We start from the raw sequence: 57,671 nt of genomic DNA on the forward strand, positions 1-57,671 counted from the left end.
CCCCTGCCCCCGATACCGCCGTGTACAACTCATTGACAGAACGTACCAGCTGATCCTTGCGGGGCTCGCGTCTCTTCGGCTCTAGGTAGTAGGATGGGTGAAACAGAATCACCTGCGGATGAAGACGGTAAAGACCTTCCAGTAGCTGCAAGTGCATACGCATCACCTGCTGCCGCTGCTGTTCGTCCAGCGTAGAAATATCTATTTTGGCGGAAAAGGGCATATGGATAGACCATACCTTCACCGCGGCTTTTTTCAGTACAATGGCTAACGAATCGCATTTAAGCAACCATTCAGCCTGCGGGATTTTTAAACTGAGATCTGCATTGACAAAGCTTCCGAGACCTGCTATCTCTATATAATCCATACCAATTGCTTTGTCTTCTTTTAGCTTTTCCAATGTTATCTTCCGGATATCAAGGGAGTAGCCAACGGCATAATCAGGCCGATCTTGTTTTTGGCAGTAGGTATATCTGGGGATCAAAAGATAACAAAAGATCGAAATAAAAATAAGTTGTTTCATGTTATCTGTATAATTTCTCCCATTCAGGATTTTGTTTTAAATTTGGGTTTAACTTGATATCTTCGATTGGGATCGGTGCATAGTAATCACGTTTTTCATCAAACTTACCCCGTTGATAAAATGGATCAAGTGACCCCTTATTGGCATTCTGTGTATTCGAAACTGGATCATAAAGTGTCCGCTGATTGATATTGATCAATGTGGTCACGGTACCCGGTGCACCCGATGTGTTACCTGTATGGACATACACATCCGCCTTGCCATCCCCTGTGAAATCATAAGCTCCGATACCGGGGAAATAAACCCCGACAATAGGCTGATTCAGTTTGGATCCGGCTTTCCAGCGCATTAAGTCATCCCAGCGCTGTCCTTCGTTGAACAATTCGATCCGTCTTTCGCGTCGTATTTCCAAAAGAACTCCCCTGAATGCACCAGCATCGACATTGGGATACATGGCCAGCAGATAAGGGTCAGGATTAGCATTCGCTTCAGCGAGGGATAGCATCGGCATCCCCGCGCGGCTACGTAGCTTATTGACCGTCAGGTCGAGGTCGCTTTGACTGATCCTCCCAAGTTCGGCTTTTGCTTCGGCATTGATCAGCAGTGCCTCTGCATAACGAAATAAGATGACATCAAAATAAGAGGCCGATACGCCCCATTGCAATTTATCCGGCAACGCCTTGATCAGACGGTAGCCTGTCGTGGTGATCGTCAAGTTGACAGGCTCATTCGCTGTTTCGCCGTTAGCACGGAAGTCTGGCCCCGCTGTTGTCTGTGTCAGCCTTGGATCTCTATTTTGCATTTCCTGATAGAATTCCATGGTCTTATAACCCGATCTATCTGTAAAGCGGCTTCCATCCTTCATCAGATAGCTATTGATCATATCTTTGGCGATACCGTACGCCCCCGAAGTTGCTGAGGTAAAAGAATAGCCAAGGCCATGCACACGCATGCCCAGTTCAAAATCAATGGCAAGGATAGTCTCCACCTGATCCTGATTATTTCGGGCAAACAGATTCCGATAGGCTTGATCCGCACCGCCCTGACTGTACAAGGTATAGGCCCCGGTATTCATCAGTTCGGCCGATGCACTAACAGCCTCATTCAGGAATTTTTCATATCCCGCGATCTGATGGTATTTTCTAAACGTTCCTTCAAAGAGTGCCACCCTGGCTTTCAGAAGCAGCGCCGTGTATTTAGTGATCAAGTTAAGCTGTTTTTCAGCTGGTATATTTTCGATCGCATAGTCCAGATCGGCCATAATGGAATCCATCACCAGCTGCCGTGAGTCCCTGGCCTTGAAAAGGTCTTCATCTTTGGCACTCAGCACCTTTCCATACCAAGGCACGTCACCAAAAGTTTTCACCTTATCGTAATAAAAATTTGCTCTAAAAAAACGGGCTATGCCGCCGTATTTCTTTTGTGCCGCAGCGTCGGGAACTTTATGGTAGTTGGCCAGAAAGTAATTGATCTTGCGCAACTGGCTCCAGGACCAACCGCCCGAACCACTTCCCACGGGGACAGTTCGATTGCCCTTGATCCGATCGGCCACCGTGAGGGGGATCATATTGTCCGAACTACCATCATTAGTATACCAAGATTCATTCGGCAAAAAAGTGTAAAAATCATTGGTGGCAACCTCCAGATCCTTTGCTGTATTGAAAAAATACGGTGCTTCCACCTGGTCCTCCGAAGGACGGTCCAAATAATCTTTCTGACAAGCTGCCAGCGAAAGTAAGATCAACAGACCAAGTAATTTATAGGTATTTGTTCTAAGTGTCATTATCATTGCGATGTCAAGTATTAAAGCGTAAGCATTAAACCAAAAGAATACGTTTTACCCATGGGGTAGTCCCGCAGTAGCCCTCGCTCTGAGGAATCTGCAGGATCATTGGCACTTGCGGGCGAATTATAATTGATCATTGCACCAGCCTGTTCGGGATCTATATACTTCGTCAGATTCCCAAAGTTCCAGGTCAACAGATTCTCGCCGCTAAAGTAAAACCGTAATTTTTCGACTTTATAGCGCCGTGTCCATTGCTGTGGCAAGGTGTAACCCAACGTAAAATTTTTCATTCGTAGGAACCCAACATTGGTCAGGTAATAATCGTTCAATTCGTAAAGTGACCTTCCACTCTGTAAGGATGAATATCCCCGATAGATCTGTGGATACTTGTTCCCTTTATTGTCCGGCGTCCATGCATTATCGACCAAGTCTTTACGGACAAAAGAAAGATAGGGCCGCTGATAGGATCCCCAGTATAAATCTCCTGTCGGGTACCAGTCCTGTTTGGCAACACCAGCAAAGGCTGCCGAAAGATCAAAATTATTCCAGGAAGCACCCATATTGACACCAAATGGAAATTTCGGCATGGCATTGCCAATTGGTTTAATATCACCATGGTTGGCAAGCGTATTATCTCCTTTGTCGATGCGTCCATCACCATTGAGATCCACATATTTCACATCGCCGCCGCGCAACATATTCCATTCACTGTTTTGCGATACACTCAGAATATCGTTATATACTTTAGAGAGGGACAATTGCGGATCTTGGAAACTATTCTGATAGCTCAATGCCTCCGCATCAGACTGAAACTGTCCGTCGATATGGTATCCCCAGATCTGCCCCAGCACCTGTCCTTCGTAATAGGAGCTCAACAAGCCTTGTGGATTATTATATTTCGTGATGATGCCTTTAAAATTAGTGGTATTCACGGCAATGTTGAAGCGCAAAGCTGAGCCGGCAAGGTCAAACTTATCCTGATAGGTTATCCCAACCTCAAAACCCTTATTACGCAAAGCCGCGTAGTTTTCGCGCGGTTCATTAGCTCCAAATACCGCTGGAAGTGGTTGGCCCGGAAGATACATGCCTTCAACATCCTTCTGATACCAGTCAAAATTAACATTGAGCTTGTTCTGAATCAGCCCAAGATCAACACCAAAGTCAATGCTTTTGGTCCGTTCCCAGGTGACGACATTGGGTAAAGGTGCCGGCGTACTGGCCCCGATAAGACGGGTACCCCCATTTAGCCAAGCTAACTGCTGCACGGTCATCAATTCCTTAAAGGTATTGACCCCTACAGTCTGGTTGCCGAGTTTGCCATACGACGCTCTGAGCTTTAAGGTGGGTATACTGCCTTTGATCGATTCCCAAAAATGCTCACGGTCCAGCTGCCAACCCAATGAGACGGAGGGAAAAAATCCCCATCGGCTCCCGCTTGGAAACCGTGATGAGCCATCATACCGTGAATTTATTTCCAGCAGGTACTTATTATTGTAGGCATAATTAAAACGGCCAAATACGCCCTGAATAGCCCAATTTTCAGCTGTTCCGCTCAGGCTATACATGGAAGTCCCCAGCGCCAAGTTAGATAGATCTTCGATCAGCAGGTCGTCCATGGCCCCGGCAATACGGTCCCGGTCAAAGGATTCCTGATTGTAGCCTACCAATACTTTGAACTGATGTTTTTGCGCCACATTTTTTTCGTAGGTCGCAAACAGGTTCATCGCATTATACTTGTCTTTCCAGCGGTATTCTGTCAGACGGTTAAGCCCTGCAGTCGCATAATTGAGTTTATTGCCAGAATAATAACTGAAGGGGTTAAGGCGTGTGCTCCGTGAAAAGTTTTCGATACGGTTGCTATAATCAAAATTTACCTGAAGGCCTTTCAATGGCTTGAGCAGCACACGGAAGGTATTGGTAAATTCTTCACTATTGCGCAGCTCCCAGCTCTTTCCTGATTCGAGTCCTGCATTCGCACCTTGACCACCAGTACCTACACCTATATCTGTTGGAATACCGTCTACAAAATTGGGGTAAAAAGGCATCAAATAATACCACGTAGTCGTACTCCAAAGTCCCCCTAGACCATTCGCATATCCACCATATTCTTTATCCTTTTCGTTGATGAACTGTGTATTGTTCGAAATTTCCAACCAGCTGTTGGGTGTGAATACCAAATTGGATTTCATATTCTGACGGTCCATATTGGAATCGTCATTGATATTATTGATTGTTTCTCTTTTGAACATACGTCCCGAAAGATAGGCTTTGAGCTTTTCGCTACCTCCAGAAATGGCAATATTATGGAAATTGGAAGGCTGATATTTTTTAAATAGGTAATCCCACCAATTGGTTTTATAGAAAAACTTGTAAGTTCCATCCGCCTGTTTCTCATGAAAGGGCGCAATCTCACCCGCAGCCACCATTTTGATCGCTTCCCAGTCCATTGGATTGTACCGTGTATAAGAACTGCCATTATACCCATATAGCGCAGCATCTACCGTTTTCCCATAAACATAGGGATCGGAAATATAATCGGTACGTGAGGCCGGTGTCGTCCAAGCAAAATTGTTAACATAATCCACCTTCACTGTTCCTACCTTACCTTTTTTGGTGGTTACTAAGATGACACCAAAAGCACCACGAGCGCCATAAATAGCCGCAGAGGCGGCATCTTTCAGTACAGAAACACTTTCAATGTCATTAGGATTAACGCGGGTAATATTCCCCTCAATCCCATCAATCAATACCAGCGGGCCGCCCTCATTAATGGAATTAAATCCGCGCACATTGATATCAGGTGCCTTGGATGGATCGCCGTTATTGAGCTGGATGTTTAAACCGGGCATAAGTCCCTGAAGCGTACCTGCTATATTCGCACTTGGACGCAACGCGATATCATCGGCATTGACCTGCGACACAGCCCCCGTCAGATTTGCCTTTTTCTGCACGCCATACCCCACGACCACAACTTCTTCCATTGCGTTGACTGAGGGCTTCATGGTTACATTCAATGTTGATTGCTGTGCTAGCGCTATTTCAAGCGGCTCATAACCAACCATGGTAAAGACAAGTATGCCATTACGGCTGTCTACCTGAATTTGAAAACTACCATCCGCACGACTTAAGCTTTTCTCCTTTTTGCCTTTTTCACTAATCGTAACATTATCCAAAGGCCGGCCCTGATCATCTTTAATAAATCCTTTGATCGGGTAACGCTGCGGAGTTTCCGTAACCGATGTTTGGCGAGCAGACTGTTCCACTCTTTTGTTCAGAACTATATTATTATCTGCTTTCACATAAGATAACTGAAGCTGAGTCAACAGATCATTCAGTGCTTGCTCAAATGAGATATTATGGTAGCTCACACTAATACGGTCGTCTTTTGCAATAAGCGACTCGTTGTAAAAAATATTGTATCCACTTTGCTTCTGCAGTTCTTTCAAGACCGCACTCACCTTTACATTGGTCCGCTTCAGATGGACGGTCTGGCCAAAAGAAAATGCATGCAGCTGCAAATTGGCAGCAAATAAGAGAGGAATTGCTATAGACAATTTCATAGAAATTGGTATTTTCTGGGATCGCACCTGCCACAATTGCGGCAATGCGATCAATTTTTTTTTAGTAAATTGCATTCGGTTGAGATAAAATTTCACGGTTTTATTAGTCATCCATGTCGAGAAAAAGACAGAACTTTCAGGGGCGTTGGCGCGCTCCTGATTGTTATATATGCTTCCCTTCTCATTAGCGTTAGTTTAGCACATATATCCTCCTTCCTTTACGTTCGAAATGTACACCACCGGCGAAAGAAATTGTTTTCAATAGTTTATCGATATTCTCATAGCGGGAAATTGTCCCGGAGAAGTGCTGTCCCTGCAACTGATCTTGGTAACTGATCTCAACATCATACCAGCGTGCCACCTCTTCCATGACCGCCTCTATGGATGCATTATCAAAAGCAAAATTTCCATTTTTCCAAGCGAGACTATAGAAGGGATCTACTTGCTCTTTTTTCACACGCTTGCTATTTTGATCGAAAATGACCTGATCATTGGGTGTAAGCAACTGTTCTTTTAAGGTAGCATCGGCAAAAGAAAGCTTGACTTTTCCTTCTACCAATGTGGTAACGATGTGATCCCCAAAACTCCTAATGTTAAAATGTGTTCCAAGAACCTCAAGTGTCTGTGCTCCACTTTGCACGATAAAAGGTACCCGTTTGCCTTTGTTATCCATTTTAGCCACTTCAAAATAGGCTTCACCTTCAAGCTGCACCAACCGCAACTTTGCATCAAATTTTACAGGATATTTGATCTTACTTCCTGCATTGAGCTGCACAAGACTTCCGTCGGCCATCTTTAATGAATATTCTCCACCTCTAGGGGTTACAATCGTATTGTAGACGATATTATTTATTGATGTCAGGTTGTCTTTGAGACTATAACTGATTTGACCTTCATTATCCTTAGTAATCAAATATTCTCCGTGGTCAAGGACCGTATCCGCACGGAGCAAACTGAGGTCGATCTGTTTTCCATTTTCAAGGATGATTATGGCTTTATCAGAACCCGGTACGATCGACACCTTAGACAGCTGCTCTTTCGGCAGCCTATCCCCGGTATAAAAGTTGTAGTAGCCCCATAGCACGGCACCGCAGAACGCAAGAAAGACTGCCGCAACCTGCCACCAACTTCTTCTGAGATTAAAATGACCATCTGTAGTCTTTTGGAGAGTAGATGCCGCTGTTGTAATTCGGGGATCAGCCATTATATTTTCCAACATCCGATGTGGGTCAGGGTACGTTGCGGGCTGTGCGTCATACGAATTCTCCCGCCAGACTTTCTCCCAAGCCTGAAGAAATACGGGATCATCCATTAATCCTACAAGCAGATCCTGTTCTTCTTTGCTGGCTTGATCAGCAAGATATTTACGTATTAATTGGCTGTATTGTTCAATTTGGTTCATTCCTTTCGATCGATTTCACCTACATAATCGCGCGAACCCGAAAAAAGTACCAATGCAAAAGATTTTTTTTAGAAAAGGATTATAGATGCCATTTTTTTGCCGCTGGGATTGCTAAATACGCTATTAAAAAATCGATGCACAAGTTGAGTTTCTTATAAAAGAAAGATGGACAGGATTTTGTCCAGCTTGAACCGCACAAATTTCGAGGCGAGGCTGAGGTGATTGCGCACCGTATTTTTGGAGAGTCCTTCCTCATCGGCAATTTCCTGATAAGATTGATCCTCAAATTTGCTCCTTCGGTAAATTGCCTGTTGCTGTGGCGGCAATTGTTCAATAATGGATTCCAGGATGACCTGCAGCTCCTTGCCTTCCAGTTCATCCTGCAGCGAAAAGGAATTTTCAAGCCAGGTATGCTCAAGCGACTGTAGATAATTGGACCGGACCAGCGATTTACGGAAATTGGATATGGCCATTCTTTTTGAAATAGCAAATAGAAAAGGAAAAATGGCTTCCGGACCGGAAAGCTGCATTCTTTTTAAGTAAAATTCGATAAAAACTTCCTGTGTCACTTCCTCTGCATCACTATCATTTTTACAGAGCTGCCGGACTTTAAAATAGATAATCGGCTGATAATAATTAAAAACGACACCAAAAACTGACTGATCTCCAGCTTTTAATAAGACAAAATCGTCCATTGATATGGAAATATTTTTCAGCCCAGCTATCATGAATTTGGTAAATTTAATTGATGCAAATTAACGTAACAGATGTTAATTTCATATAAAATTAACATTAATATCTATAATTTCGAGTTTGCCTGCCTATAAAATCAATAAATCGTACAGCTCGATTGATATTACCAATGCACAATCTCATTGCGAAATACCGCATTTTGAACCTTACATAATTGAACAATCTCAATGGTATATTTATGGTAACTGCATCTGCAGAAACGCTCTCACCAATCTTTTAAACATTACTATTTTCTTTAGTATAACTATAAAATGAATGATAATTTTAATAGATTTGACCTAAAGGTCAATTATCATGAGGAATAGTACAAAGATCACAAATGCAAGCATAGAATCCGCGGGTTTACCAAAGGATGCTAAGCAAGCCATTGCTGAATATATATGGAATGGATTTGATGCTAAAGCCACAGCAGTATCCATCGAAATCAAGAGTAATGAACTTGGCCATATCGAACAGATTAGTATCAGCGATAATGGAGAAGGTATAACACCGGATACATTAGACTATTCATTTGGCAACTTTCTGGATTCACTCAAGAAAGCGCAACCCAAACGTACTTCCTATACACGGGGCAAAAAGGGAAAAGGGCGATTCTCATTTTCCCTTTTTGCCACCCGTGCCACTTGGCATACTGTGGTAGCGCAGCATCAGGGCCTGATGGCGTACACAATAACCATAGACAGAGATAATAAAGAAACATACGATAGCTCCGAATTGCTGCCATCCCAGTCGGAGCATACAGGAACCACTGTGTTACTCGAAGGATTATTTGGCCTAAATGCTATGACATTCGAATCGGAGGATTTTAAAGATTTTCTAGCACAGGAATTTGGCTGGTTCTTGTATCTAAATAAGGATCTGGGTTACAATATCACCATAAATGGTAATCCGATCGTCTATCAGCAGCTGATTCAGGAGACTGATGAAACCTCAGTTACGATATATAGTCCCCAAGAGAATTCGTTCGTATTTAAGATTAATTATATCCGATGGAAATATTCCATTGGGGACCGTTACTACTATTATTTCCTGAACAGTCATAAAGTGGAGGTAACGAAACTGCTGAGTAGTTTTAACAATAATGCTATTGAATTTCATCATTCGGTTTACGTAGAGTCTGATTTTTTTGACAGTTTCGAAATGTCAGATATGACGCTATCTACTGAAGGAAACTTATTCAGCGAGAAAGAACAACAAGTAGTGTATCGCAAGCTCTTAGCTGAATTACGTGATATGCTGGAAAGAAAACAGAAGAAATATGTCCGCGAAAAAGCCGTGGATCTCAAATTAGAAGAACTCGCACAGAAGAATCTTTTACCCCACTACGGGCATGCTGATGCTGATAGCGGTCGTAAGGCCACCTTGCTCCAGCTGGTGCAAGAGCTTTATATTGCCAATCCACGTGCTTTTGTCGGTATCAAAGATGATTTAATTAGGACATACTTAGGCTTCTTGGATCTCTTGCTACAAACAGATCGTAAAGCACAGATATTACCTATCATTGAGCAGGCTATCCCCCTATCGGATAAAGAACGGGAAAGGATAGGAATGATATTACGATAGCGGCATGAATACATTGTAGTAAACTTCTCATTTTCTTCCAATATGACTTGTCAAGAACTCCTCAAAATTTACAGTAAGATGTGCTATCTTTATCCTCAACTGCTCTCAATATTCGTTTTCGGCATCTTTACATCACAGTCTATTGCTCAGGAAAAGCTAAAAGTCAATTATAAACACCTAACCTATCTCCCTAAAAATTACAATACAGATACGTCCACACATCCATTGGTTATCTATCTTCACGGAGGATCTCAAAAGGGCGATGATCTTGAAAAATTAAAGATCTATGGTTTACCTTATTTAGTAGATCAAGGAAAGGAATTTGATTTTGTAATGGTTGCACCACAATGTCCGGAGGGTAGATATTGGTCTACGGAAAATTGGTTCGACTCGCTTTACAATGAAATAACCTCAAACTACCGCATCGACAAGAGTCGTGTTTATGTGACTGGAATAAGTATGGGTGGATATGGAACCTACGCTGCAGCATTGGATCATCCCGAAAAAATTGCGGCAATTGTCCCATTGTGTGGAGGGGTAAATGATAGCGATACTACTCGCATTTGCATGCTCAGAGACATCCCCATCCTCACCTATCACGGAACGGCGGATGACCAAATCTCCATATATGAAACAGAAAGGATAGTCAAATCTCTAGAGGAGTGCAATGGTGAAATTATTTTCCACCGTCTTACAGGAAAAGGTCACAGTATCCAGTACCTCTATGAAACTGAGCCCTGGATTTATGAATGGTTGTTGATGCACCGCAAGGCGATAAATAACAAATAATTTTACAATATAGCTTAGAATAATATTTTTTGAAAGGCTAACTAGGGATAATGTGCTATTATAACACGATCAGAAAATTTGGAGAATTAGGAGGTAAATTCCATTACAAAGGGCCCAATGAATAAATTAGGCCCTTCATGTTATAAAGCTATTTCTATCAACTTAAATATGAACTTTAAATTCAGCTAGATAAATACATTCTTTGCAAGTTCGAAGAGGTGTGCTTCCGATTCGTAAAAATGCATCATGTACCCCGCTGTGTTGGGAAAAAGGATAAGATCTCCAATTTCCGGATATTTCTGCAGCTTAATTTGTCGTTTGAGAATCAACTCTTGTTCGAGACAATAACTCCCGACAAGATATGCATAACAGGGCTCATCTGAATCATCGACTTGCTGTTTGGGTAGATGCAGAGGATCCAATAAAAAGTCGGCACTCGAACTACGCAACTGTGTACGGTTCATTTCCAACCCCACAAGCAGACGACCCTCGCTATCTTTCTTGCGAAAGGCCACCTTTGCCAACGTACAACCTACTTGATCCAACAATGAACGGCCAGGTTCCATGCGTAATTCCAGCCTCCGATCTGTAAAGAGTCGGTGTATTGGGAGCCCATAGATGCTGGAATGGGCTGTGAGAATATGCTCTAATAATTTTTCCTTATGGATCTCATTGAAATATGGATATACAGTAGGTTCGCCATAAAGCTTATCCTCGATCTTGACCATACCTAAGGCATCATTCTGGTAAGTAAGTTCAGGTCGATTGCCGAGTACGGCTTCACGTAATGCTGTATGAAAGGATAACCATTCTTGGTGCGATTTAAGATAATTCATCAGGATACCTCCGCCAATATCGAGCGATCGCGTGTGTATTCCTAAGTCATGCAATGCATCAATCACCTGTACTGACTGTTCAATGGCAGCAACACGTTCGTCAATTGAATAGCCATTTAGATGAAAATGCAGTCCGTTGTATTTGAGGTGAGGATAGATTTCTGCCAAACCTTCAATGCGTTCTGCAACACTATCGATAGCAAAGCCAAAACGTGTTGGTAATCGTTGGCCATTGACAAGAAATCCTCCTACACGTATGTTAATTAGCAAGGTTTTTCCAAACATTGCGGCAACATCCTGTGCTAATTCCAACTCATCTTCGTTATCCAACACAACGGTGACATTATGCTTTAATGCCAATTCAAAGAGCTGTCGATTTTTGACTGCAGCAGTCAGCACGAGTTGCTCACTGGCTATTCCTGCGTCAAGGCATTGCTGAAGTTCCCTAAAGCTTGCGGTATCCACACCTTGGCCGGCATCCGCCACGGCTTGAGCAAGTTGCAGGCATTTATTTGCTTTACGGGCGAAGAATATCTTGTGAATGACATTATACTTATTTAGTACAGTCTGGTAAGCATGTATATTTTCATTTAGAGGCTTAAAGTGATGTATATTGACTGGTGATCCGTATTGTTCAATTCGTTCAAAAAGTTCTTTCGGCTCTTTGGTAAGATGATTTACCCAAGGATGCAGAATGGGTGTTAAGGGAAAAAATGTTGTGTTCATGCTGTATTTCTATAATGTTCGGATTGTATCGTCTACCCAATAACAGGAGGTATCGTTTTTTGTTCGTGACAAGCTGTCGTTGTCGAAGAATACGCCTTCGGTATTCGCGCCATAGCAGTAAATGGGTACCCTGGCTAAGGTATTGCACTTGCCGCGCTTGTCCATGGACAAAGTACCAGGGAAATAAGCTTCATTTTGATGGGGACAAATTAGCCCTTGGCTCAAAAGTGTATCATATAAAGCAGCATTATGCTGATGTAAGGAGGGTCTGCCTATGCGTGCATCGATTAAGGTATTAAAAGATGTAGCTTTTCCATTTTCGTCACAAACGACGAAAACACTCCCCACTTCTTGCCATCGAATGGTCGGCTTTTTTAAAGGCAAGAAACGGATGATACCCGCTCTTGCCAAGGCTAATATTTTTTCCATATTGGCAATTGGCGGACCATAGCTTACGCGGTTGAAAGCACCGAAATAATACTGATCCAACTGCTGCTGCGAATTGCCGGTAAACCCTACGGAAGAATATAATTCAGCAATAGATGGACATATCTCAGACCAGACCGAAGCAGCCGCCATTAATGGGCTATTCTGTTCACCTCGTTGTGCCTCCTCAATATTCTCCTCAATATAACGCAATATTTCTTCTTCACTCGTTAAGTTGGGTTTTAAAAGCTTGTGCAATGTAAAACGGTGTTGTAAAGGAATCGCATTTATTAAATTTTGTAGACGTTCGAGGTCGTTCTCGTTGAATTGGACAGCATAATAACGGAGTTGGATTTCCTGCTCGATTATTGGGAGCATATCTTTCTCAAAATCAATTTTCGTAGGCTGTTGCATCCATAATTTAAACTTCGAAGCATTTAATAAATATAGCGGACGTTTTTCTTGATACTGTGGACCACGACAAAGTATAGGTAGGGAAGTTCTTGAAAATGAATAGATCAATGGTTCCTTTCCTGAAGGACAATAATCTCCGTTATCATCAAAGGTGCCGCCGCGTCCTTCAGTAAGAGCCAATGCAATGTCGATGAAAGTAAGTCCCATGCCGGTAATACCTACTTGGGCATCAGAAGTAATATCATCATATTTTGACACCGGATATGGACTTCTGATAAAATTTGCCACTGGGACTTCAGATTCAGTGATTAGCGGCGTATTATTGTAACAATGTCCTGTAGCGAGCAATATACTTGCAACATCCCAACTACCCGTGTTGGTTTCAATCCTTGCCTTAGAATGCTGTTCCGCTATTGCCACAACGGGTTCTGCGATAAGCTGAAGTTGGACATTTGCGGGGAGCTGCCGCATCGTCTCCTTAGTTACCCACTGCAAATAATAGCCCACCAAAGCTCTCGAAGCAAAGTCAGTCGGCTGGACATCTATATCTATACACTTCACCTTACTGAGCCACTCCATAAAACTTTGTTGATCTTCTTTCTGACTATACTTATCATGAAAAGCATTCAAATGGCCAATACAGTAATTAATTAACAGGTAATCAGGTTGGTGTATGCTATAGTTTGGGCCGCATCCAAATAGCTCATCGTTGTTGAACCATAGCACTTTATAGGATTTTGTAGCTCGGTCTATACGCACACGGTTAACGAAATGATTGAGGCCATACAAGCCCTTCGGCCCACCCCCAACAATGGCAATTGTATTATCCCCGTGTTGCTGCAATTTTTTTTGCTCTCGTTCTTGATAATAGGAATATAGGTCTTGTTGTGGATTAATGTGTTGCGTATTCCAAATCATACCAATACTTCTTTAAATGTCTGCTGTACCCATTCCTCATTGTATATGGTATCGAGATAGCGCTCGCCACTATCAGGGAAAAGTAGCACTACTGAAGAGTTTTTCGGGATCTGTTTTTTTAATTTATGGAGTGCGGCTACTAGCGCTCCAGAAGAACCACCGATGAGCATACCTTCGCGTTCGCGCAATAATTGACAACCTTTTACAGCTTCAAGATCTGAAACTAATGTATAATGATCGATCTGATGTTTTTGCAAAAATGCAGAGGGATGGCTTGCTCCCATTCCCGGAATATTTCTAGCGTTCGGCTTATTTTCAAATAGAATGCTACCCACTGCGTCAACGGCAATCAACTTGGTGGTAGCAGATGCTTTCTCAATCGCGTCGGCAATGCCACGGATCGTACCACATGTACTGGTGGCAACCAGCATATAATCGGGGGCGGCATTGAGTTGACTGGTTACTTCACGAAATATACCTTCATGCGCAATATGCACATTTGGATTACCGTACTGATTCGTCCAATAACTATTGGGAACTTTATCCAAAAGGTCCTGCACTTTTTTTAGACGGTTGCCGAGGTAACCCTGATTCTCATCTTTTTCATTTACCTCGACGATGTTTGCACCGAAAGCATTCAAAAGTTTCCTTGCGTGCTGGTTAATATGCGGGTCTACAACAATGTAAGAATCGAGGCAAAGCAACTTACAGAGCCGCGCTAGTGCAATACCCATATTTCCAGAAGAAGATTCAATAATAGTCGTTTCGTTATTAATATAACCTTTTCGAATGGCTTCAACTAAAATGTTTGTAGCCGACCTATCTTTTACACTACCACTCGGATTACCCATTTCCATCTTCGCATAGATTTGCATACCCAAGCTGGAGCTGAGTGAACATAGCGATGTTAATTGCGTATTTCCTATTCCCAATGCCAGGGTACTTATTCCCTTTACGTCACTTATTTGTAAGCCCATAGTTTTATATCTTCAGTTTTACCCTTAATGGTGACCATACGCTCCAAAAAAAATGCCGCATGCGGTATGAAATCAATATACAGGTAAGTATATTGTGCAAAGGGAGGTTTATACGGAGACCGACAGGTATTTGACCGTGTAGATGGGGTATTACCCTCGCGCTCCAAATTCACTAGGTCAGTCTTGATGATTGTTCAAATTTAAAAATTGATGAGAATCAGGCTGGAATTAGCAAGAGAATACAGAAAACTGAATAGAGAACCAGAATTTCAGAAGCAAACTTCAGCCGTTTCCGAAGGTCTTAATCCGTACAAAAAGGCAATGCTAAATATTTACATCGACAAATATTTACGGTAGCATACAAACCTCAGGCCGCAGACCAGCGATTAGGGAACTCCTTTAATGATGTGTATGGAAAGTTGAATTTATTCTTAATCAGATCATCCGCGATCCAATAGGATCTTTCCCTCCTCACTGATCCGATCCGGCGTCCAAATAGGCTCCCAAACGAGATTGATAACTATGGCTTTATTTGGAAATTGCTGTTGCAATGTGTTTTCAACACCTTGAACGATAGAGTCACCCATTGGGCAATATGCAGAAGATAATGTCATGGTTACGACAATGCAACTCGGATCAGTTAAATCAAGATGATAAATTAAACCCATATCTACGATATTGATTCCCAGTTCGGGATCCATCACAAGCATCAATGCCTGAACAGCTTTTAACTCCTCAAAGGCCTCGGGTTTTGTTAGATCAATTTTCATATTATCTTTCATTCATTATACAAACGGGTGCATACTTTATTTATAGTGTTCTTCGATGAAAAACTACTTTAACGATATTAAGAACATATACAACGGCTAGTGCTACCCAAGTCCAGGCAGCACAATACAGTAGCCACTTTAATTTAAAGGCCACAGCAATGGCCATAACAAAAAGTGCCAATAGGTAAAGGTAATATTGTATCGAAAGCAGCCGCTGACTATAAAGTTCCTTAGGCATAGGTATTTTTTTGGTTCCATTGAGATCTTTATAGTGCCAGTTCCAGATCATAAACGGCAGGGTCTTAAAAGTCATTCCCAAAATAAGGCCTGTTATCCATCCAAGAAATAACCATACGAAATATAAATTAACCCAACTACCAAACTGCTGCTGCACAACCATAGGCAATGTGAAGAAAGCGAAAAGTAAACTCAAAAAGGAAATGAAACTATGTTTCATTGTAATATCCAAAATGTTACGTGCACGGTGTATATAACAGTCTACAACAAAAACAGCCCAGCATATAACTCCCAATAACACAATTACTCCAAAAATAAGAGATCTTAATCCCACAGGATGGGTATAGCCGTCCAATAAAAAAAGGACCAAGCCAAGGTTTATCAAAATGATCGAAACATAGAGCCACTTTGTTTTGGCAGATCGCCCCAAAAGAAACATGGGCAGCATCTTTGCCCCTGCTCCCAGGATCAGTTGCAAAAACCAGCCAACAATACCAACGTGGGCATGTAGCTTTAGAATATCCAGGTGACTTTTAGTTAGAAAACCATGAAATAAATTAATGGCAAGCAAAAGGCCTAAGGTTGTGGTAAAACAAAGCCAAAAGGCCGATAGCGTAAAGTAAAGGCGTAGTTCAAATAGGTGCTCCACATCTTTAGTAGTCATCCACAGCGTATAGAAGTATAGGTAGGAGCTGAAGGTAATCAATAAACCTCCAAGACACATGAGTAAACCGATCTTGAAATGCCAGAAACTATAAATCAACAAGCAGGTTCCCAATGTCAATAGGATATAAGTGGAAAATGCCAATCGGGAAGAGCTAAGCGGACGTTCGAAAATAACTGGCACCAGCTGATAAGCCGCCCCATAAATGACCATCGTCCCCCACCCAAGTGCTAGACTGTGGACAATAGCCAGCACTTTAGGTTGAAAATGGTGTCCAAAGAGCCCGCTTCCGGTAATGACGATCAGGACCGTGAAAATTAGAAAAAAAATGCCTGAAGTGATAAAAAATGGCAATACGACATATTGTTCAGGTGCTTTATGAATAGAAATATTTGCCATTTTATTTTACGGGATAAATTAACAGATGGACCTCTCCAGGGTGTCGATCATAGATGAAAATACGATAAGATAAATGATCAAGTTCTTCCAGCAGATGGAGCGGAATCTTGCGGTGTTTTATATAAGCCACATCATCGGCTTTCAGTTGGGTAAGGGCCTCAAGAATTAATTCCATCGGCTGTGGCATAGGAAGTTCGCTGACATCCAATGTAACCAGATGAAGCGGAGAAAGGCTCGCTAATTTCTGCTCAAAAAGTTCCTTCGGCACAAATGAAATATAATCGTCCTCAGCAGGCTGAACGGACAGAGCTGTATCATTTTTATAAAAGTAACTTCTGAATTCGCCTTCCGCCCATTCGTGGGTATAGCTTGGTACCTTGCGATCTTCCATTCGCCTGATCAATGGAGTGGGGACAAATGAATTGCTGATGCAAAGAATCCCGCCTGCGGCGAGTGAGCGATACAACTGAAAAATATCTTTTAACGGATCTTGACCCACTTCCAAGAGGGGTCTCACATCTAATATAACCGTCACTGCTGCTTCATCCATCCAACTTGGCCTTTCTACTGCATCGAATAAATTTATGGTTTTCTCGGCTTCATCTGACATCCAAACAAAGCCGAGCGGTACCAGCGCAGCTCGAAAATCTGCAACCGAACATCCGCCAATTTTTGCTGCTTCGCCTATGGAGACCCGAGGGGCCAATATTCGACGCAAGACCGGAATCCGGATCTTGCGCAAGGGTTTGGCAATAGCGGCAATGGCTTCAATGCTCAAGACATTATAGCTGATGAGTTCTGAAATTTTGGTATGCTGGTTTATCCGCATGGCTTTTCTAGTTTTTAATTCACTTGAACACCGTAGCTCGCGAGCAACTTTGGAAATAAAATATTATTCTCCAGATGGATATGCTGCAGAAGATCGGATTCAAATGATTCAATCTGTGAAAATAATGACGTGTAAGAATTACAGGCATTGGCTGGCAATGTATAGTTTTCGGTAATTTTGCGCAGCTGCTGAAGTTCCTTTCCTGAATCCTCGTGTTCTGAAATCAAAAATTGAATGAGCTGATCCACCTGTTTGCTGGTCAATTCTTGTTCATTCTTGATTGCCGGAAAGAGTAGCTTCTCCTCTTTATCCAAATGATGATAGAGTTCATCAAGAAAAGCATCGAGTTCTTTGGACAAGCTGATCAGCTCGGGATGTTGCTGTGCATGCACATCGGCCACTTTATGTGCGAGTTCTTGGATAATCGGTCCTTTCTCTCGGACATACCGATGGTGGACATTCTTAATGTAATCACTTAAAAAATCGATATCCCAATCTTTAAAATTTAACGACGGGCCGGATATAGGAAGATCTTCGGATTGATTAAGCCGTCTGCGCAATTCGATTTCATCAAGACCGATACTGTGAGCAGCCTCCTTAAGCGTCTGCTTGCCACCGCAACAGAAATCTACTCCGAGCTGTTTTAAAACTTGGGCCTTGCGGATATCCGTGGCCGCAATATTGCCAACGGTTTCTAGTGTTTCGCTTTCCAGCGGTTTGCCAAGGCGAACCTGCCAGTATTCAGGGCCCGATTCCAGATAATTCCAAATGATATCCTTTCCACGTTCACCCAGCAACTGATAATAGAGCGGCTTGGGATCATGATCGTTTTTGATAATAAATGACTCACCTGAATCCAGGGCATCGAAATGATCAAATATGGTCGGGTGTTTGAGTCGAGGTTCAATATTGAAAACCTCCAATAAGGGTGATTTAATCATGATGATAGTATTAAATGGTAAATAAATTATTATAAATCCTTTTTCTTAAAATAGCGAATAGATAGCCATAAGGGAATGATGCACCAAAGCAACATGACCAGCAGCGTGACCGTAATTCCAATTGAATTGCCGAAAAAATCTCGAAATATCGCTCCTGTATAGCCCATCATCGCGGAGAGATCTACCTGTAATAAAATAAGGATGCGACTGATATCGATGGGATTGAGCATGGACAGAGCAACCATTCCATGTTCGATGGGATAATCTGCAAACTGAAATAAGATGAATAGTACCAATGCGTCAAAAAGCAGCGTAAAATAAAGCCAAAGCAAAATTGATAATCCTATCCCCTTCGATTTATCCCTGATCAATACAGATGTCCACATCGCTATGGAAACGAAAATTAAGGAAAGTACCAGCCCGCAACCAACCAAAGTAATACCCGAATAGCTAAATGCATAGATAAAAGTTGGTATGCCGACGCCGATAAAAAAAGCTAAACTAAGTGCACCTGCCAGACCCACATACAGGCTGCCCCAAATGCTTTTTCGCTGTAAAGGCTGACTGACAAGGCAATTAATAAACTCGGAACTCTGGTAGATATAGATGCCAGAAAAAACGATGCTCATCAACGGAACTACAAACAAAACAATATTCAGTAGACTGAGTAATCCCTTTTCATAATTGTCCTCCATGGTGTAGACCGCCATGGAAAGCACAAAGAGTAATATGGTGTAGCATAAAATGGTCTTATTACGCAAGAGATCCACAAAAACATATCGTATAATTTTATTCATCTTTTTTTAATTAGGCAGATCACGGTTCTGCATCAAATAAGCGATTGCTTTGGATAGTTTTTCAGTACCTGTATCTTCTTTTAATTGCTGCAGGCTCTTATGAAACTTCAGCTCTCCTTCCTGCAAAAAGACAATCTGTGAGACAAACTCATCGAGATCACTAAGTACATGGGAACTGATGATGATCAGTTTACCGCGTCCGATTTCTTTCTTGATTTTACCCTTGAGAATTTCGGTAGACAGAGGATCTAACCCCGCCGTGGGTTCATCCAGGATGAGTACTTTGGGGTCAAACATAAATGCGATACAGGCACTTACTTTTTGTCTTGTACCACCGGAAAGTGTCGCCATACGTTTTTCCAATAGCTTGTCCACGCCGAAAGCCTGATAAAGATCCGAATCCGTCTGGGGCTGTTTGCGGATATCTTTGATCATATCCAATACCTGCTTGATGGACATGTTCTCAGGATATTGACCTATCTGCGGCATATAGCCGATATGGTTCCGATAAACCCATTGCTGTCCAATGTCTTGTCCTTCAAACGTGATCCGTCCGGCACTCGGCATCACCATCCCCAGGATAGACTTGATCAAGGTGGTCTTACCACTGCCATTGGGGCCTATTAGGGCGACGCATTCGCCACCGTTCAACGTCAGATCGATGCCTTTTAATGCCTTGAATTTGCCAAAGCTTTTCGTTAACTGTTGGATACTAATCATACTTTTATTGATTTCATGCGAGGCTTATCATCTTTAAGCCCCTCGGGTGTTAGACTTGGTAATAGCTTTTCAGTCCGGTCAAACAGCATAGCCATAAAACTTCGAAAAAGTAACATCGCCGAAGGATAGCGCTCAACCATCATCGAGAATAGGCTTACGGGGCGAAAAGGAATATCCCCAAATCCGTCTCGGTCCAGATCATATCCCTCATATTTGTCCCAATAGTTATGCACAAAACTATTGAGTGTAAGCGTGCCATTGGTAGCAACATCAAAGGTATTCTGAAAAAAATTATTGTCTTTAAGCACATTGTCCATACAGCTCGACTGGATCTTGAGCCCCCATCCGTTGCTCTTAAAATTGTTATGTTCAATATGGATTCGGTTCGATCCTTCCATAAAAATACCGGTGGTATTGCGGCTAAACTGATTGTTGATGATCTGACTATCGGAAATATCTTTGAGCAACAATCCATAGGCGGCATCGCCCCAATTTTCTTCGAAATTATTGTTTTCCATATGGACATGTTTGGTATACATAACAGCTACACCAGCACCATTGCTGCGAAAGGTGTTTGAGATGTAGCTGTTCTCATGGGAAAACATAAAATGGAGACCATAGCGCAGATTTTTTTCAGAAAGATTGCCCTCTACCCGAGTATGCGTCACAAACTCAAGATAAATACCGTCCCTGTGTCCAGACACTTTATTATTTTCAATACTTAGACTATCCGATTTCCAAGCATGAATACCGTTACCGATCAGCTGCTCCGCTGTACCAAAAGCTTTGAGAGTATTGCCCCGTATTTCGACATTTTTCGCATTTTGGGCATAGATCCCAAAAAAATTATCCACGAGCTCATTATCAAGTATTTTAATCTGTTCTGTATTATAAATCTTAATCCCGGCAATATCATTCATAGATGAATGTCCGGAATGCTGAATCGAAAAACCCTGAACTGTAACACCTGGCGATTTAATCGAGAGCGGTTCATATTTTTTCTCCCCGTCAAGCACAGGCTTTCCCAATCCTTTTAGGTAGATGGCCTTATCAATAACGATATTTCCCTCCTTGTAGACGCCCGCCGACACTAAAATGGTATCACCAGATTGCGCCTGTGCCAAGCCAGCCTGAATTGTGCTGAAAGGCTGCCCCTTTCCTATCTTGATGGTATTCGCCGAAATGGGCGAACTTACGATCCAAAGACAGGTAATTGCATACCAAAGCGCTAAAGCTAGATTCTTCATCATTATTTATTTATTTCCACAGATCATTCCAAGTCATCACGGTGCCACCAATCTCGGCTTTGACCTTATCCAGCTCACCTCGTTTTTCAAATACAGCAATATTGCCGCGCATCGGACTTTTCAAGGACTCACTTTTGAGATAATAGGCGTCTGCTGCCGGTATGAGATTATGGCTAACATAATCAGACAGATAATAAACCGCAATCTCTTCTTTTTTGACCGAGTTCCCATTGACAAAGGCAATCATACATTGAACGTCATCAAAATTGAAGACCCGACCCTTCTTTGTCTGTAGCTGCGTGCCAAAACGCACGTCCGTTATTGTCATCTTACAGTGGGCACATTGCTCGCTGCCGTATTTAATAGGCTTGGGTTTATTGTTGCCCTGACAGGCCTGCAAACTAAATAGAACCAGCAATATACTGCTGCAGATCAACGCGAATAGTTTATAGTTTCTCATATGATTTTAGTTTTAGGGTTTTATTGTTTTGCCATTCTCTCACGGTACAATAGGCCAAGATAATTCCACAGAGTATAAAGATCCATCCCCCAATATCCGGGATTGAATAGGCACCAAAATTTAAAAGCTGTTTGTATCCGATCAGTGGGGGTTGGTAAGACATTCCCGGAACTTTTATCGGTGCATTTGGATCGAGCTGATGACCATAGTTATATTCCCAGATATAAAAGTCAACCAAGGCCGCAATTCCAAAAAGCAGAAAACAAAAGAATAAGCCATACAGCAGTTTTCTATTCCGCAACAACCCTATGAATAAAAACGCCAGTGCAAAAAATAAGATGATATAAGGTAAAACCGTAAATTCTATAAAATCTTCCGCATGCAGCGTTTTCATCCCAATGTAATGGTTGAGCCCGTTGATAATGTCGACCTGTCCCGCCAATTTGTTGCTATAGATCTGTAACTCTAAGCCTTCTGGGTATTGCGCTGCGTCAAGCTCAATACGCCAGATAGGCAGGAAGATGACCGCTACCAGGGCCAGACCACTTAGGATCAATAGAATCCGATGTACTGCTGACATGTGACTTGTAGTTTTCATCATCATAGGTTGCATTAATTGGTTTTCTCTTGCGGTTGGTTAGTTCCTAAACTATAAATCAGCGGAACGTTGTTTCCTTTTTTTGATATGCGGATATAACCCTGCATCTCTTGATGTAGCGCACTACAAAAATCAGTACAGTAGAAAGGAAACACACCTACTCTATCCGGAATCCATTTCAACGTCTGTGTCTCTCCTGGCATAATGAGCAATTCACCATTCTTTGCACCTTTGACAGCAAAACCATGTGGCATATCCCAGTCCTGTTCAATGTTGGTCACATGGAAATAGACTTCATCGCCAAGCTGTACGCCCTCAATATTATCCGGCATGAAGTGTGAACGGATGGATGTCAGGTATACATGTATCTGATTACCTTTACGCTCGACGCGTGCATCTTTATCTCCTTTGGCGACATATGGGCTGGTGTTTTCTTCAATTTTAAAGATTTTCACACTTTTATCTTTTACCTTCTCAGCCTTAATGGCTTGCGCATAATGCGGTTCCCCAATCGTCGGAAAGTCTAACAACAACTGCATTTTGTCTCCCGAGATATCAAACAATTGGGCGCTCTGCGCCAACTCAGGTCCAGTAGGAAGAAAGCGGTCTTTCGTGATTTTATTATACGCAATAACATATTTGCCTTCTGGATTTTTGGTATCTCCTCCCGGTATCATCAAATGACCTGTTGAGTAAAATGTTGGTGTTCGGTCTAGCACCTTTAAATCTTTAATATTCCATTTGACCAATTCGGAGGACACAAAGAATGAGGTAATTGCATTTCCTTTACCATCGAATTCCGTATGTAGTGGGCCTAAACCAGGCTTTTGTACTTCACCATACAGTGCAGATTCGTATTTTATAATTGGGATCCCACCGAATTTACCTTCAAATTGTTTTTCCTGGATTGCTTTCTGCATTTTAGCAAATGAAAATACAGGTATGACAGCAGCCAATTTACCCGATCCTACGATGTATTCTCCGGTAGGATCAACATCGACACCATGCGGAGATTTAGGACAAGGAATATAGTAGCATAGCCCCTCCAGTTCCTCCGCCTTCAATACGACAGTTTCTGTGTTGAATGTTGTCTTCGCAGTATGGGACTTCTCGTCGTAAGTGTTATGGGCATACTTCAAACCAGTTACCTTTCTCCCCCTTCCGGCTTTCAAATATTCTTCGGCTTTTTTCCAGTTGACGGCTAATATAAAGTCCTTATCATTTTTGGAGGCATTAACTTCCAGCAATGTATTTGCCTGTTCAGTATTGTAGGTGGAGAAGAAAAACCAGCCATGAGAAGTCCCTTTACCGGCTCGGCTCAGGTCATAGTTTACACCGGGTGTCTCAATCTGAAAAGCTAATTCCATGTTGCCATTATCCTTGCTTACGCTGACAAAACTCAATGTTCCGCGAAAATTCTTTTTGAAGGTATTGATAGGTACATCGCCAGACTCGCCGTCAAGCGGTACCGAAAATCGGGTTCCTGCGACAACATATTCGGTGTTTTCAGTTATATAAGGTGAGGAGTGGTTTCCACCGCTATTCGGGAGCTCGAGGACTTCTGCCGTACGAAAAGTTTTCAGATCGATCCGGGCAATACGGGGGGTATTGTTAGCATTGACAAATACCCAACGACCGTCGTAGTTTCCATCTGTTTTGGAAAGCTGCACATGGTGTAAATCATCCCAGGGTACATTGCCATGGGACGTTTCGAGCATCGGTTTAGTCTCTTCACTAAAGCCCCAGCCCTTTTCAGGGTCTAGTGAAAAAACGGGGATTACACGCAGTAATCTGCCGGATGGAAGCCCGTAAACGGAGAGCTGTCCACTAAATCCCCCAGATACAAAATTGTAAAATTCATCGTATTTCCCTGGGGCAACATACACCTTCTCCGCGGCATCGCCACTCACGGCGGATCCCGCTCCTTTGGGTTTACAGGCATGGAAAGTCGACAACATTGCGCTCGCCATTAAGCTCGTCAATATGTATTTTGTTAAAGTCATTCTATTCTTATTTTAAGGTTAATACCTATGCAGCTTTGTTGATTCTTATTCAGCTCTATTATTTTACGCCATCATTTTGTCGCATAAACTCCAATACCTTTCGGGCTTCCTCATCCGTTAGATTCTGGTTGGGCATTCGGACCATACATAATTCAAGTTGTGCCTGTAATTCAGGATCCTTATCGATCATCGGATCAGGGTTCGTGATAAAATTCATGATCCACTGTGGCTTTCTCCGTTGTGTCACGCCTTTCCACCCGGGGCCTACCAGCTTTTCGTCGGTAAGCTTATGACAGGAAGCACATTTTAAATCAACAATCATTTTTCCGGCTGCGGCCATTGGCGCATCCAAATGTTCGCCGATTTCAACCTGGTCAAATTTTCCCTCACCTCGGTGTGGATCATATCCACTGGCGTCATTTGCCGTAGCTCCAGTTTCGTTCGCACTGTTGGCAACTGTTTTTTTCTCGCCATTGTTTGATGAACAGGAGTAGATAAATAATCCCATCAAACAGCATACAATTAGCTTTCTCATCTTATTTTGGTTTTGTGTTCAAACTTGATTGTGTTTTACGTAATCCAAAGGTATAGGGGAAGGTTGTAGCTATTTTATGAGGCAAATCATAAAGTGCTTCAGTTTCAAAAAAACCACCGATAAAAAGACATAAAACACTATATATAAAGCCATTAAAGCGAAATTGATTTTAATCACTCATTCCTGTGACCAACATCAACATCTATTTTTCGATGTTGCTATATCTTTATTCCGTATAGTTAATTTTAACTAATGTCGAACGATGATTCCAAGCGTAATACTTCTCGAAAAGGGAGCGAGCAGCATACATGCCGATGTTGGTGAAATACTTTTCCGCGAGGACAGCATGGCGTTATTTTATTATCAGGTATTAAATGGACGAGTTCGTCTTTCTAATTTCTTGTCCGACGGCCGAGAAGTCCTCCATAACGTGATCTGCGCCAACGAGGGATTTGGTGAAGTGGCCATATTAGACAACGGACTGAATACAGTAACAGCAATTGCAGACAGTTCATGTACTTTGTTGAAGATCAGTTCAAAAAGATTCTTCGAAATCATGCATGAATACGGTCATCTACATCATGTAATTTCACAAAAGATCGCCCGTGAGCTGCACTTTAAACTATTCATGATCAAATTAATTTACAATCGCTCACCTGAAGAAATCCTGTCCAATCTGATTCACAAATTAAATGAAAGCAAAAGACTCGTTTGTCAGGAATGCAACCGACTTATGCTTACGCGCCAACAATTGGCTAATATGACTGGACTACGAGTAGAAACAATCATCCGGACAATGAAGCAAATGGAAAAGGATGATAAATTAAACATTGTCCGCGGAAAAGTCTTTGTTCCCGCCGATGGCATAGATTGAACGCTGAAACAACCATACCGCGTTCTGAAAAAATCAACATATGAATAAAATAATGAACTATTTAAGTATTAAGAAATGGATTGTCATTACCCTATTCAATTTGCTTATCGTCGGTATTTTGGGATTGATTATGCGTTTAAAATTTTTATTTCCCATTCCCTGGATCGACCAGAAAAACATCATGCACGCACATTCGCATTTTGCATTTTCAGGCTGGGTATCCCAAGCGCTGATGATCTTTCTCGTGATGGCCGTTCTGGAAATAAAAGTCAATCAAATTTTATGTAGAAAATATCAGCATATCCTATTGGCCAATTGCTCAGTTTCTGCAGGTATGCTTATTTCCTTTTTATATACTGGTTATAGTATATATTCAATTATATGGTCATTCTTATCAATCCTTGTCTCTTATTGGTTTTGCGCTCAATTATTCAGGGATCTTAAATCATCTATGCTTCCTCCAGCTCTTTCGATTTTAATAAAGGCGGCCCTATTTTTCAATATATTTAGTTCATTTGGAACCTATTTTCTCGCCTATCTCAAAGCGACCCACCAAATGGATCCATTAAAACAACTTGCATCGGTCTATTTCTATCTTCATTTTCAGTACAATGGCTGGTTTTTCTTCGCTTGTGTCGCCCTACTTGCTGGCTGGCTGTATAAACATGGTGGTAAAATACCCATGAGCCCGCGTTTCTCGCTCACCTATGCCATGACTGTTATACCTACCTATTTCCTATCCGTGCTATGGTGGAAGAATCTACCTCTTTGGTTGTATATCATTATCGTTATGACAGTCGGATTGCAATTTGTTCTTTGGGTAACCTTAGCAAAAAGAGTCGTCAGACTGATCCGAAACAATGCTTCACTTCGCTTAAACCAAGACACAGCAAAGATTTGGTTATGTGTCCTAGCGGCTATTTTCCTCAAGCTGTTATTACAGGGTCTGTCCGTCATACCTGCGCTGAGTCAACAAGCTTATGGCTTTCGGCCAATTGTCATTGCTTATCTGCACCTCGTTCTTTTGGTGATCATTACCCTCTTTTTAATTGGTTATGCTTTTCAGATTTGTCTGCTAAAAATCGAAAAAGGCGTTCACTACGGTATTTACGGTCTACTTATTGGAATATTTTTGAATGAATTTGTATTAATGTTACAGGGGATAGGTGGATTTCTGCATTATCCTATCGCTGGAACACATCACGTGCTAGCATTCGCAGCTGTTGTTATTGTTGTAAGCCTCTACAGGATAATGCGAACCCAATTGCGCAAATAATGCAAATGGCATAAGCTTCATGGGCCGGTAAATGCCCCAAATTAACGAGTTTAGTATTCATGAAGTTCTTCAATTTCAACATCAATTTAATAACCGTATAATTTTCTGATGATTAGAGGATGCCTGTACGCAATGCAAAGGTTAGTTTATCCCATTTTTTTTAAGGACTTAACAACTTCGCTACGGCTTTGACTGTAGCTATGGTAAGCCTGATTTTTGCTGACAATCGCATTAACTTCCTGAGAAAAATAAATATCGACTGAGTCGCTGCGAATAATAGATCGTCTCTCGCGAATACTGATCGTTCACCTCACGCAATTTTCTTGTTCTTACTTTTATTAGGAGAGAATTAAAATATGCTCAAAGGGCATACATTATTTAACAAAAAAACTTAAAAACAATGAAAAAGTTAGTGATGAGTGTGATAGCCATAGCTACGCTATCAACTGCAGCTTTCGCCAGCACAGATGCAAACGCACCCAAAGAAAACGTCAATGTAAAAAGAACTGCTTACAAGGTAGCCAAAACCAATGTAGATGCTAAAACCACTGCCAAAACAAAAGATGACAATTCGAGGTTGATTAGATGTGTCTACGTATTAAACGTATACAATAGTAGTGGCGAAGTGGTAGCTACGCATACTTCAGAAACGTATGTAGAAAACTCATGTTCAGGATTCTTCGGAAATTGCAAAACGATCTACAGGCATATGCTAGCCAATGGCGAACTATAGTCTGAGAATTATTTCGTTCGGATTATAAGATTTTATCTAACCTTAGAATCCGTTATGGGATGTCAAATGGGCTGTGCCCCGGCAATGTAAATAAAAAACCACATCAGAAAGGGGCAGTCCTTCAGGACAGCCCCCTTTTTAACTAAAAAACATCTAACAGTTTTGCATTCTAACCTTTATGCAAACTATTACAATATCTGTACCTCCAATAGCTTTAACCATCCAGTGCTGGTCATATCACCGTTCACCGCAAGCCGTATCCCAGGCTGATTATCATTTGTGGTATCTACGATAGCGACAGCCCAGGTATAGTTCCCCGTTGGAAGATCAACAATAGCTTTCAATTCGTAGGTCATCGGGTTATTTTTAAGCCAGGTCGAAGGTTCTCCTTGATCATCTACAAAAACTTTTTTCACCCTGTTTTCTTCATCCAGGAGTGCAAAAGCAACTTTATATTTATAATTCCACTGGGGAATATTATTAGGGAAATATCCCCAGCCCATATTCCGCCAGCGGTGGTTAATTGTCATTTCTGTCCCCGAATTGACTTTCTCCGGTAAGTAAACACGATCAGGATATAAACGATAGCCACCTTCAGAAATAAAGCGCTGGCATAAGGTAAAAGATTTGGTGAACCAGCTTTCAATTTCACCGATCCGGAAATCCATCATGTTTACCGCAGCTTCCAAGGAACTGTCAAATTCGCCCTGCCGAACATCTTCGGGATGGTCTTGCCTAAATTTACCGCTGGGATCAGTCCAATAACGGTGGGTACCTGTGGTTATCCAACCGCCCTCCATAATAACGGGACGTTTAAAATTCCACACCTTAGCAAAATTCTTCTCCCAGCTTTGGTAATAGTCTGTCATTCCAAAGGCATCTTGACGCAGACTGTAGCCTTTATTGATCATTTTATTCAATAACTTCTCCGAATTGGGGTTCGCAGCTCCACTACCCGACGGGTCACCAACCAGACGATGATAATTAATCAGTAAGGGTACTTTTGTAAAATTCTTGGAATACACATCAGAAATCCAGTCAACAACTTCTTCTTTAATGACTTCAATATTTTGACCAGATGGCTTATTAGGATCTTCATAAATTACACTATGCCCTTCCCCCCACAAACCGAGTCCATAGGCATCGACAAAAGAGGTTTTATTTAAATCGTTAAAATCCTTCGCTAGTTCTTCAATCACCTTGCTATAATATTTCCTAAAAATAGGATCTTGCAGTACTGGTGTTTTTCTATCGGGAAAAGAAGGATTAGCCAAATAATACTTAGCGCCTGCATCGAAAACAAACTGCGGCGTATTTGCACCTTGGTCGCGACCGTCGACAACGATACGAAACGCGATGGGTAATCCTTTATCTTGTGCTCCTTTGATCATTTTGTAGATTGCTGTGCTAGGATCTCTCCAGGCATACACGCCATCTGCAGGATTAAAGGTTCGCCAGCTGGTACGGATATAACAGGCAGATGCATAATCAATCGCTTTGACCGTTTTACCCAAATCGGGCACATAAAATTGGGTATCCCAATAAGAAGGGTTTCCCGAAGCCGAAGCGTACATCACCCAACCGTTTAATGGATTACGAAACATAGAGCTCCTGTTGTAACTGGGTTTTACCAAGGTTCCGGATATATCTTTTTCGATATCAGCATCATTTTTCTTGCATGAAAATGCTAGAAAGCAAAGCATGACAAGACATGCTTTGAGATAGGCTTTTTTATAGGTTATATTTTTCACTTTTAGAAATGTTGAGGTTAACTTGTATTTTTTACCCGATCTCTTATCGTTTTAGTGCCACAATAGTCATATTTCTTAAATCTAGGATCAACACATTTGTGGTGGCGGGAATGGTGAAATATGAATCGCGATTACCTTTTACCGTCCCCCCTCCCATTTCGGTTACTTTTCCCAAAGTGAGAGACAAAGTTTGCGCGACGCCGTCGGACGTAGGCGGAGCACTAAATGCGTAGGCCAGATTTTTGTTGTTACTGTTATCTCCGGTCACAATAAACTTAGTAGTACCAACTTTACCACCAGTATAGACCAAAATTTGAGGATCGGCCAAACTTACCTGACAATTCATTTTAACAGGCGTTCCCCAACCATTAATACTCCCATGCATCCATAAATCCGTCACGGTGGTCGTATAAGGTTGATCTCCTGTCCATATCACCGTTTTTGCGGAAAGTGCTTTCGCCGGCGAATAGATCGTAGCGGTAGCTTTCTGCATATTGACCACGACACGGTACTCACCAGCAGTTTCTATTTTCCAGGAGAATACTGTTTCTCTCATCTTTATCCCGACCGCATTACCATCGTTTATTGCTGCGCTCCCATCGGCAGTAACCACATAATTCGTCTCTCCATTAAATTCGACCGGAATTTCAAGTTCGCCCGGCTGCAAGTTCAATACATAAGCATATTGATCTAAATTTTCCAATGTTTTTGGCAGCTCCACCTTAGTTCCGCCAACGGCGCTACCGCTCAAGAACACTTTATCGGCATCAAAGACAACCGTCTTGATTGGATTTACTGTAATTCTTGCCGTCCTCACCTCAGGTGCTTCAAAAGTACCGCCGCCCTCCCATTGAGCAACTACCCTAAACTCCAGCGTAAAGCTCTTGTTTGTTGGTATACCCCACTTTTCATTGGCCCAATTTTGCAATTGTTCGGAAGTAAAGCTTCTGCTAAATACATTGTCGTCTTCATAGTTAAATATGGCCGTACCCGTACCGAAATTGTTTCCCACCACATCCAACATAGTGCTGTAGCTGACCAAATGATCATCTGACTGTACTCTGGCGGGTTTCCAATTGAATGCGACAATATCTTTGGTCATATTGACCTCGTCAAGCGTAATAATCTCAGCAGAAGGCTGAAGTTCCATTGTCTCATTGACTTTGGGTATATCCTGTATTTCCTGTTTGCAGGATAACTGGCAAAGCAACATGCATAAGAGAAATAAGGTTTTGTATAAATAATTGATAATTTTCATTGATTTATATTTTTGCTAACATTCGGATAGAATCATGCGCTTGACTCGCGCAAATACTTTTTTCATCAGATGGAAAGCTACCGAAAATACGATTAGGATTCGGACAGCCTCCCATAAACATTAATTATAACCCGGGTTCTGAGGGAATGGCGCTCCTGTATTAGCATCCCTAATCACCTGCGGAATTGGCCACAGGATATTGTTATCCGTTATTTTATCCTTTATCGCATTATTATATTTTTTAACACGCTCCACTAGGCTATTGGTACGCACCAAAGTAAAGCGTCTGCTTTCTTCCCCGACTAATTCACGAATACGCTCATCGAGTAGGAAATCCATATTCATCTCAGCGCCCGTAATTTCAGATGCTCCCGCCCTTTTCCGGACCTCATTAACAGCTTGCGCAGCTTTATCAGGCATATTTTGCCCCAAATAGGATTCGGCAAGCAACAGATAGGTTTCAGCCAAACGAAATTTCATACGGTCTTTATAACTACCCGATAGACTTAGATTTTCTGGCCGTCCATAAAAGAATTTTGTAATTGCCGGAAATAAGCTTTTTGTCGTAAACCAAGTTTGCTCAGTAATATTGGCCTTTTTGCCATAAAGTGAGGTCTCGTTTGCGTTGTTATAATACCAGTTGCGTTTTATATTATGGCCTGAATTGCGGATATCATTTGCTTCAAAAATACCGGCCACGTTGCCTGTCGCATTAGTACCCGTGGTGCCAACCCACCATTTCATCGGAACCAGTTGTGCGATACCACGACCGCCCAAGGTATCTGCCAAAACAAATCCTGTAATGGTCGAGTAATTTGGTATCCAAGCCCTACGGGTCCAGTCATCTGAGTTGGTTCCACCACCGATTGTATTGAATTGAAATTGCAATACCCAGATACTTTCTTTGTTACCACTTTTTCTATTTTGATTATTTTCCAAAAATAAATCGCTGAATACATCACCCGGTTTACCGCTATTCACCCCATATCTACTTTTCATAAGGTTATAATAACCACTATTGATAACAGCCAACGCTGCCTTTTCCGCTTCGGAATGATTGCCCTGCAACAGATAAATTTCGCTTAGCAAATGGCTTGCGGCCCATTTGGTCAGCTTACCTTCTTTAACACCGTCCGGATTCGTAGGCAGATTATCCACCGCAAATTTTAGGTCGTCTATCATATGTCCGATGACTTCAGCTTTGGGTGTACGGGTAAAATTAAGCTGAAAATCATATAGAATGGTTTCTACATAAGGTACATCACCATAAAGGTAAATCAAGGTACGATAAGCATAAGCCCGAAAGAAGCGAGCTTCGGCTTGGAAACGTGCTTTATCTTCCGGTGTATCCCAATTGGTGTTTTTCTCGGAATAAACCAGCATTAAGTTAGCAGATGAAATAAGGTTATATGCCCAATTCCAGTAAGTACCCACAAACCGCTCTGACGCGGTAAGCGTGAGGTTAGCAAAAGCCATCAAAGAACCATCACTATTAATTGCGTCGGCGATATCTGTTGATACTTGTAAGGCTTCGTATGGACAGGCGCCATTGTGAATAAAGGCCCCACCTTCACCATAGGTATTGTATTCAGAACGCGTGAGTGCGTATAAACCTGCACTTCCCACTTCGAAACCGTAGGTACTGGTATACGTATTGGATGGTGCCAGTTCAGTTTTTAGCTCTTCTTCCAGGAACTTTTTACAGCCTCCTAAAGTGAACAATACGATAAGCCCTAAACTTGTTGTGATAATATTTTTTATTTTCATGTCCTATTCGATTAGAAATTTATATTTAAGCCAAACATATAAGAACGTGCCGTTGGATAAGAGGCCATCCAGCTATTGTCATAATTGAGCACCTCTCTGATATTTGAAATCGTATTCAGATTGTTGATACTGGCGTTTATATCAATACCACTTACTCCTACCTTTTTAGCAATTTTTTGCGGTAATTTATAGCCGAAGGTGATATTTTTCACCTGCACATAGCTCACCTTTTTATAGTACCCGTGCCCCAATGGATTGAGATAGCCCGGTGAAACAATCGTCGCATTAGAATTCTCAGGTGTCCAATAATTTGCATCGTGTACATAGTTAGTAATTCCGAAAGTCCAGGCCCCCAAATTGGCCATGTGATCGTCACGCCAAACACCAAAGACACCAGTGATTAAAGCAGATGCATAAAAATTATTGTAAGAGAATCGGTTGGCCAGAGAAGCTGTGTAGCGTGGATTTTTAGACCCGATGACCACTCTGTCGCTGGTCTCTATCTTGCCGTTACCATCGCGATCATATAGCTTGGCGGCCCCAGGAGCTGCCCCGTCAACAGTAATGGTTTCTCCATTTTGCCATACACCGATCATTTTATAATCGTAGAATACTCGCAAGGGTTGACCAATAAACCAATTATTAGCAATATCATCTATACCATCCCCTCTTAACTCCACGATTTTGTCTCGATTTAGAGAAAATACAGCAGTCGTATTCCATTGGAAATTTTCGCCTTTAACATTCGCCGAATTTAAAGTGACCTCAATCCCTTTATTTTGAGTTGCACCAATATTGTCCCAAATTCGATTGTACCCATTCATAATAGGTACGGTACGGGTCATCAACAGATCTTTCGTTTTAGAAAGATAGGCATCAATAGTTCCGCCAAACCTGTTGTTAAACAGTTGAAAGTCCAGCCCAAGATTTGTCGAATAGGTCGTTTCCCATTTCAGATTAGGGTTCCCCACACCATCACCAGCCAAATATGCTGTAGTCACCGCAGCGCCATCATCGCCCCAGATATATTTTACATTGGAATATAGGCGGTCTAAAGTGCGATAGGGTGTAATCGCCTGGTTACCGTTGGCCCCATAAGAAAGGCGGATTTTCAGCATGTCCAGCCATTTGACATTATCTTTCAGAAAACGTTCTTCCCCAATTTGCCATGCCGCTGCTGCCACAGGAAAGAATGCATATTTATTGTTGATACCAAATACCGAGGCTCCGTCTGTACGTCCGGTCAAGGTTAATAAATACTTCCCTTTGTAGGCGTAATTTATCCGACCCATATACGACAGCATGGCCGACTCCGACAACGAAGCACTGTTGGAAACAAGACGGCTGGCCGAACCGATCATAAAGTATTCGGTGTCATCGGTTACAAAACCAGCTCCGCTTTGTCCCGTCGACCAGCTTTTTGTTTTTTGCATACTGAATAAGCCGGTTACATCAAAACGATGATCGCCGATCTGCCGCTCATATTTAAGCAAGTTCTCCCAGGTATAATCGTTATAATTAGAATTGTTGATGGAAGCGCTTCCTCCGGCTTGTGTACCCTGATCCCTGCCTTCAAAGGTGTTGCGCCCGTAATAAGTTCCTGTAAATCCATTCCGATAATTATAGCCAAAATTTGATCGTAAGGAAAGACCTTCTATAGGCAACAAAATATTGGCATATCCCGAAAGAAAGAAATTGTTATTATATCTATCCTGAATCGCATTGACGTTACGCATCGGATTGACGATCAATGAGTACTCCATAGGTTCAGGAACATACTTACCAGATTCGTCCTTATAACTACCATAAGGACTTTGCTTAATGGCATGCTCCAAATTTGGTGTAACGCCACCGTCACTTTTTCGGGTATATTGCAACCCTATACCAGTTGTTAGCCATTTATTAAAAGTCTGATCCACATTTGTGGTTATATTTAAACGTGACAACTTGGAATTATACACTACACCTTCTTGATCTAAAGCGGCAAGGGCAGCCATATATTTTGTGTTTTCAGTACCCCCGGAAATGCTCAATTGATGATCCATGGTCAAAGCTTTCCGAAAGACGTAATCTTGCCAATTATTGGTAATGCCTTTCGCATAATTGCCGCGCTCTGTTACGCTAATAATATCCCCGGCGATAGGATCTAATAGCGCTCCAGTATAGCCTTGCCTAATTCGGGCAATGTCTTGTTGGAAGCGGATATATTCATTTGGTCCCATGACATTGATACGCTGCATAGGCTCGGCCATGCCGATCAAACCTTTATAGTTTACTTGCGCTCTACCTAGCGCTCCCCTTTTGGTTTGTATCAAAATAACACCATTTGCTGCTCGAGAACCGTAAATAGCCGATGCGGAAGCATCTTTTAGGATAGAAAGGTTTTCAACGTTATTGGGATCAATATCTGCCAAGGATCCGCTGTAGGGAATACCATCCAAGATAATGAGTGGACTATTATTGGCCGATATTGAATTTTCGCCCCTTATCAACAAGCTTTGTGATGCGCCTGGCGCAGCTTCACCGGTTGTAATGGAGAAACCGGCCACCTGTCCCACCAAGCGATCCATCAGATTGGAGGTTGATACCATACCTAGCTGCTCTTTTCCGACGACAGCTAAGCCTCCTGTTAGATCTTTTTTCTTGGCTGTACCATAACCGACCACAACGACCTGATCCAGCACATTAGTTCCAGACATTTTCACATGAATGACTCCTGATGGATTGACTTTTATTTCCTGGCTATTGAAACCAATATAGGTAAATAGTAGCGTAGCCGTGGGAGCCGCCTGGATAGTAAAATTTCCATTTGAATCGGTCTGTACACCATTTCTCGCTCCCTTAATCATGACCGAAACACCTTTAAGTGCTTCTCCCGCATCGTTAGTCACCTGACCCTTGACTTGCATTTGATCTGCTGCTTGCGAATAAGCGTAATTGGATGCCACCGCCAATAGGGTAGCACTCATTATCCAGCTCCTGAGCCAGATATGTATCTTTTGTATCATTGATTTATAATGGTTAGTTTAAAATTACTTGTGTTCTTTACTGTCCCTTTCTCGTAGAGAACATATATTTGAAATAATTATGCTTCAATAGGCTTGGACTAATTTAACTTCCGCAACGCTTCGATTTCCGACCTATTGACGAAATACAATATTCCAAAAAGTAATGTCATTGGTTTTTGTAAAGTTGGGATTACCCTGCGCGAGCCTGATCACGTGGTCGGGAATAATTTTCATACACATATTTTCCTTTTTAAAATTGGTTAAGACAAAACTATACTGATCACCAATTCATAGGGTTCGTTTTTGTACGAAAATGGTTTGATTTTGTACAAAAGGCAAAAACAGGTGTTTTTGCCTTAAACAAATAAGATTGCGAGCAATTGCATTACTAATTTTTTATTGCCATTACATGATCTAGAACTACCGTATCACTTCGTTGCACATCAATAGCTTCACCCTGCCCTTTATACAGGATGTCTCTGAAACTGGCCTGGGAAATACCGCTGGCTTTTATAGGTTGATGACTGATGACATTCCGCACAAACAAACCTTTCACATGCTCGGCATACTCAACGACTAGGCCTTGCTTTGCCAAGGGACTGATGACCATATTGTCAATAAAAACATTGCTTATCCGGAGTTTACCTACAGGCATAATCCGAATAGAACGGTGTGAAATTGAATAAAAGTCCTGCCAATTCTGGAGATAAATAGTCGAAATATTGTCGATTTCACCCCTGTATATCGAACCACTGACCACATTGACATTTTCTTCTCCAGCGCCCACTCCAGTATCTGTCAAACCGATGTTAATAAAATCGTCTCCACTTCTTCCTCTACAATTTGCAATAAGAATATTTTTACAGCCAAAACGTATGCCCATCCCATCTTGGTTTAAGATCTGTTGGTCAGTTCCATCCACATTCACGGCTTGCCTTACGTTAAAAGTAATATCGCTTATCTTACCATTTGTACAGCGCTCTAGTACCAATCCATGCCCATGATAATCTTTCAATGTAATGCCACTAACCTCAAAAACATCGGTATAAGCCAATATAATGGCGTGATTACGCCAACCACCCTTTTGATTCATGCCGGGTTTGCCAGCATCAGTGCCATAAGATTGGTCAAATCTGCTGGGATTTAGCGATAGTGTTTTATTATGATCTCCGGTAGCTCTTGGATGATCAGCTCCTTCTAGAAGGACATTACCTTTTCCAATGATCTTGATGTTTTTTAATGGAGATATAGTATTGATTCCCAGTCCTGCATTCGCAGAACGAATAAAATTATCCCGACATTTATCAGAAAGCTTAATGGTACAGTTATTCAATTCAAGTTCAAAATCACCAGGAAGTAAAATGGCCTGATCAATGAGCCAAATACTTTTTTTAGCTATGGCGTCATACTTCGGTATGACTACTTTTCCGGTACTATTTTTTGCCGCATTTATAGCCCTCTGTATTCGCTCAGACTGCGTTCCAGTTTTATAATTATTAGGGCTGATATACATTTCATCTACCGCTTGGTTGAGAGCTGCTGTCAACTGCAACACATTACATAAGCAAATAAAATAGCTCAAGAGAAGAACTCTTCTAAAAATTATTATTTTCATCATCGTTAGAATTGGTTGTTTTTTATTTATTCCCGCTGGAAAATTTCTTCTTAAAATCTGAAGGACTTAGTTCAAACTGCTTTTTAAAACAGACACTAAAGTATTTGGCATTGTTAAACCCGGTCTGATAAGCAACTTCCGCAATGGTCAAATCTGATTTCTCCAACAGATAAGCGCTTCTTTTCAAGCGCATATTCAGAATAAACTCTTTGATCGACATGCCCACAATATCGTTTATCTTTTGATATAGAATGGTTCTGCCCACGTTCATGTCAGCCACAAAGTCCTCTACGGAATAACTGGCGTTAGCAATGTTTTCTTCAATGACCTGAATGGCCTTAACTAATAGCTCCTCGTCCATCGAGGTGACGGTAACATTGGACGGATCCACTTGAAAATGTTTGCTGTATTTTTCTTTTAATTCCTGCTGGTTTCTTAAAATGGTTTCTGTTTGTTGCAACAGATAGTCAATATGAAAAGGTTTATCAATAAATACATTTGCACCAAATTCCAATGCTTTTATTTTATGCTGATTGTCATCTCCGGTACCCGAAATCATAATAATGGGAATATGGCTAGTCTTGAAGTTTTGCCTCAGGCTACGACAAACATCCAGACCGCTCCGATTAGGCATGATTAGATCGGTAATAATGAGCTGCGGATAGATTTTTTCAGCTTTTATTAACCCCTCTTCTCCGTCACTTGCCGCATATACATTATATTTTTCAGCCAGACGTTGTTCCAAATAACCCCGGAGTTGTTGGTCATCTTCAATAAGCAGGATATTATCTGTTTTTTTTATGGAGATAGCCCCGGTTTCGGGCGTTGCAATATCCTGGGTGATAATATCGTCAATTTCAGAAACGGTGTAATCGTATACGTTAGGTTGCATGTCGCCTGCCCTGGCCTGTTTTCTTAAAGGTAGGGAAATGGTAAATGAAATTTTATCGGTCTTATTGACCATCCATATTTTACCCTCAAGCACCTCTACCAGTTCTTTCACTATGGCAAGTCCAAGTCCTGAACTTTCTTCAAAAGTTGGCCGATGAGAAGATAGGCGATTGAAAGAAGTGTAAAGCGTCGCTATCTGTTCTTCCGAAAAACAATCGCCGGTATTTATAACTTCAATGGAGATGTATTCGATTTCTGTCGGATCTAAGGAAGAAAACCGTTCTTTTTCTTCGGGCGTGGCGTTATAGATACGTACGCCCACATAACCATTATCGGGTGTATATTTTAGGGCATTTGAGAACAAATTAGTCAATATTTTTTCGATAACATCATAATCAAAGGCAACATATAAATTGTCCTTGTACGCGGAAATATGGGTTTCAACACCTTTTTTATTGGCGTAGAGCTCAAATAGGCTAAATATATCCCTTACAAAATTGATAAAATCACCAACCTGCGGATTGAGCGTAATTTTTTGGCTCTCAATTTCCCGAAAACGCAGCAATTGGCTAATCATGCGTTGTATTCTGGTGACATTCCGCTCTATTAAATCCATGTAAACCAAAGCAGTATCATTGGCCACAATAGTCTCTTTGAGTTGCTTAAGCGGCTGTAATACCAAGGTTAGTGGTGTTTTTAGATCGTGCGAAATATTGGTAAAAAAGTCGATACGTGCCTGATTCAGCTCTTGCATATTGTGTTCTCTTAAACGCTCAAGTGCCAACCGCTCCTTAAAAACTCTTTTATCACTATAATATCGCATAATAAAAAACAGCAATGCAAATGCAAAAGCTGCATAGAAACAATAGGCCCACCAGGACAAGAAAAATGGGGGATCGACGTGGATGTATAATCGTGATATTTGATCCCCCCATAGCCCATCATTGTTGGAAGACTTGATTTCGAAGGTATAATCTCCGCCCGGGAGGTTGAGAAACTGTACAGATTTCTGGTTGGGATGACTAATTTGCCAATCTTCGCCAAGCCCTAACATCCGATAAGCAAACTGATTCTTTTCGGCAAATAGATAGCTATTCGCCGAAAACTTAATTTCGACATTAGACTGATTACTAGAAAGCCTTATCTTATCTCCCTTTTGGTTGGACAGGCTTCCAATGTCTTTGGACAAAATCGACGATCCGTCATCAGGTTTCACCAAGGTATTGTTCACCAGAAATCCTGTAAAGAAAACTTTTGGTTTTTGCGGATTTTTATTGAGGTACGTAGGATCAAAAAGTAAAAAGCCATTGGTGCCGCCAAACAGCATTTCGCCTTTAGAAGTTTTGTAAGCAGCATGTATGTAAAATGAACCGATATTATCTTCCTGGTAGAATCTCGCCTTTTCAAATTTCCTGGATTTCAAATCGAAGAAAAAAAGACCATCACTGGTACTTAACCACACATTTTTCGTAAAAGCATCTTCTAAAATACCGAATACCATTTTTGCCGGAAAACCATTACTTGCACTATAATTGATATACGTTCCGTCTCTTTTGAGCACGTTTACACCTTTCCCTAAGGTCCCTAGCCATACATCGCCATTCGAAGCCACGGCATAACTGCACAGATTATTTGCTGAATAGGAAGCATCCTTGACCATATAGTGCTTTAAAACGGTTAGCGTATGAGTATTTACGACAAAAAATCCCTGATGGCTAATTAAACAGAGCTGGTTTTGATTATTCACATATAATGCTTCTATTTCTAGATTCAACTTATTGCCTTTGGAATCCTTGATTCTAACCATTTCTATCGGACCTTGCCGGTTCTTACGATATAAAAATGATTTGTCGGGATCTGTCATCCACCAGTTACCTTCCTGATCGTTTGCAAAATCATACACCGTCAGCAGTTGCTGGCTTTCCGGAGAGCGGAAATCGAAACTACTGAAACGCTGATTGTTTACATCATAACTGCCAATTCCACCATTATAGGCAGAAATTAACAGGCTCTTGCTTGCTTCGTCAAACTTAAGCCGCTTAATCATATTGGGACTTGGCCCCCTATCCTGCGACTTTTCGGGATGGATAAACTGATCTTTTTTCCTATCCCAGTAATTTAGGCTCCCCCCTTCTGTACCGATCCATATATTTCCCAGATGATCTTCCTGAAAACTACTGACAATGGGATGATTCAGACCGCCAGGGCTCGGTTTAAAGTAACGTACTCTCGAATCGTAAAGCGAGCAATAGGCGATTTTACCACCGTAGGTACCTATCCAAACACCCTGATCCGGATCTGGATAGATTGTCCAAATGGAGTTATTGGGCAATGAATAAATATCGTTCAGGTTCATCCGCAAGGTGCTGCTACCTTCATTGGCGGGATCATAAAGGAATAATCCACCCTGGGTAGCCACCCAGATCACCCCAGTTTGGTCTAAGTACATTTTTTTCGTTAAAACGAATGAATTTCCAGCAACGGCTACCGGAATTTTCTGCTTTAAATTACCTGTCAAATCTGTGACATGTATTCCTCCCCGCGGTGTTAAAAAGTAATATAGCCCACGGTATTCAACTACATCGTTTACCTGATTTGCTGTATTGCTAAAATCCGCAAACTGAACAAGGCGCTTTTTAGACATTTCTACGGTATGTAAGATTGCATCTTGCGTTAAAAATACCTGGTCTTTGACACTCAATATATTTTGAAAAGACTTGTTTTTGGGCAACAAAAAACTTTCTATGCGTTCATTTTGTGGATTATAGCGGAGTAAACTATTTTCCGAGAGCATGTAAACTTGACCATCATGATGTACACAAACTGAACGAATTACTCCGGGGACAACGATATGAAATGAAAACCGTTGGTAATTAAATTTTAACAAACCCTGCCCCGACGCTAAAAATAGATTTCCTTTTCTATCGCAAATTAAAGAACCATAGCCCCATTTCTGCTTTGGCTTCATCGCCGAAACGATATCGTTTAACTGATAAAAGCTATTGCCATCATACATGAAAAGTGCATCGGGTCCGGTATACCACATACGTCCTAAACTGTCTTTGGCAATGCTTTGTATACCGCCATAATACGAAGTTTCGGGCATGAGGTGAAACCGGTATCTCGAAAGATCAATACCGAGTACACATTGTCCCCAGAAAATAAAAAAACAAATTATTAGACTGTATTTATTCATTTACAGATGTTTCTAAAGCTGCTTACAGTTTAATCAGAGATTTACCGATACGAGTTGCAATCAAAATGCTCAGCGATATTATTTACGAACAGTATTCCGTTAAACTACGATTCTCATTTTATTATACAAAGAGTCACGTCCAAATTATGGCTTAAGTTCTTTTTCAGCAAGTGAAATCTAAATCAATCAAAAAACGCCAATCTACTTAAAAACAGGAGTAGGAGACAAATTTATCTTCGTTTGTTGCTTGTTTTTTAGTTCGAATATCACCAGTTCATTGTGGTCGGGTAATAAATAATCTGACGGGATTAACAATGACTGTTGTTTTTCTTCTTCCCAATAAGACCCTAAATATTTTTGATTTATCCAAACTTCTCCCATCCCCCACCCTGTCATATTAAGATACTTACTTTGTGACGGATTAATTTCGAAGTGACCTTGGTAAAAACCGGGGCCACTAGGGGGTGCACTTCGTTCAAAAATCAGATTTTTAAGTGGATAATTACGTGCATCCAAGGGGATCATTTTCCAGTTATGCAGTTCGTTTCCAGCTAAAGTAACCGCACCAAACACCCCCTTTGAATTGTCTGTAATTTCTGGCCCATAGGTGATTCGCCCGATATTCTCCACATAAAATTGAAGTATATGTGTGCCCGAACCCGTTTTAATCAGCAGTTTTTTATCTTGATCCGTCAGAGTTCCCTGTAACATGCCGTCCACATAGACCACCGCATAATCGCGTACATTTTCTAATGCTAGTTCTTCACTTTCGGCATCCGTAGTAATCTCGGTCTGATAAAGCACATAGCCAAATTCGACGTTCAAATCGTTAAAAGATAACGGACTTTCAGCCTCGACGGTTTTTTTATAGATCTGTGATACTCCGGCTTTCCATTCTACCATCACTTCCTGTGCCTTTAAGGATTGCCCTAACAAAAACGCTGTTAGCGTCCAGATAAATGCTCTTATCATCGTTTAACTCTTCTTTATTTTATTAAAAATGATTGAATAAAAGTCTCATCCACGGCAACTTGTGGCGAGAATTTCGCACTTTTAACATAGTTATCCATACTGTACAACAATTGTTGGGTGGCCGGGCGATTATCCATATCGGTCTTTGTATCTAATGCCATTACCAGAAGTTTTCCGCCGTTCAGTTGGGCTTCGAAACCTATACCTAATTTTTGGTTGTTATCATAGCTGTCAATGACCTGTATAAACGGACGAAGTTGTTGTGGGGCATCTTGCATTTCAATTACTTTTGCATGATTGAGGATATCCCACCATTGCCAATCAGTATGGTATGAAGTAAGGAAATCTTTAAACATGGCCTTTTCATGATGGATCAGATTGCCGATAGTCATTGGTGCCCAAGCAAACATAATAGGGTTCCAAAAATGATTGTGAAATAGTGATTTTCGACCTTTTATTTTGTCTGGCGAAGCATAAAGAACCACGGTTTTTCCCTGAGCCAGCTGGCTTTTTGCAACATCATCATAAACATTGGTATACAAAACCTTATCTGTAGACTGCATCAGATTTTGATGTTTGGGATATACCCAAAAGTCCCAGCTATTTTTAATGGAATCATTAACAGCAAGATGAACCGTAACCTTTTGGCTGCGGATATTTTTAAGGGAAATCTCAAATTCACCCACCGGCGACACATTTTGATTGGCAATGGTTTGCTTTTTAAGCGTACCCTTTTGCAATACACTGCCTGCGGTATCCGTCAACCACCATTTAATCTTGGCATTTTCGAGAACGGAATTGCTAAAATTATACACTTCCGCTTTCCCTTTAAATGTTTCTGTATTGAAGAAACTGCTTTTTTCGTACCGCAGTAAAGCAACAGTGGGCGCGCAAAACTCTCGGAATTTATCGGCGGTAACCAGTCCCTTTGAGTCCCAGAAGGGATCAAAAATACCAACTGGAGCGTAACCCTGCCCTGGAAAATCGTTCATCGACAAGAGCTGGAAACCAGCGGATTTACCCGAGCGCAATAAGGCTTCGATAACGGCTTTGTATTCCAGTACCGTCAGAGCACCAGATGCCCTAAAGAAATCTTTTGCCTGATCCAACATACCATTCTTTTGCAATAGGTCTCGAAAAACCTCAAAATTTCGCGCCTCCACGGGGCTGTTTGCATATTTCTTTATCTCATCAAAATTTGGGTAGATACATCGTTGTCCCGACTCGTGCGAGATCACAGGCACATCTACATCAGATTCCATATTCTTATCCCAGTCGGTGCCGGGTAGCCCCTCATAAACCTTCACCGCACCTTTGTTGGTTTGTTGGGATACGTAATATTGATCTGACCTAACCCGCGTTCGCGCAGTAGAACCACTATACAAATGGCGGGGATCAGCTTTTCTACCTTCGGCAGTTAATTCCTCAATAAAGTCGAAATTGCCTGTAATTTCATTGCCATTGCAGTAAAGAACAAAAGAAGGGTGATTGCCATATTCTTTTAAAATAGCTTTAATTTCCCGGCGGAAAAAGTTATATCTTGCCTCGTCCGGTTCGGCATCTTTGCCCCACATAGGCATTTCCACCTCAAAATATATTCCATGTTTGTCTGCCATGCGAAAGGCAGCAGCCGGGGGGCACCAAGAATGGAAACGTAAATGGTTCATGCCGTAGTCCTTCATCAGCATCATAATTCTTTCCCAAGAGCCATCATCAAGCGGAGCATGTCCTGTTTTTGGAAAAACCGCATTTTCTACATTACCTCGTAAATGTATCGGATGATTATTGAGCAGTATATGATTTTTTCCCTGCTTTACTTCGCGCATACCAAAGGTGGTCGATTTCTCATGCGTATAGCTATTGTTACCATCGGAAGTATTCAACTGGCAGCTAATCCGATAGAGATTTGGGTTAAACTCATCCCACAGTTTAATGCGTTTACCTAAGGGAATATTGGCCTCTACAATATTTACCGAATCAGTACTTACGATGGCAATTTGATGCTTGAGGCTGTAGTCTGTTCCAGAGATAGCAAAAGATACCTTACCATTTACCTGCTTTTTAATCGTATTATTTACCTTTAACTTTACTTTTATAGACTGATCGGCTATGTTGGGATATACCTGAAAATCGTCGATGTAGACCGGATCTAAGGCCAGCAGTTTCATATCCCCCAAGATGCCGTTCCAGTTAATTTGCGTAAATTCTGTATGTGCATGATTCCATTTGTGCGTATTGTACTGAAATCGATTATCAATACAAATGGTAATGCGGTGCTTCTTTCCCGGTTTTAAAAATGCACTCAAATCGTGGTTGTGTGGCACGCTGACATAATCGATGCTGCTAACTTCTTTGGTGTCTACAAAAATCGAACTCAACCAATGGGTACGTTCAAAATATAGAAATATTTTTTTTCCTTTCCAGTCAGCAGGGATTTCGATATCACGTTGGTACCATGCCGGACCCATGTATTCATATTTTCGGGTCAGACGGTCAATATATTTATAGGGAGTTTGATACCCTATATGATAATCATCTGTAATACCCGGTAGTTTAATCGTTCCTTGTAATACGTGATTATACCGAGGCGACAGCGAGCCCCTACGAAAATCCATCACATCAGTCTGAAAACCCCAAGTACCAGATAAATCGACAGCATCTTGCGCTTGCAATAACGTTGTCTGCATTAAAAGCCACAATAAGCATATCAGTTCGATGTATTTGAATAAACCTTTTTTGTATGTATTCATTTTGTGCTTTACTCTTTTCTCTGCTTTCATTCATTTCTATAAATTATTCTCATAATATTCCTTTATAAGATACCATGCTTTCTTTCGATAACCTTGATCCGAAACTAACCCTTTTCGATTCCATCCCCCTTGGTTAGTCGGATGAAAACGGAAAGGCGAACGGAAATCAAATAACAACCAAGGTGAGATTCCGCGTAGGTTCGGGATATGCTTAAACATTTGCAAGTTGTCTTTGTATAAAGTTGCTTGGTAATCTTCACTCCATGAACTTGCAACATCCTTTTCGCCCGCTTTTCCATAAAGGGCCTCCCCGCCGAATTCAGAGATAATCAAAGGCTGCCCTTTTGCCACATCCCATACAGCTTTATCAGGGGAAATCGGCCAATGGTGGTACCAGCCTAAATATTTATTAACCGCTACCACATCCAGCTCTTTAATGAAAGGATCGTCCATGACAAAAATTTCTTTTTCTTTATTAAAACGAACCAGGTCAAAAGCAGCCGTAATAAGTCGTGTTGTGTCCATGTCTCGGCATGTTGCAATCAAGTGCCTGATGAAAGCATTTCTTGGCTGCGAAGGCTGGGTTTCGTTAGCTACCCCCCAAAAGGTAAGTGCGCAACGGTTTTTATCACGCGCGATCATTTCACGCATCATTTTAACCGCTTTTTTCTTGGTCGATTCATTTTCAAAATCGATCCCCTGCCAAATGGGAATTTCTTCCCACAACATGAAACCCATTTTTTCTGCCATTCGCACGATATATTCATTTTGTGGATAATGTGCCAAGCGAATCATGTTACAGCCCAAAGCCTTAGCTTCCGAAAGCAACATCAACGCGTCTGACTGCGAAAAAGCACGGCCTTCACGCTGAGGTATTTCCTCATGAAATGAAATCGACTTCAGAAAAATAGGTTGGCCATTCAGCAAAATATCTTCCCCCTTCACCCCAATATTACGAAAGCCGATCTCCTCCTCTATTTTGTCAGTTTGGGTAGATATCTTGACATGATATAATTTTGGTGCAGCTGGCGACCAACGTTTGATTTTTGTTGATGTAAAAGACGTTTCTACTTCTCCGAAAGCATTCGTCTCAAGGGTTTGTCTTAGTTGTAATTCTGGTATTTCGATGGTTACGGAAGAATTGGCCAACTTTTCTGAAAGTTTTACCTGAGCATTGATTTTATCGCCTCTGTTCTTGTCCAATTGGATAAAATAATCGTCAATAAAAACTTTCGGTGTGCTGACCAGAAAAACATCACGGGTAATGCCGCCGTAGTTCCACCAATCAAACGCCATTGCTGGAATGGCATCTATTCGACGGGTATTATTGACCTCAACGACCAAAAAATTATTATTTTCTTTAACAGCATCTGTTATTTCAACCTGAAACGGAGTAAAGCCTCCTTCATGTTGTCCGATCTCTTTGCCATTGAGATAAATACGACAACGGTAACTTACAGCAGCAAAATATAAAAACAGCCTTTCTCCGCTTACTTTCACTGCATCGAACTTACGGCCATACCAAATGGTACCTTCATAGTATTTAAGTTCAGGCATCTGGCTGTTCCAATCCGAAGGCACGTTTAAACGAATACCATTTTCGAAAGCATATTCGTAGAAATCAGTCTTGTTTTCCGGTTTCTTATTGAGATAGATTTTGTTTTTCCTACCCTGGTCATATAAATCGACAATGGCATCCCACTTACCATTTAATAATTGTACACGCCTACCATACACATTAGTCATATTTTGCTGAGCAACAAGATGAAATGCTAACAGATTAAAAAATAGAGACAATACCAAAGATAGATTGATCAGCTTTACCATAATAGATGTTATTTTTTTATAGAATCTTCTTTTTCTATTTTACCCGTATAACCGACAGTTTGGTCCAGCCCTGCGGAGTTAACTCTTCATTGAGTGCGAGTTGAATTGCTGGTTTACTATCTTTTGTCGTATCTACAATGGCGACAGCCCAGCTATAAATTCCGGCAGGTAGATCTATTTTTGCTTTTAGGTTGTAATTCACACCAGCACCTTTCAACCATACAGACGGTTCGCTTTGATGATCAATAAAAATCTTCTTCACATGCCCGCTCGCATCTAACAACGCAAAAGCTACTTTATATTTATAGTTCCACTGTGGAATATTATTTGGTAGGTAACCCCAGCCCATATTTTGCCAACGATGGGAAATTAAGGCTGCAGCACCAGAACGGATATCTTGCGGCAATTTGATCTGGTCCGGATAGACACGATATCCTCCCTCTACAGTAAATCGTTGAACCAGATCAAAGGACTTAAACCAAGACTCCGTTTCCCCGCCCGCTCTAAAATCCATCATATTCACATGCGCTTCAGCCGACAAATCAAACTCTCCCTTCCTTACATCCTCGTCGTGCCCTTCTCTATATTTTCCACTGGGATCTGTCCAATAACGATGCTTCCCCGGAGCAATAATCCAGCCGCCCTCCATAATGATGGGGCGTTTGAAATTCCATTTCTTGGCAAAATTCTTTTCCCATCCCTGATAATAACCTGTCATACCAAAAGCATCTTGGCGCAGACTATAGCCTTTATCAATGGCTTTCTCCAATAGGCGTTCGCTGTTTGGATTTACAGCTCCCCAACTTTCGGGATGCCCTACCAAACGATGGTAGTTAATAACTAAAGGAACTTTGGTGAAGGCTTTAGCATATAAGTTGGTTACCCAATCCAAGGTCTCTTCCTTTATTTTTTCAGTACTTTCGGGAGTTGCTGTTTTAGGATCTTCATAAACTACATAATGTGCCTCGCCCCATTTTCCCAAGCCATACGCATCAATAAATGACGTTTTTTCAGAATCATTAAATTCTTGAGCTAAGGCGCTTATAAATTTGCTATAATACTTTCTAAATACCGCATCCTGCGGATAGGGAGTTTGCCTATCTGGATGGTTTTCATTTTCCAGATAATATTTAGCGCCTTGATCAAAAACAAATTTCGGTGTATTTTGACCTTGGTCGCGACCATCAACAACAATGCGGAGTGCGATGGGCAACCCTCTCTTTTGAGCGCCTTTCAGAAGCTTCCCAATTTTGGACTTTGGATCATTCCAGGCATAAACACCGTCACTGGGATTCAGCGATGACCAACTTGTGCGTACATAACATGCGGAGGCATAATCAATGACTTTTACTTTCTTACCCAAGGCTGGCACAAAATATTCGATATCCCAATACGTATCATCTGCATTGCGCGGCGCATACATTACCCATCCATTTAAAGGATTGCGCAAGACTGATTGACCATCGTACTTTGGCTTTAATAGGATATACGCTGAATTGTTTGAATTGCTTTCACTTTTTTGAGAGAAGCCAGACAAAGCGGATGTACAAAATAAGAGTGACAAAATACTTATTATACCATGAAAGATTATTTTTCTGTTTATCATTTCGTATCAGAATATATTATGATGTGTATTGGTTATTGGTTACTGTATTTCCCCCTTTCCGCAGCCCACTACTGCAGTTTATAACTTATTGGGCTGATCTAATGATTTATTGAGGTACGGTACAAAAATAGCCATAGTGGATTGACAGGAGGGTACTGAATCGTTCAGAAATGGTTCATTTTTGTACAAAAAAGGCTCTAAGCTTCTCATATGACACAGCCGCCAATGAAATTAAACGAAGATCATTAGTCCCTGATATTTTTATACGTTGAACACTTTAGAAAATTCGCTGAATATCTTAAAGATAAGTTTCGGCAGAAAAACATGGGGAAAAAGACGATTTCACCCCCTTCTTTTGCTGTAAATCCCCTCGAATTATACAGTCTATTGTGACGATAATTGTATCAACATAACTCAATTTATAACCAAAATTCTTATTAATGAAAAGATGGAAGAAGATTAAATCTCGTCTAGGAATTTTTATGTTTCTAATGACGGCAACTTGTTGTGCAGCCCTTGCTCAACAAGTTCGGGTACAAGGAAAGGTCTCCTCAGAAAATGACGGCACAGCCTTATCAGGCGTCACAGTAAGTGTTTTGGGGGGCACTCTTCGGGTATCCACGGACGGAAATGGTCGATATGTACTAAATGCCAGCAAAACGGCAACATTAGTATTCAGTAGTGTCGGCTATGCCCGCCAAGAAATTTCCTTGATCGGAAAAAAAATAGATGCCAATAACACCATCACCTTAGATGCTCAGATCAAACTAAATGAAAATGTTATTGATGATGTTGTTGTTACGGGTTTTGGACAACGTGAAAAAAGAGCTTCTGTTGTCGGCTCCGTAACCACCATTAACCCAAAGGAATTAAAAGGACCAACAAGCAACCTGACAACGATGCTTGCGGGAAGGGTTGCTGGTATGATTGCCTTTCAACGCAGCGGTGAGCCTGGATCTGATAATGCGAATTTCTTTATTCGGGGACTTGGAAGTTTTGGTACCGGAAAACAAGACCCATTGATTCTCATCGATAACATCGAATCTTCACCGACCGATATGGCCCGCTTACAGCCCGATGATATTGCGAGCTTTTCTGTGCTTCGCGATGCCAATGCGGCCGCCATGTATGGTGCCCGGGGTGCAAACGGCGTCGTTCTGATCACCACAAAACTGGGTAAAGAAGGGGCTACAAAATTTGAATTCCGCACCGAAAGTAATATTTCTACGAATACGCGCAATTTTAAATTTGCGGATAACATCCGCTATATGGAAATGGCCAACGAGGCTTATCTAACTCGTCCGGCTGATGCCGCCAGCGGACAGGGACTTCCCTATTGGCAGAACAAAATTGATCATACACGAGCCGGAGACAATCCGCTACTGTATCCAAATAACAATTGGATTGACCAACTCATAAAAGACTACACCTTAAACCAACGCAACAACTTAAATATCAGCGGCGGTGGAGCAAAAGCCAAATACTATCTGTCGGGCACCTATAATATCGATAACGGTATTTTAAAGATGAACGGAATCAACAATTTCAATAACAATATCAAGTTAAAAAATTACTCCGTCCGTTCAAATGTTGATATCAACTTTACCCCTACAACGACGGGTATAGTACGTGTATATGCCCAGTTTGACGATTACAATGGACCAATCGGCAGCACAGACGAAAATGGAAGCCGCATCAATGGTGGAGCTGCGACCTTCAGACGCGCCATCTGGTCGAATCCGGTCATGTTCCCGGCGATCTATCCGTCTTCGTATATGCCTTACATGAATCATCCTTTGTTTGGTAATGCACTCAATAGAAATGGTGGTTTATTTGTGAATCCGTATGCTGAAATGGTCCGTGGTTATCAAGAATTTAATACGTCCACGATCATGCCACAGATTCAAATTAATCAAAATCTGAATGCATTGATTCCAGGTTTGAGCCTTACAGCCATGACTTACCTAAAACGCTATGCCTATTTTGAAGTAAATCGCAAATATAACCCTTTCTATTACACCGCATCTGCTGATGCCTATGGCGATTTAAGCCTGCGCGTCATGAACGATGGGTCACTGGGATCGATCGGTACGGTCGGTACCGAATACCTCGATTATTCGGAATCTGCAAAAGAAGTCAACTCGATGTTTTACGCACATGCAATTGCGAGCTATAATCATGCTTTTGGGAAGCATAATGTAGGGGCCACAGTCATCGGATTAGTTCAGAATTCATTGAGTGGGAATGCCGGGAATTTGCAATTGTCTCTGCCTTCACGCAATATCGGTCTTTCTGGTCGCTTTTCTTACAATTTCGATGATCGTTATATTGCCGAATTCAACTTTGGTTACAATGGTTCAGAACGCTTTGCCAAAAATCGTCGCTTAGGTTTTTTCCCTTCCTTTGGGCTTAGTTACAATATATCTAATGAAGCATTTTTTGAACCTGTCAAAGACGTCATCTCAAAACTAAAAATTCGAGCGACGCATGGTTTTGCCGGTAACGACCAGATAGGCCGTTCGCAAGATCGCTTTTTCTATTTATCTGATGTAAATATGAACGATTTTCCGATCGGATTTGGTGAGCTTTCGGGCTATAACAGACCGACCATTGCCATTCGTCGTTATGCCAATCAGGATATCACTTGGGAACGATCGCGGCAGACAAACTTAGGACTTGAACTAGGCCTCTTTAAAGATTTCGAATTAAATGTAGATGTGTACAAACAAATACGTAGCAACATTCTCACCGGTCGATCTTATATACCAAGTACCATGGGACTTCGTGCTCCTATTGTTGCCAATACCAATAAAGCAGAAAGTAAAGGGGTAGATCTTACGCTAAATTATAACAAGAATTTCGGCGACAGCTGGTATATTCAGGGCCGGGGAACGATGACCTACGCCGTGAGCAAAAAATTGATCGTGGATGAACCTGCTTACAAAGAGGCTAGCCGCTATACGGTAGGAACTTCAGCATCCCAAGAGTTTGGTTACATCGCTGAAAGACTATTTGTGGATGACCAAGAAGTACTGAATTCTCCTGTACAGTTCGGAAAACCAGGGTTGGATTATCTTGGAGGCGATATCAAATACCGTGACGTCAATGGCGATGGACAGATTACAGATCTAGATCGTGTCGCGATTGGTTACCCAACAACACCTGAAATGATCTATGGATTTGGTGGTACTGTGGGTGGAAAAGGCTTAGACTTTAGCTTTTACTTTCAAGGTTCTGCACGCTCCTCTTTTTTCATAAATTCTGAGAATATCTCTCCTTTCTATTTAAATGGTGGTTCACAAAATGGGCTTTTACAGGTCATTGCTGATAGCTATTGGAGTGAGGAAAATCGTAATCTTTATGCCTTTTGGCCTCGCCTAAGTGAAAACATTATTGCAAATAATAATCAGAGAAGTACCTGGTGGATGCGCAGTGGAGCTTTCTTGAGATTGAAAACGGTTGAAGTCGGCTATACTTTCAAAGAAAGTTTGATGAAACGTATCAGAGCAAAAAACCTACGGGTTTATGCCAATGGAATGAATTTATTTGCCTTAAGCTCCTTTAAGATGTGGGATGTCGAAATGGGAGGAAAAGGAATAGGCTATCCGATTCAGTCCGTTTACAACATTGGTTTACAACTGGGCTTTTAATGTTAACTACAACCGAGAAATAATGAAAAATAAAAATATGAAAAAGACAGCCACCTATATCGCATGCCTCTTGTTTAGTGCTTTTGGTGTTTCTGCCTGCAAAGATTATATCGACGTCGTTCCGGATAATGTGGCGACAATTGACAACGCCTTTTCCCTGCGAAATGAAGCTGAGAAATTTCTCTTCACTTGTTATAGATGGTTACCAAATAATTCGGATGCTCAAAGCAACATAGGATTTCTCGCTGGCGACGAAGTCTGGCTACCTGTCGCCCAACGTGAAATCTATCCGGCTAACAACTGGCGAATCGCCCGCGGCGGACAAAATGTGAATCAACCGCTAGTAGACTCTTGGAGAGGTGGCTTATGGATCGCTATCCGAGATTGTAATATCTTTTTGGAAAATGTTTCTGATCTATCTAAAGTACCTGATCTCTCCGTTGATGATCGTTCGCGATGGATTGGAGAGGTATTGTTTCTAAAAGCGTATTACCATTATTTATTATTGCGCCAATATGGCCCAATTCCTGTGGTTGAAAATAATATATCACTTGATGCAAACCAGTCAGCTGTACGCGTAGAACAACGTCCTGTGGATGAGGTTGTCAATTATATCGTTACTTTGTTAGATTCCGCAGCGCAAAAAGCTGTTCCCTTAATTATTCCGAACAAAGCAGCAGAATTAGGCCGTGTGACAAAACCCATCATCCAGGCTGTAAAAGCTGAAGTATTGCTCACTGCGGCGAGCCCTTTATTCAATGGAAATACAGATTATCAGTCCATGCGCAATAGCAAAGGTGAACAGCTTTTCAATCCTTCCTACGATGCCTCAAAATGGACCAGGGCTGCTGAAGCCGCTAAAGCTGCAATTGAATCTGCCGATGCGGCGGGAATCCGTTTCTTCCCTTTCAATAAGGCTGAATATGGGCAGTTTAAGATGAGCGATGCAACAGCAAAGGTGCTAGGTATTAATTTAGCGTTCAATGAGCGCTGGTCTGCTGAACACATTTGGGCAAACCCGAATTATCAGGCATGGAATATACAGCGAGATGCGATGCCCCTGTTAACTCCAGAGGCAGTGGTCGGTACAGCAAGGCAGCACCTAAGCGCGCCGTTGAAAATTGCAGAAATGTTTTATACAAAAAATGGTGTACCCATCAACGAAGATAAAACATTAGACTTTAACGATAAGTCGACCTTACGTGTGGCCACCGCTGCAGATCGCTACTATATCAAAGAAGGATATACCACGGCACGTTTAAACTTCGACCGCGAACCACGCTTTTATGCTGACCTGGGTTTTGACGGGGGTATCTGGTTTAAGTTTGATACTAAAAGCCTCTCAGATGAAGATACCTATTATGTGCAGGCAAAGTTAAATCAGCCTGCCGGCGCAAATAATCATGGATGGATCAATGAAACTGGATATTTTCTTAAAAAATTAGTCAACTGGGAGCAAGCTTTCAGTAGCAATGGTGTCAGTTATAAATCCTACCCTTGGCCAGATATGCGCCTAAGCGATATTTATCTGATGTATGCTGAGGCGTTGAATGAAGCCAACGGTCCTTCAGCTGATGTTTACGCGTATTTAGACCGCATTCGTGAACGTGCAGGAATCCCGGGTGTATTATCTTCTTGGAGTCAATTTTCTTCAAACCCTGACAAGCCTACAACCAAAGAGGGGCTCCGCGAAATTATCCAACGGGAGCGCATGATCGAATTGGCCTTTGAAGGAAAACGTTATTGGGACTTAAGACGCTGGAAATTGGCCGTCAAATATTTCAATCAAAACATTACCGGATGGAGTGTAAACCAAGAGGTCAGCGCAGATTACTACCAGATAAGAACCTTATTTCAGCAGACATTTGTAGCACCTAGAGATTATTTCTGGCCAATTGCTCAAGGCGAATTAACCGTAAATCCTTCATTGACACAAAGTCTTGGTTGGTAGCCCTTTTCAATTTTATCCTTAAAGTCACAACGAAATGAATATAAACAGAAAACTAATGCAGGCTATATTTTTCTTCTGCATCTTATTCCAAAACTGTAAAGAAGAAATTCAGGTTGCACCAGTCGTAAACAGCGCTGCACCAGGTCAAGTGAGTAACGTAAAGGTAGAAAACTTGGCTGGGGCCGCACGGATTACCTATACCTTACCAAAGGATCAGGATTTATTATATGTCAAAGCTGTATACCAATTAAAATCGGGCAAAGAAATGGAGGTAAAATCCTCCTACTACAACAACTCACTGTTGGTGGAAGGTTTTGCAGATACTAATCCGCATCCAATTAAACTCTATGCCGTAAATAGAAGTGAAGTCAGTTCGGAGCCGATCGAAGTCTCTGTAACCCCTTTAGAAAACCCCATCTGGAATACTTTCCGAAGTCTGGAGGCCATTCCAGCTTTTGGTGGCATTCGGATCACTGCCGAAAACGAGACCGAGAAAAATCTCACCGTAATGGTGATGGTCGATTCGTTGGGTGAATGGGTACCTTCTGTAGACAACATCTATACTTCCGCTAAACAGATTTCACGTACCATCCGTGGGTTTGCACCAAATCCCAAACAGTTTGCGATTACCGTGAGAGACAAGTACATGAATTTTACTGATACCCTGGTCACCACCTTGACACCCCTGTTTGAACAGGCCCTTCCAAAATCGAGGTATACCGCAGTTACATTACCAACGGATTCTAAACAACAATATTCTTCCACGGGACTTTCTAAAATGTGGGATGGGGACATTATTAACTGGCCCAACATATCGTTGACTGACGTCACTGTCAATGGTCCACAATGGGTCACATTTGATACCGGTAAGTTGGCCAAAATGAGCCGGATTGTGATCTGGGACTATCCTGAATATACCAACAGTGGCCGTATGTATTATTATGGCGGGAACGTGCGATTTTTTGAAATATGGGGTTCGGACAACCCGCCTTCAGACGGGAGCTGGAACAACTGGACCCGCTTGGGTACATTCGAAAGCAAAAAGCCCTCTGGATTACCCATGGGACAACAAACGGATGAAGATTATCAACTCGCCAATTCGGGTTTAAGCTTTGATTTTGATGTCAGTGCACCGAAGGTCCGCTATCTACGCATCAAAACCATTAAAAATTGGCAGGGATCGTCCTTTATGTCCATCGCCGAATTACAGGTTTATGGCGATCCACGTTAGTACAACTTGTTTATTATCAATTAGACTATTATGAAAGTAGCACATATTAAAACATTCTTTATCATGTCCTTGCTTAGCATGGCCATGCTTTCTTTCCTTTGCTGTTCAAAGAGTGATGATTATAAAAAGTACCTCGAAGGCGGTGAAATTTCCTACACCGGAAAAATTGATTCCGTAAAGGTGTTCTCGGGTAAAGAGCGCGTCTATATTACTGGATTATTTATGGCCGACCCCAAGGTGGAACGTCTCAAAATATACTGGGATAATCGGCAAGATTCGACTGAGTTAAAAATCAATCGTACGGCTGGTGTAGACACCTTAAAAATTTCACTGAAAATAAGTGAAGGAGTACATAATTTTGAACTTATCACCTACGATGCCCAAGGCAATAAATCGCTAAGCGTTTTTAAAACTGGCGTATCTTATGGCGAACGATTCAGCTCGGGACTTATCAACAGACCAATGTATGCTGTTGACTACTTTGCGGGCGATCAAAAAACCACCGTCAATTGGGGGGGAATCGATCTGACAAGTGGTGCTCAGTTTACCGAAGTGGAGTATACCAATACGTCAGGGAAATTGGTTGTTCAGAGAGACTCTATCAAGTTAGGTAAAAGTATTCTATCGGATTTTCTCCCTGGCAAACCACTACGCTACCGTACATTATTTGTCCCGGATTCCTTAAGTATAGATACATTCTACACGAACTATTCTGCCAATATATCGCCCAAGGAGGTTTATCTAAAAAATATGAACTTTCCTTTCGAGACTTCTGCCATGGGCGGTGATCGCTGGGGCACTCCGGCGGTGTGGCTTGTCAATGATGCGGCAAAGAACTTCAAGACAGCAGATGGAAAATATTATGGCGGAATTGAGATTAGGGATAAAAAAGCCTGTTTATCTTTGGAAGCAGGTTGGTGGCAATGGGCCTCACCCTCACCCAACTTAGCGCCAATTGTAAATGGTAAAATTTATCAAACGACCAACCTACAGCCCGGAAAATATCGTTTTACAATCTCAAAGATTGACAAAGGCAGCGCCGGTGTCGTTCACCTCATCGCCGCAAAAGGCAATGCCTTGCCCGATCAATCCGCCTTGAATACAGCCTTGGGCTTTCAAACCCTATCTGGAAGCAGTGCAATATTCGAATTTAGCGTAACAGAAGCGGGACCTGTAACCTTAGGTTTTCTCGGAAACATGAATGGAACCGCATCAGACGGCTCTTATTTTAAAGTCTCTGGCAATATGATCTTTGAAAAATTATAACCAAAATAGATGAATAGATTAGTTTTTTATGTCTTTTTTACAGCCTGCACTTTAGCAGGCTGTAAAAAGGCTACTCCCGAAAGCAGTATAGTGACGCCTACAGAAAAAACAGACGATATCGCACTTGCTGAGCTTGGTAAATTATCCTTTTCCAATATCACGACTACAGGTGCGATGATTACAGGAAAGGTGCTAAGCAAAGGTGGTGCACTTGTTACCAGTCGTGGCATCTGCTGGAATAAAGAGCCGAATCCGACCATCGACAATAATCCGATGGAAGCAACTTCCAGTAAAGGTTCTGGTGAATTTAGTGTGGCACTAACAACCCTTGCCCCCTCGCAAACATACTACATTAGACCTTACGCCAAAAATAAGGGCGGAATTGCTTATGGCGAACAACAGGTATTGACCACGGCCGATATACAATCGGTTACCTTTGGCACTAATCCGATCTTTATTGTCGGATCATCAATCGCATATTATGACGTGAATATTATCAGTAGCGGCGGTGGTGCTATTACGGAAAGAGGGATATGTTGGAGCCTACAGGAAAAACCGACTTTAAACGATCACAAAGTGACGAACGGTTCAAAAGGTACTGGAAAATTTAGAATAGGTATACTCAACCTTAATCCAAGCACAAACTATCATTTACGCGCTTATGCAATCAACGAAACCGGTGTGAGCTACGGTCCCGATATCGCATTCCATACAATTGCTAAGGGTAAGGTAACCTATACGTTTAATAAAGCCGATAATCCTACGGCGCAACAACTTGCTGCTTATCAACGATTGCAAGTTGCGCTCGACAGTGCAGTGTGGTATGTCAATAATTATACTTCTGCTACGAAACATATTTATCTCAACTACGATCCAGGCGTACCGACAGCCGACGCTAACAATGAGGGTTGGATGCGATTTGGTTCGGGTGAAGGATACCAAAATATCCGTACCATGTTGCATGAGATGAATCATACCTTGGGGACTGGAACGACAAGCTGGTGGTCGCAGGCGATTATAAATGGTAAATATAGTTTGGCAAACGCCAACAAAACGCTAAAAATGATTACTTTAGATGAATCAGCCGTTCTAAGTGGTGATAGCATGCATTGGTGGCCTTATGGTTTAAATCAAAATTCGGAAGTCAGTTCCAGTTGGGACTACGTCTACAACTGT

39 protein-coding genes (2 of these 39 cut by a window edge) are annotated in these 57,671 nt (G+C 41.7%); 10 read left to right on the plus strand and 29 right to left on the minus strand.

Going from position 1 to position 57,671, the window contains the following annotated elements; genetic code table 11:
* From B2107_RS10895 to B2107_RS10915, 5 genes are all read right to left on the minus strand, one after another.
* Positions 1–523, minus strand: the 5' portion of a protein-coding gene (locus B2107_RS10895; RefSeq protein WP_293955661.1) for a sugar phosphate isomerase/epimerase family protein. The gene continues 404 nt to the left of window position 1, outside the view; 523 of the gene's 927 nt are visible here — the first part of the coding sequence; the start codon lies at positions 521–523; its stop codon lies off the left edge, out of view.
* Position 524: 1 nt separating this feature from the next.
* Positions 525–2,306: a RagB/SusD family nutrient uptake outer membrane protein gene (locus tag B2107_RS10900; protein ID WP_293955662.1), complete on the minus strand. Its 1,782-nt coding sequence runs from the start codon at positions 2,304–2,306 to the stop codon at positions 525–527.
* A 20-nt stretch (positions 2,307–2,326) separates the two neighbouring features.
* Entirely contained in the window at positions 2,327–5,869 is a 3,543-nt protein-coding gene (locus B2107_RS10905; protein ID WP_293955663.1) for a TonB-dependent receptor, read from the minus strand.
* Between the two features lie 190 nt (positions 5,870–6,059).
* Positions 6,060–7,271, minus strand: a complete 1,212-nt coding sequence (locus B2107_RS10910; protein WP_293955664.1) for a FecR family protein — start codon at positions 7,269–7,271, stop codon at positions 6,060–6,062.
* Between the two features lie 152 nt (positions 7,272–7,423).
* On the minus strand, positions 7,424–7,966 hold the full coding sequence (locus B2107_RS10915; protein WP_293955665.1) for an RNA polymerase sigma factor: 543 nt from the start codon (positions 7,964–7,966) through the stop codon (positions 7,424–7,426).
* Between the two features lie 352 nt (positions 7,967–8,318).
* On the opposite strand from B2107_RS10915, the gene B2107_RS10920 reads away from it, so the two are divergent.
* On the plus strand, positions 8,319–9,587 hold the full coding sequence (locus tag B2107_RS10920) for an ATP-binding protein (protein WP_293955666.1): 1,269 nt from the start codon (positions 8,319–8,321) through the stop codon (positions 9,585–9,587).
* Between the two features lie 78 nt (positions 9,588–9,665).
* The gene (locus tag B2107_RS10925; RefSeq protein ID WP_293955667.1) at positions 9,666–10,376 is read left to right on the plus strand and encodes a prolyl oligopeptidase family serine peptidase; all 711 of its coding nucleotides are present in this window, start codon (positions 9,666–9,668) and stop codon (positions 10,374–10,376) included.
* 185 nt (positions 10,377–10,561) lie between these two features.
* On the opposite strand, the gene B2107_RS10930 is transcribed toward B2107_RS10925, so the two are convergent.
* From B2107_RS10930 to B2107_RS10995, 14 genes are all read right to left on the minus strand, one after another.
* Positions 10,562–11,938, minus strand: a complete 1,377-nt coding sequence (locus B2107_RS10930; RefSeq protein WP_293955668.1) for an alanine racemase — start codon at positions 11,936–11,938, stop codon at positions 10,562–10,564.
* Positions 11,939–11,947: 9 nt separating this feature from the next.
* Positions 11,948–13,696 (minus strand): FAD/NAD(P)-binding protein, encoded by a 1,749-nt coding sequence (locus B2107_RS10935; RefSeq protein ID WP_293955669.1) that lies wholly within the window; start codon positions 13,694–13,696, stop codon positions 11,948–11,950.
* A complete protein-coding gene (sbnA, locus tag B2107_RS10940; protein WP_293955670.1) occupies positions 13,693–14,673 on the minus strand; it encodes a 2,3-diaminopropionate biosynthesis protein SbnA in 981 nt (326 codons plus the stop codon). The genes B2107_RS10935 and sbnA overlap by 4 nt, the downstream gene beginning before the upstream one ends.
* Before the next feature lie 440 nt (positions 14,674–15,113).
* A complete protein-coding gene (locus tag B2107_RS10945; protein WP_293885470.1) occupies positions 15,114–15,443 on the minus strand; it encodes a metal-sulfur cluster assembly factor in 330 nt (109 codons plus the stop codon).
* Positions 15,444–15,483: 40 nt separating this feature from the next.
* Complete coding sequence (locus B2107_RS10950; protein ID WP_293955671.1) at positions 15,484–16,743, minus strand: hypothetical protein; 1,260 nt, start codon at positions 16,741–16,743, stop codon at positions 15,484–15,486.
* A gap of 1 nt (position 16,744) precedes the next feature.
* Positions 16,745–17,572 carry a DUF2249 domain-containing protein gene (locus tag B2107_RS10955; protein ID WP_293955672.1) on the minus strand — a complete coding sequence of 276 codons (828 nt, stop codon included), beginning with the start codon at positions 17,570–17,572 and terminating at the stop codon, positions 16,745–16,747.
* A gap of 14 nt (positions 17,573–17,586) precedes the next feature.
* A complete protein-coding gene (gene ric / locus B2107_RS10960; protein ID WP_293955673.1) occupies positions 17,587–18,513 on the minus strand; it encodes an iron-sulfur cluster repair di-iron protein in 927 nt (308 codons plus the stop codon).
* A gap of 29 nt (positions 18,514–18,542) precedes the next feature.
* Positions 18,543–19,310: an ABC transporter permease subunit gene (locus B2107_RS10965; protein ID WP_293955674.1), complete on the minus strand. Its 768-nt coding sequence runs from the start codon at positions 19,308–19,310 to the stop codon at positions 18,543–18,545.
* A 6-nt stretch (positions 19,311–19,316) separates the two neighbouring features.
* Positions 19,317–20,030: an ABC transporter ATP-binding protein gene (locus B2107_RS10970; RefSeq protein ID WP_293955675.1), complete on the minus strand. Its 714-nt coding sequence runs from the start codon at positions 20,028–20,030 to the stop codon at positions 19,317–19,319.
* Entirely contained in the window at positions 20,027–21,280 is a 1,254-nt protein-coding gene (locus B2107_RS10975) for a nitrous oxide reductase family maturation protein NosD (protein WP_293955676.1), read from the minus strand. Before B2107_RS10975 ends, B2107_RS10970 begins: the two co-directional genes overlap by 4 nt.
* 7 nt (positions 21,281–21,287) lie before the next feature.
* Positions 21,288–21,737 (minus strand): nitrous oxide reductase accessory protein NosL, encoded by a 450-nt coding sequence (locus B2107_RS10980; protein ID WP_293955677.1) that lies wholly within the window; start codon positions 21,735–21,737, stop codon positions 21,288–21,290.
* Complete coding sequence (locus tag B2107_RS10985) at positions 21,724–22,317, minus strand: hypothetical protein (protein WP_293955678.1); 594 nt, start codon at positions 22,315–22,317, stop codon at positions 21,724–21,726. The genes B2107_RS10980 and B2107_RS10985 overlap by 14 nt, the downstream gene beginning before the upstream one ends.
* Positions 22,318–22,349: 32 nt before the next feature.
* Positions 22,350–24,338: a Sec-dependent nitrous-oxide reductase gene (nosZ, locus tag B2107_RS10990; protein ID WP_293955679.1), complete on the minus strand. Its 1,989-nt coding sequence runs from the start codon at positions 24,336–24,338 to the stop codon at positions 22,350–22,352.
* 58 nt (positions 24,339–24,396) lie between these two features.
* Complete coding sequence (locus B2107_RS10995) at positions 24,397–24,873, minus strand: c-type cytochrome (RefSeq protein WP_293955680.1); 477 nt, start codon at positions 24,871–24,873, stop codon at positions 24,397–24,399.
* Positions 24,874–25,135: 262 nt separating this feature from the next.
* On the opposite strand from B2107_RS10995, the gene B2107_RS11000 reads away from it, so the two are divergent.
* From B2107_RS11000 to B2107_RS11010, 3 genes are all read left to right on the plus strand, one after another.
* Positions 25,136–25,747, plus strand: coding sequence for a Crp/Fnr family transcriptional regulator (locus B2107_RS11000; RefSeq protein ID WP_293955681.1), 612 nt, complete (start codon positions 25,136–25,138; stop codon positions 25,745–25,747).
* Positions 25,748–25,787: 40 nt separating this feature from the next.
* Positions 25,788–27,023, plus strand: coding sequence for a hypothetical protein (locus B2107_RS11005; RefSeq protein WP_293955682.1), 1,236 nt, complete (start codon positions 25,788–25,790; stop codon positions 27,021–27,023).
* A 400-nt stretch (positions 27,024–27,423) separates the two neighbouring features.
* Positions 27,424–27,756 carry a hypothetical protein gene (locus tag B2107_RS11010; protein ID WP_293955683.1) on the plus strand — a complete coding sequence of 111 codons (333 nt, stop codon included), beginning with the start codon at positions 27,424–27,426 and terminating at the stop codon, positions 27,754–27,756.
* A gap of 188 nt (positions 27,757–27,944) precedes the next feature.
* Here the strand turns inward: B2107_RS11010 and B2107_RS11015 are convergent, their stop codons facing one another.
* The 10 genes from B2107_RS11015 to B2107_RS11060 all read right to left on the minus strand — a co-directional run bounded on the left by B2107_RS11015 (position 27,945) and on the right by B2107_RS11060 (position 48,355).
* Entirely contained in the window at positions 27,945–29,507 is a 1,563-nt protein-coding gene (locus B2107_RS11015) for a DUF4832 domain-containing protein (RefSeq protein ID WP_293955684.1), read from the minus strand.
* A 43-nt stretch (positions 29,508–29,550) separates the two neighbouring features.
* Entirely contained in the window at positions 29,551–30,765 is a 1,215-nt protein-coding gene (locus B2107_RS11020; protein ID WP_293955685.1) for a SusE domain-containing protein, read from the minus strand.
* 120 nt (positions 30,766–30,885) lie between these two features.
* Complete coding sequence (locus B2107_RS11025) at positions 30,886–32,532, minus strand: RagB/SusD family nutrient uptake outer membrane protein (protein ID WP_293955686.1); 1,647 nt, start codon at positions 32,530–32,532, stop codon at positions 30,886–30,888.
* Between the two features lie 11 nt (positions 32,533–32,543).
* Positions 32,544–35,540 carry a SusC/RagA family TonB-linked outer membrane protein gene (locus B2107_RS11030; RefSeq protein WP_293955687.1) on the minus strand — a complete coding sequence of 999 codons (2,997 nt, stop codon included), beginning with the start codon at positions 35,538–35,540 and terminating at the stop codon, positions 32,544–32,546.
* Between the two features lie 388 nt (positions 35,541–35,928).
* The gene (locus tag B2107_RS11035) at positions 35,929–37,158 is read right to left on the minus strand and encodes a glycosyl hydrolase family 28 protein (protein WP_293955688.1); all 1,230 of its coding nucleotides are present in this window, start codon (positions 37,156–37,158) and stop codon (positions 35,929–35,931) included.
* 19 nt (positions 37,159–37,177) lie between these two features.
* Positions 37,178–41,242, minus strand: a complete 4,065-nt coding sequence (locus B2107_RS11040) for a hybrid sensor histidine kinase/response regulator transcription factor (RefSeq protein WP_293955689.1) — start codon at positions 41,240–41,242, stop codon at positions 37,178–37,180.
* A 201-nt stretch (positions 41,243–41,443) separates the two neighbouring features.
* On the minus strand, positions 41,444–42,214 hold the full coding sequence (locus B2107_RS11045; RefSeq protein WP_293955690.1) for a hypothetical protein: 771 nt from the start codon (positions 42,212–42,214) through the stop codon (positions 41,444–41,446).
* A gap of 14 nt (positions 42,215–42,228) precedes the next feature.
* Positions 42,229–44,964: a sugar-binding domain-containing protein gene (locus B2107_RS11050; RefSeq protein ID WP_293955691.1), complete on the minus strand. Its 2,736-nt coding sequence runs from the start codon at positions 44,962–44,964 to the stop codon at positions 42,229–42,231.
* A 36-nt stretch (positions 44,965–45,000) separates the two neighbouring features.
* A complete protein-coding gene (locus B2107_RS11055) occupies positions 45,001–46,791 on the minus strand; it encodes a glycoside hydrolase family 2 protein (RefSeq protein ID WP_293955692.1) in 1,791 nt (596 codons plus the stop codon).
* Positions 46,792–46,825: 34 nt separating this feature from the next.
* Positions 46,826–48,355, minus strand: coding sequence for a DUF4832 domain-containing protein (locus B2107_RS11060; protein WP_293955693.1), 1,530 nt, complete (start codon positions 48,353–48,355; stop codon positions 46,826–46,828).
* 482 nt (positions 48,356–48,837) lie between these two features.
* Here B2107_RS11060 and B2107_RS11065 point away from each other — a divergent pair, with 482 nt between their 5' ends.
* The 5 genes in view from B2107_RS11065 to B2107_RS11085 are tightly spaced (at most 37 nt apart) and all read left to right on the plus strand, a layout consistent with a single transcriptional unit that may run on beyond the window.
* Complete coding sequence (locus tag B2107_RS11065; RefSeq protein WP_293955694.1) at positions 48,838–52,047, plus strand: SusC/RagA family TonB-linked outer membrane protein; 3,210 nt, start codon at positions 48,838–48,840, stop codon at positions 52,045–52,047.
* 37 nt (positions 52,048–52,084) lie between these two features.
* Positions 52,085–53,998 (plus strand): RagB/SusD family nutrient uptake outer membrane protein, encoded by a 1,914-nt coding sequence (locus tag B2107_RS11070; protein ID WP_293955695.1) that lies wholly within the window; start codon positions 52,085–52,087, stop codon positions 53,996–53,998.
* A gap of 34 nt (positions 53,999–54,032) precedes the next feature.
* The gene (locus B2107_RS11075; RefSeq protein WP_293955696.1) at positions 54,033–55,229 is read left to right on the plus strand and encodes a DUF5000 domain-containing lipoprotein; all 1,197 of its coding nucleotides are present in this window, start codon (positions 54,033–54,035) and stop codon (positions 55,227–55,229) included.
* Positions 55,230–55,259: 30 nt separating this feature from the next.
* Positions 55,260–56,495 (plus strand): DUF4998 domain-containing protein, encoded by a 1,236-nt coding sequence (locus B2107_RS11080; RefSeq protein ID WP_293955697.1) that lies wholly within the window; start codon positions 55,260–55,262, stop codon positions 56,493–56,495.
* Positions 56,496–56,504: 9 nt separating this feature from the next.
* Positions 56,505–57,671 carry the 5' portion of a hypothetical protein gene (locus B2107_RS11085; RefSeq protein ID WP_293955698.1) on the plus strand. 57 nt of this gene lie beyond the right edge of the window, so only the first 1,167 of its 1,224 coding nucleotides appear in the window; it begins with the start codon at positions 56,505–56,507; the stop codon falls past the right edge of the window.

It is taken from the genome of Sphingobacterium sp. UBA7855, assembly GCA_002500745.1.
Classification (GTDB): Bacteria; Bacteroidota; Bacteroidia; order Sphingobacteriales; family Sphingobacteriaceae; genus Sphingobacterium.

Excerpts from the sequence above, each read along its gene's own strand:
- B2107_RS10900 (WP_293955662.1), bottom strand. The coding sequence starts at position 2,306 with ATGACACTTAGAACAAATACCTATAAATTACTTGGTCTGTTGATCTTA.
- B2107_RS10905 (WP_293955663.1), bottom strand. The coding sequence starts at position 5,869 with ATGAAATTGTCTATAGCAATTCCTCTCTTATTTGCTGCCAATTTGCAG.
- B2107_RS10910 (WP_293955664.1), bottom strand. The coding sequence starts at position 7,271 with ATGAACCAAATTGAACAATACAGCCAATTAATACGTAAATATCTTGCT.
- B2107_RS10915 (WP_293955665.1), bottom strand. The coding sequence starts at position 7,966 with ATGGACGATTTTGTCTTATTAAAAGCTGGAGATCAGTCAGTTTTTGGT.
- B2107_RS10920 (WP_293955666.1), top strand. The coding sequence starts at position 8,319 with ATGAGGAATAGTACAAAGATCACAAATGCAAGCATAGAATCCGCGGGT.
- B2107_RS10925 (WP_293955667.1), top strand. The coding sequence starts at position 9,666 with ATGTGCTATCTTTATCCTCAACTGCTCTCAATATTCGTTTTCGGCATC.
- B2107_RS10930 (WP_293955668.1), bottom strand. The coding sequence starts at position 11,938 with ATGAACACAACATTTTTTCCCTTAACACCCATTCTGCATCCTTGGGTA.
- B2107_RS10935 (WP_293955669.1), bottom strand. The coding sequence starts at position 13,696 with ATGATTTGGAATACGCAACACATTAATCCACAACAAGACCTATATTCC.
- sbnA (WP_293955670.1), bottom strand. The coding sequence starts at position 14,673 with ATGGGCTTACAAATAAGTGACGTAAAGGGAATAAGTACCCTGGCATTG.
- B2107_RS10945 (WP_293885470.1), bottom strand. The coding sequence starts at position 15,443 with ATGAAAATTGATCTAACAAAACCCGAGGCCTTTGAGGAGTTAAAAGCT.
- B2107_RS10950 (WP_293955671.1), bottom strand. The coding sequence starts at position 16,743 with ATGGCAAATATTTCTATTCATAAAGCACCTGAACAATATGTCGTATTG.
- B2107_RS10955 (WP_293955672.1), bottom strand. The coding sequence starts at position 17,572 with ATGCGGATAAACCAGCATACCAAAATTTCAGAACTCATCAGCTATAAT.
- ric (WP_293955673.1), bottom strand. The coding sequence starts at position 18,513 with ATGATTAAATCACCCTTATTGGAGGTTTTCAATATTGAACCTCGACTC.
- B2107_RS10965 (WP_293955674.1), bottom strand. The coding sequence starts at position 19,310 with ATGAATAAAATTATACGATATGTTTTTGTGGATCTCTTGCGTAATAAG.
- B2107_RS10970 (WP_293955675.1), bottom strand. The coding sequence starts at position 20,030 with ATGATTAGTATCCAACAGTTAACGAAAAGCTTTGGCAAATTCAAGGCA.
- B2107_RS10975 (WP_293955676.1), bottom strand. The coding sequence starts at position 21,280 with ATGATGAAGAATCTAGCTTTAGCGCTTTGGTATGCAATTACCTGTCTT.
- B2107_RS10980 (WP_293955677.1), bottom strand. The coding sequence starts at position 21,737 with ATGAGAAACTATAAACTATTCGCGTTGATCTGCAGCAGTATATTGCTG.
- B2107_RS10985 (WP_293955678.1), bottom strand. The coding sequence starts at position 22,317 with ATGTCAGCAGTACATCGGATTCTATTGATCCTAAGTGGTCTGGCCCTG.
- nosZ (WP_293955679.1), bottom strand. The coding sequence starts at position 24,338 with ATGACTTTAACAAAATACATATTGACGAGCTTAATGGCGAGCGCAATG.
- B2107_RS10995 (WP_293955680.1), bottom strand. The coding sequence starts at position 24,873 with ATGAGAAAGCTAATTGTATGCTGTTTGATGGGATTATTTATCTACTCC.
- B2107_RS11000 (WP_293955681.1), top strand. The coding sequence starts at position 25,136 with ATGATTCCAAGCGTAATACTTCTCGAAAAGGGAGCGAGCAGCATACAT.
- B2107_RS11005 (WP_293955682.1), top strand. The coding sequence starts at position 25,788 with ATGAATAAAATAATGAACTATTTAAGTATTAAGAAATGGATTGTCATT.
- B2107_RS11010 (WP_293955683.1), top strand. The coding sequence starts at position 27,424 with ATGAAAAAGTTAGTGATGAGTGTGATAGCCATAGCTACGCTATCAACT.
- B2107_RS11020 (WP_293955685.1), bottom strand. The coding sequence starts at position 30,765 with ATGAAAATTATCAATTATTTATACAAAACCTTATTTCTCTTATGCATG.
- B2107_RS11025 (WP_293955686.1), bottom strand. The coding sequence starts at position 32,532 with ATGAAAATAAAAAATATTATCACAACAAGTTTAGGGCTTATCGTATTG.
- B2107_RS11030 (WP_293955687.1), bottom strand. The coding sequence starts at position 35,540 with ATGATACAAAAGATACATATCTGGCTCAGGAGCTGGATAATGAGTGCT.
- B2107_RS11035 (WP_293955688.1), bottom strand. The coding sequence starts at position 37,158 with ATGATGAAAATAATAATTTTTAGAAGAGTTCTTCTCTTGAGCTATTTT.
- B2107_RS11040 (WP_293955689.1), bottom strand. The coding sequence starts at position 41,242 with ATGAATAAATACAGTCTAATAATTTGTTTTTTTATTTTCTGGGGACAA.
- B2107_RS11045 (WP_293955690.1), bottom strand. The coding sequence starts at position 42,214 with ATGATAAGAGCATTTATCTGGACGCTAACAGCGTTTTTGTTAGGGCAA.
- B2107_RS11050 (WP_293955691.1), bottom strand. The coding sequence starts at position 44,964 with ATGAATACATACAAAAAAGGTTTATTCAAATACATCGAACTGATATGC.
- B2107_RS11055 (WP_293955692.1), bottom strand. The coding sequence starts at position 46,791 with ATGGTAAAGCTGATCAATCTATCTTTGGTATTGTCTCTATTTTTTAAT.
- B2107_RS11065 (WP_293955694.1), top strand. The coding sequence starts at position 48,838 with ATGAAAAGATGGAAGAAGATTAAATCTCGTCTAGGAATTTTTATGTTT.
- B2107_RS11070 (WP_293955695.1), top strand. The coding sequence starts at position 52,085 with ATGAAAAAGACAGCCACCTATATCGCATGCCTCTTGTTTAGTGCTTTT.
- B2107_RS11075 (WP_293955696.1), top strand. The coding sequence starts at position 54,033 with ATGAATATAAACAGAAAACTAATGCAGGCTATATTTTTCTTCTGCATC.
- B2107_RS11080 (WP_293955697.1), top strand. The coding sequence starts at position 55,260 with ATGAAAGTAGCACATATTAAAACATTCTTTATCATGTCCTTGCTTAGC.